37 protein-coding genes, 1 tRNA gene and 1 pseudogene are annotated in these 46377 nt (G+C 71.4%); 21 read left to right on the top strand and 18 right to left on the bottom strand.

Translation table 11 applies throughout. The features are described from left to right. Together IEY93_RS33665 and IEY93_RS33660 are read left to right on the top strand one after the other, a co-directional pair. Positions 1-1050, top strand: a 1050-nt coding sequence (locus tag IEY93_RS33665; RefSeq protein ID WP_189167216.1) for a dolichyl-phosphate-mannose--protein mannosyltransferase, incomplete at its 5' end; no start/stop codon positions are given. Between the two features lie 133 nt (positions 1051-1183). Beyond that, positions 1184-2509 (top strand): hypothetical protein, encoded by a 1326-nt coding sequence (locus IEY93_RS33660; RefSeq protein ID WP_189167215.1) that lies wholly within the window; start codon positions 1184-1186, stop codon positions 2507-2509. A 151-nt stretch (positions 2510-2660) separates the two neighbouring features. On the opposite strand, the gene IEY93_RS33655 is transcribed toward IEY93_RS33660, so the two are convergent. Both IEY93_RS33655 and IEY93_RS33650 read right to left on the bottom strand, forming a co-directional pair. Continuing rightward, on the bottom strand, positions 2661-2942 hold the full coding sequence (locus tag IEY93_RS33655) for a hypothetical protein (RefSeq protein ID WP_229691694.1): 282 nt from the start codon (positions 2940-2942) through the stop codon (positions 2661-2663). 179 nt (positions 2943-3121) lie between these two features. Then, the gene (locus tag IEY93_RS33650) at positions 3122-3754 is read right to left on the bottom strand and encodes a hypothetical protein (RefSeq protein WP_189167214.1); all 633 of its coding nucleotides are present in this window, start codon (positions 3752-3754) and stop codon (positions 3122-3124) included. Positions 3755-4230: 476 nt separating this feature from the next. On the opposite strand from IEY93_RS33650, the gene IEY93_RS33645 reads away from it, so the two are divergent. The 3 genes from IEY93_RS33645 (at position 4231) to IEY93_RS33635 (ending at position 8595) form a co-directional block, all read left to right on the top strand. Continuing rightward, positions 4231-4881: a hypothetical protein gene (locus IEY93_RS33645; protein ID WP_189167213.1), complete on the top strand. Its 651-nt coding sequence runs from the start codon at positions 4231-4233 to the stop codon at positions 4879-4881. Between the two features lie 225 nt (positions 4882-5106). Further along, a complete protein-coding gene (locus IEY93_RS33640; protein ID WP_203968466.1) occupies positions 5107-8064 on the top strand; it encodes a SpoIIE family protein phosphatase in 2958 nt (985 codons plus the stop codon). Positions 8065-8181: 117 nt separating this feature from the next. After that, positions 8182-8595, top strand: coding sequence for a hypothetical protein (locus tag IEY93_RS33635; protein WP_189167212.1), 414 nt, complete (start codon positions 8182-8184; stop codon positions 8593-8595). 77 nt (positions 8596-8672) lie between these two features. Here IEY93_RS33635 and IEY93_RS33630 read toward each other — a convergent pair whose 3' ends face one another. After that, positions 8673-10118, bottom strand: coding sequence for a WD40 repeat domain-containing protein (locus IEY93_RS33630; protein ID WP_189167211.1), 1446 nt, complete (start codon positions 10116-10118; stop codon positions 8673-8675). A gap of 435 nt (positions 10119-10553) precedes the next feature. Beyond that, complete coding sequence (locus IEY93_RS33625; RefSeq protein ID WP_189167210.1) at positions 10554-11444, bottom strand: sulfotransferase domain-containing protein; 891 nt, start codon at positions 11442-11444, stop codon at positions 10554-10556. Between the two features lie 367 nt (positions 11445-11811). Between IEY93_RS33625 and IEY93_RS33620 the strand changes: the two genes are divergently transcribed. The 4 genes from IEY93_RS33620 (at position 11812) to IEY93_RS38880 (ending at position 23399) form a co-directional block, all read left to right on the top strand. After that, positions 11812-12996 (top strand): SGNH/GDSL hydrolase family protein, encoded by a 1185-nt coding sequence (locus IEY93_RS33620; protein WP_203968465.1) that lies wholly within the window; start codon positions 11812-11814, stop codon positions 12994-12996. Between the two features lie 509 nt (positions 12997-13505). Beyond that, a complete protein-coding gene (locus IEY93_RS33615; RefSeq protein ID WP_189167209.1) occupies positions 13506-14426 on the top strand; it encodes a pyridoxal-phosphate dependent enzyme in 921 nt (306 codons plus the stop codon). A gap of 37 nt (positions 14427-14463) precedes the next feature. Further along, the gene (locus tag IEY93_RS33610; protein ID WP_189167208.1) at positions 14464-15414 is read left to right on the top strand and encodes a fatty acid desaturase family protein; all 951 of its coding nucleotides are present in this window, start codon (positions 14464-14466) and stop codon (positions 15412-15414) included. A gap of 5 nt (positions 15415-15419) precedes the next feature. Further along, positions 15420-23399, top strand: coding sequence for a non-ribosomal peptide synthetase/MFS transporter (locus IEY93_RS38880; RefSeq protein WP_229691695.1), 7980 nt, complete (start codon positions 15420-15422; stop codon positions 23397-23399). A 62-nt stretch (positions 23400-23461) separates the two neighbouring features. On the opposite strand, the gene IEY93_RS33590 is transcribed toward IEY93_RS38880, so the two are convergent. Further along, entirely contained in the window at positions 23462-23935 is a 474-nt protein-coding gene (locus IEY93_RS33590; protein ID WP_189167207.1) for a hypothetical protein, read from the bottom strand. A 145-nt stretch (positions 23936-24080) separates the two neighbouring features. Beyond that, positions 24081-24878, bottom strand: coding sequence for a phosphotransferase family protein (locus IEY93_RS33585; RefSeq protein ID WP_189167206.1), 798 nt, complete (start codon positions 24876-24878; stop codon positions 24081-24083). A gap of 399 nt (positions 24879-25277) precedes the next feature. Between IEY93_RS33585 and IEY93_RS33580 the strand changes: the two genes are divergently transcribed. From IEY93_RS33580 to IEY93_RS33565, 4 genes are all read left to right on the top strand, one after another. Continuing rightward, positions 25278-25351: transfer RNA gene (locus IEY93_RS33580), tRNA-Ala, on the top strand. Positions 25352-25640: 289 nt separating this feature from the next. Then, positions 25641-26585, top strand: coding sequence for a C45 family autoproteolytic acyltransferase/hydrolase (locus IEY93_RS33575; RefSeq protein WP_189167205.1), 945 nt, complete (start codon positions 25641-25643; stop codon positions 26583-26585). 334 nt (positions 26586-26919) lie between these two features. Then, the gene (locus IEY93_RS33570; protein WP_189167204.1) at positions 26920-27780 is read left to right on the top strand and encodes an SDR family NAD(P)-dependent oxidoreductase; all 861 of its coding nucleotides are present in this window, start codon (positions 26920-26922) and stop codon (positions 27778-27780) included. Positions 27781-27790: 10 nt separating this feature from the next. Continuing rightward, positions 27791-28339: a MerR family transcriptional regulator gene (locus IEY93_RS33565; protein WP_189167203.1), complete on the top strand. Its 549-nt coding sequence runs from the start codon at positions 27791-27793 to the stop codon at positions 28337-28339. Positions 28340-28349: 10 nt separating this feature from the next. Here the strand turns inward: IEY93_RS33565 and IEY93_RS33560 are convergent, their stop codons facing one another. After that, positions 28350-28898: a CGNR zinc finger domain-containing protein gene (locus IEY93_RS33560; RefSeq protein ID WP_189167202.1), complete on the bottom strand. Its 549-nt coding sequence runs from the start codon at positions 28896-28898 to the stop codon at positions 28350-28352. Between the two features lie 26 nt (positions 28899-28924). Between IEY93_RS33560 and IEY93_RS33555 the strand changes: the two genes are divergently transcribed. Further along, entirely contained in the window at positions 28925-29386 is a 462-nt protein-coding gene (locus tag IEY93_RS33555) for a GNAT family N-acetyltransferase (protein WP_189167201.1), read from the top strand. Then, on the top strand, positions 29383-30546 hold the full coding sequence (locus IEY93_RS33550; RefSeq protein WP_229691693.1) for an MFS transporter: 1164 nt from the start codon (positions 29383-29385) through the stop codon (positions 30544-30546). Before IEY93_RS33555 ends, IEY93_RS33550 begins: the two co-directional genes overlap by 4 nt. A gap of 185 nt (positions 30547-30731) precedes the next feature. Here IEY93_RS33550 and IEY93_RS33545 read toward each other — a convergent pair whose 3' ends face one another. Further along, positions 30732-31466, bottom strand: a complete 735-nt coding sequence (locus IEY93_RS33545; protein WP_229691692.1) for a LysR family substrate-binding domain-containing protein — start codon at positions 31464-31466, stop codon at positions 30732-30734. 54 nt (positions 31467-31520) lie between these two features. Between IEY93_RS33545 and IEY93_RS33540 the strand changes: the two genes are divergently transcribed. Further along, on the top strand, positions 31521-31940 hold the full coding sequence (locus IEY93_RS33540; protein ID WP_189167200.1) for a DUF5997 family protein: 420 nt from the start codon (positions 31521-31523) through the stop codon (positions 31938-31940). Between the two features lie 92 nt (positions 31941-32032). Here the strand turns inward: IEY93_RS33540 and IEY93_RS33535 are convergent, their stop codons facing one another. Continuing rightward, entirely contained in the window at positions 32033-32680 is a 648-nt protein-coding gene (locus tag IEY93_RS33535; RefSeq protein ID WP_189167199.1) for a response regulator, read from the bottom strand. Next, positions 32677-33813, bottom strand: coding sequence for a sensor histidine kinase (locus IEY93_RS33530; protein ID WP_189167198.1), 1137 nt, complete (start codon positions 33811-33813; stop codon positions 32677-32679). The genes IEY93_RS33535 and IEY93_RS33530 overlap by 4 nt, the downstream gene beginning before the upstream one ends. Positions 33814-33922: 109 nt before the next feature. Between IEY93_RS33530 and IEY93_RS33525 the strand changes: the two genes are divergently transcribed. Beyond that, positions 33923-35044, top strand: a complete 1122-nt coding sequence (locus tag IEY93_RS33525) for an alpha/beta hydrolase family protein (protein ID WP_189167197.1) — start codon at positions 33923-33925, stop codon at positions 35042-35044. A gap of 59 nt (positions 35045-35103) precedes the next feature. On the opposite strand, the gene IEY93_RS33520 is transcribed toward IEY93_RS33525, so the two are convergent. The 6 genes from IEY93_RS33520 to galU form a co-directional block, all read right to left on the bottom strand. Next, complete coding sequence (locus tag IEY93_RS33520; protein WP_189167196.1) at positions 35104-36003, bottom strand: SepX/GlpR family protein; 900 nt, start codon at positions 36001-36003, stop codon at positions 35104-35106. Between the two features lie 218 nt (positions 36004-36221). Beyond that, positions 36222-36854 carry a GNAT family N-acetyltransferase gene (locus IEY93_RS33515; RefSeq protein WP_189167195.1) on the bottom strand — a complete coding sequence of 211 codons (633 nt, stop codon included), beginning with the start codon at positions 36852-36854 and terminating at the stop codon, positions 36222-36224. Positions 36855-37025: 171 nt separating this feature from the next. Further along, a complete protein-coding gene (locus tag IEY93_RS33510) occupies positions 37026-37505 on the bottom strand; it encodes a MogA/MoaB family molybdenum cofactor biosynthesis protein (RefSeq protein ID WP_189167194.1) in 480 nt (159 codons plus the stop codon). Beyond that, positions 37502-37972: a cyclic pyranopterin monophosphate synthase MoaC gene (gene moaC, locus IEY93_RS33505; RefSeq protein ID WP_189167193.1), complete on the bottom strand. Its 471-nt coding sequence runs from the start codon at positions 37970-37972 to the stop codon at positions 37502-37504. Before moaC ends, IEY93_RS33510 begins: the two co-directional genes overlap by 4 nt. 79 nt (positions 37973-38051) lie before the next feature. Continuing rightward, positions 38052-39275: a molybdotransferase-like divisome protein Glp gene (glp, locus tag IEY93_RS33500; protein WP_189167192.1), complete on the bottom strand. Its 1224-nt coding sequence runs from the start codon at positions 39273-39275 to the stop codon at positions 38052-38054. Positions 39276-39378: 103 nt separating this feature from the next. After that, positions 39379-40284 (bottom strand): UTP--glucose-1-phosphate uridylyltransferase GalU, encoded by a 906-nt coding sequence (galU, locus tag IEY93_RS33495; RefSeq protein WP_189167191.1) that lies wholly within the window; start codon positions 40282-40284, stop codon positions 39379-39381. A gap of 24 nt (positions 40285-40308) precedes the next feature. Here galU and IEY93_RS33490 point away from each other — a divergent pair, with 24 nt between their 5' ends. Then, the gene (locus tag IEY93_RS33490) at positions 40309-40908 is read left to right on the top strand and encodes a 5-formyltetrahydrofolate cyclo-ligase (protein WP_229691691.1); all 600 of its coding nucleotides are present in this window, start codon (positions 40309-40311) and stop codon (positions 40906-40908) included. A 48-nt stretch (positions 40909-40956) separates the two neighbouring features. Here the strand turns inward: IEY93_RS33490 and IEY93_RS33485 are convergent, their stop codons facing one another. Further along, positions 40957-42132: an LCP family protein gene (locus IEY93_RS33485; protein ID WP_189167189.1), complete on the bottom strand. Its 1176-nt coding sequence runs from the start codon at positions 42130-42132 to the stop codon at positions 40957-40959. Positions 42133-42261: 129 nt separating this feature from the next. Here IEY93_RS33485 and IEY93_RS33480 point away from each other — a divergent pair, with 129 nt between their 5' ends. Continuing rightward, the gene (locus tag IEY93_RS33480) at positions 42262-43764 is read left to right on the top strand and encodes a potassium/proton antiporter (protein ID WP_203968463.1); all 1503 of its coding nucleotides are present in this window, start codon (positions 42262-42264) and stop codon (positions 43762-43764) included. A gap of 912 nt (positions 43765-44676) precedes the next feature. Further along, positions 44677-44817, top strand: a pseudogene (locus IEY93_RS38875) (FmdB family zinc ribbon protein); the annotation flags it as partial. Between the two features lie 14 nt (positions 44818-44831). Here the strand turns inward: IEY93_RS38875 and IEY93_RS38870 are convergent. Next, positions 44832-44984, bottom strand: a complete 153-nt coding sequence (locus IEY93_RS38870; RefSeq protein ID WP_229691696.1) for a hypothetical protein — start codon at positions 44982-44984, stop codon at positions 44832-44834. A 416-nt stretch (positions 44985-45400) separates the two neighbouring features. Here IEY93_RS38870 and IEY93_RS33470 point away from each other — a divergent pair, with 416 nt between their 5' ends. Then, the gene (locus IEY93_RS33470; protein ID WP_189167186.1) at positions 45401-46207 is read left to right on the top strand and encodes an S-methyl-5'-thioadenosine phosphorylase; all 807 of its coding nucleotides are present in this window, start codon (positions 45401-45403) and stop codon (positions 46205-46207) included. Positions 46208-46377: the final 170 nt, after the last annotated feature.

Here is a 46377-nt window from a genome sequence, read left to right as displayed (position 1 = left end):
CGCACCGCTCTGCTGGACGTGTTCCTGATGTTCTGGGTGCTGGCCGGGTTCGCCTGCCTGGTCGTCGACCGGGACGCGAGCCGGGCCCGCCTGGTCACCTGGTACGAGAACGCCACCACCGACTCCCCCGGCGGCCCCTGGCTGGGCATGCGCCCCTGGCGGATCGCCGCCGGCGTCTGCCTCGGCGCGGCGTGCGCCGTCAAGTGGAGCGGCATCTTCTTCCTGGTCGCCTTCGCCGTCATGACCCTGCTCTGGGACGCCGGAGCACGGCGGGCGATCGGCCTGCGCCGCCCGTACGGCGGGATGCTCCGCCACGACCTGCCCACCGGCCTGGTCGCCGTCGCCGCCGCGCCCGCCCTGACCTTCGTGGCCACCTGGGCCGGCTGGTTCGCCTCCCCCTACGGCTGGGGCCGCAACTGGGCGCAGGCCACCTCCGGCGGCTGGGTCTACTTCATCTTCAACTCCGCCGGGTCGTGGCTGAACTACCAGCTGCAGGTCCTCGGCTTCCACACCGGCCTGACCCAGAGCCACCCGTACCAGTCACAGCCCTGGCAGTGGCCGCTGCTGCTGCGGCCGGTCGCGTTCTTCTACGAGAGCCCCACCACCGGATGCGGGTCGGACCGCTGCTCGCAGGCCGTGCTCGGAGTCGGCACCCCGGTCATCTGGTACGCCGGCTTCGCCGCCCTGGTCGCGCTGGTCGCGTGGTACGTCTCCACGCGTGACTGGCGGGCGGGCGCGGTGCTGCTGACCTACGCCGTCGGGTGGCTGCCCTGGTTCTACTACGCGATCGCCGACAACCGGACGATGTTCCTGTTCTACACCGCGCCGATGATCCCGTTCATGATCCTCGCGCTGACCCTGGTCGTCGGCCTGGTCATCGGGCCCGCGGGCAGCGTCCCGGCGAGGCGGAGGGTCTTCGGAGCCGCGCTTTCCGGTGCCTTCGTGCTCGTGGCCCTGATTAACTTCTGGTGGCTGTACCCCGTCATCTCGGCCGAGATCATCCCCTACGACGATTGGCACCGGCGCATGCTGCTCGACCGCTGGATATGACCCGCGGACATGACTCCCCGATCGCTACAACCCAGCCCTTCTGCTCGTACTGGTCTTACAGGTAGGTGACGTGGAAATCGTCCGTGGCGGTGGTCGTCGTCAGGGCCCGGCCCTATACGGCAGACTGCGAGGCATGCCCGCACCCGACGTCGCCGCGCTCCTCACCGAGCTCGAGCGTTCCGACCCGGAGGCGGCGGACGACGCGAGGATCGCCGTGGAGTGGCTGACCGGCGGCGAGCCGTTAGAGACGATCACCCAGCTCGATGTGTGCGAGTTCCTCTGGTACACCCTCCCGTTGAAGGTGACCGGCGACCACGGCGACCTGGCCCGGGCGCTGGGCCGGCTGCTGCGGCTCGGCGGCATGGAACGCTACGCCGCGCTGTGCTCGTCCCCGTCCACCACGCGCATCCTGCGCGCCTACGCCCGCGACGGCGAGGAGGCCGGGATGGCCGCCTACCAGCGGGCGCTGAACGCCACGGGCGTGCTGCCGCCCGACGTGCCCGAGCTGCACTGGAGCTCGATCATGGGGCCCGAGGAGATGGGGGCCCACATCGCCTGCTCGGCGGCGCTGGAGCTCGCCGTCGTCTCCGGGGAGCTGCGGCCCGCGGCGAACGCGTGGAAGGCCCAGGCCGAGGCGCTGACCCGCCGCTGGCTGACCGCCCCGCGCACCGAGCTGGGCGGCGACAACTGGGTGGGCCGCGTGCACGGCGAGCGGCTCAACCGCTGGGTGCTCGGCCGGGGCGCCGCCCGCCGCGAGCTGGCCCAGCCGTTCGAGGTGCGCCTGCACGCGCCGATCGCGGCGCCCGAGGGACGGCACTTCCCTGCCCTGCGCTGGCTGCTGGAGACGGCGGCGGAGCCCGGCGGGGTGGCCCTCACCCGGCGGCACAACATCGCGGTCCCGGTCGCCGACGCGGCGGCCGAGCGGTTCGGCTGGCCGGCGGGCGGAGTGGCCGCGTTGCGCGTCCTGCGCCGCATCGCCGAGCGTGAGATGCGCGCGGTGGTCCGCACCGAGGGCGCGCTGCTGATCACGCCCGCCGGGCGCCGGTTGCTGGACGACCCGGCCGCCCTGTGGCAGGCGGCGGCGCCCGCCCTGCTGACCCCCGCGGCGGGCGAGCGCGAGGTGCAGATGTCGGTACGCGAGGTCGGCCTGATGCTGCTGGTGGACGTGGGTGGCCTGCCGCCCGATCCGCTCGCCGAACGCGTCGCCGAGGTGGTCGCCGGCGAGGGCTGGCGCACCGCCACCCCGGCCGACGTGGCGGGGCCCCTCGGGGAGCTGCGTGACCGGCTGGAGGCGCTGCACCTGTGCCACGCCCCGGGCCCGGACGCGCGCGCGGCGTCCACGGCCGAGGAGGCCGAGCCGGACGGCCCGCTCGTCCTCACCGCCGCGGGCCGGGCCGCCGCGCTGACCGCACTGCGCATCCAGGCCCTGCGGCCCCGCAAGTACGTCACGCTCTCCTGACCGATCCCGGCATCGCGGGGCGACGCCCCGCCGGCGGTCACAAGTGGTACGGCGCACGCGCGGCCGGTCGCGCACCCTGCCGAGGGTGCGCGACCGGCCGCTGCCGTCGTACGGGCCGCGGAGACGACGTCGTACGGCCGGCCGGGCCCGCTTACACCCGCTCGGTCATCCGCCCGCCCATGCGGCGGCCCATGCGCTCCTCCCGGCGCATCTCCTCCTCGGGGTGCCCGGCGATGAGCTCGGAGCGGGTCTCCTCGATGCGGAGCGCGACCCCCATGGCGAAGAAGGTCGGCGCCCACTCGCCGATGAACAGGCCCCACCGGTCGGCACGGGCGATGTCCTGCTCGACCTCTTTGGAGAGCACCCACGAGGCGAACGACGCCCCGACGGAAATGATGCCGGCCGTGTACATCATGCCGGACCGGATGCCCATTCTGTGGAGTGTCCTGATCATATGGCCCCCTTGAAAGCGGCGGTTGACGCTAGCTTCCTACCCTTCGCCGCGACTCGTCACGAGAAAAAGGGACAATAAGAGAAAAGCGGGGATTCCACTCCGGGCAATTTGCCGACAAATGATAACAACGAGGTTGATTACCGGGAGACGACCGCTCGTCAGCCGCCGACCAGGAAGTCGGCGAGCACCTCCAGGGAGCCGAAGACGGCGTCCTCCACGTGGCCGCGCGCCGAGACCGAGGTGACCGCGAAGTCGGCCGGGACCAGGACCAGGTAGATGTGCCACAACGGCCCGTCCGGCCCGTGGTAGGCAGGGCTCAGTGAGAGCGCGGGGCTGAGCGAGAGCGCGGTCCAGCAACCGGCCTGCTCGTCCACCTGGATCTCCCGCTGGTAGTAGAAGCGGCCCTCGCCCGGATGGCCGCCCGCCGCCGAGTCGTACGAGCCGGGCTCGCCGCGCACGATCACGGCGACGCGTTTCCCCTCGTCGATGACTCCCTGATAGCTTCCGGCGAGATCGATGCGCGGCCGGCCGCCCGAGTGGTCGATCGCGTACGAGACCTGCGGGAAGGTGATGGGGCCACCGCCCGGCCGCACCAGCGCCAGGGTCGGGGGCTGGTCGCAGACCGGCGCGGCGGCGGACGGGAGCACAGGAGGCGAGGAACGGCCGGTGCCCGTCGTCGCGGAGTACCCGATCGCGGAGACGATGAGGATCATGGCGGTTCCGGTGAGCACCGGCACGGCGAGGCGCGTCCACCGCGATCTCCGGCGGCCGTCGTCGTCGGCTGTCGCCATTTCGCCCTCCGGCAGGTGTGCGGCGCACAGCGGCGGAATTCGGCGAGCACCGTGGCGCGGTGGCGCCCGCCGGCGACGCCGGCGTGAATTCCACGGACATCGCACCGCTCGCGAAGCGGCGCGCTCCCACTGTGGCACGCCGTCCCTGTTCCGCACCGGTCGATGCACAGAGCGGCCCTGGATAATTGACGAATTCTTTAAATAAGCGAAGGGTGGCAGGGAGAAATGTCCGCCGTCCTTCATGGCCCGGCCCTCATCATCAAGGTTTCGCCGCGCCGGGGATGCCCGAGCGGAGGCGCCGCCACCCGGGTCGCCCGCTCTCACGATCCCGACATCGAGTCACATATGCGACAAACGTCCCAGCGTGCCATCTCCGGTGAAACGGCACGTACCGGCACTTCAGCCAAGAGACGTGCGAAATGCCACTTACATGAGATACAAGAGCACTTGCCCCTACTACCCCCATTGAGGCACAAGTGACGAAGCTTTTCCGGGCCCTCGCGACACACCTGCTCGCCGGGGCCTTCCTGCTCACCGCCTTCACCGGCGGCGCCCACGCCGACACCACCGAGCCGACCGACACCGAACTGGCGGCGGAGTGGCAGACGGCGTGGGACACCTACAAGTTCGCCGAGCCCGCGCCGCCCCCGGCGCCCGGCTCGGGCCGCAGCCGGCAGACCAGCACGATCTCCATCACGATCAACGCCCCGGCGTGGCGGGTCTTCCCGGCTTACTCCAACATCAACAACCACATCGGCCGGGCGGCGTTCCTCAAGCGCGTCGCCACCCACAAGGACTGGTGCGAGCGCGGAACGCGCTTGATCAACCTCACCGCCATCGAGGACATCCCCTACCAGGGAACGATCATCAGCCTGCACACCCACGCACAGCAGCGCATCCACGCCGCCGAGCTCTACTACGAGACCGACACCTGGTCGGAGCCCAACGTGGTCACCCACCAGCGGATCAGCTTCTCCGTCCTGCGGGACGGCAGCACCAAGGTCACCGAGCGCCTCACCTTCGAGGCGGACGACGCGCTGATCGACTTCACCGTCGCCAACGGCACCGCGTCGCATCAGCAGACCCAGACGGCCCTGAAGCAGGCCATCGAGAGCGGCGAGCTCTGACGAACCGGCGGGGCGAGGCCCGACGGCCTCGCCCCGCCTCAGGGGGACGCCTTTCGGCGCCACGGCGCACCTGGGGCTTCACTGGCCGAGATTTGGGGTTAATGCGACATTTGTCGCACATATACTCGAAACTGCTCTACGAGCCCGGCCGTCCTCCTTCTGGTCCCGCCGGGCTGATGGGCGGGTATGCCGGTGAACGAACACTCCCTAGACATACGGCGAACCTTGAACGGTTCCGCGGCCGCGCGGCTGCGGGCGCTCGAGGCCATGGGCGACGACCTGACGGCGACCGAGGCGCTGCGGGCCGCGCTCGACCATGCCGTCGCCGAGCTCGGCGGCCTGGGCGGCATGGCGCACATGAGCGGCCCCTCCGGAAACCGGGCGCTCCACCTGGTGGTCACCACCGGTCTGCCCCGCGCCCTCACCCAGGCGTGGGAGAACATCAAGCGCGACGAACCCGCCGTACCCGCCCGTGCGATCTGCGCCGGCACGTTCGCCTGGTCCGGCCCCAAGCCGGACGGGGCGCCGATGCGCACCTCCAACGGACCCGCCCCGCCCTGCCCGAGCGTCGCCGGCATGGCCGCCGTTCCCCTGCCCGGCCCCGACGGCCCGCTCGGCACGCTCTCCGTCCTGACCGTCGACTCCAGTCAGCCCTCGCGAGACCAGCAGGTGTTCCTGCAGGCCGCGGCCGGCTGGGCGGCCGACCGCCTGCGCGGGTCCTGCCGGCCCCCGGCCGCCGCCCGCAGCGTGAGCCCCGCGCTCTCGGGCGCGCAGCTCCAGCAGGCACTCGACACGATCATGGTGGGCACCTGGGACTGGGACATCACCACGGGCCGGCTTCTCTGCAGCGAGGCCACCTGCGCGATCTTCGGCATCTCGCCGGAGGACTTCGACGGCCGGATCGAGACCTGGACCAGGATGGTCTACCCCGAAGACCTGCCTTGGGTGCTGGCCGCGCTCGACGAGGCCCTCCGCGCCAGGAGCATGTTCAGCGCCGAGTACCGCATCTGCCATACCGACCAGAAACTCCGGTGGGTGCAGGTGCGCACCCGCATCGTGCTGGACGAGCACGGCGAGCCGGCCCATCTGATCGGCACGCTGTGGGACACCACCGAGGCCCGCGTGGCCCTCGACCGGGTCGGCCGCGCCCTGTGGCACATGAGCGACGGCTTCATCGCGCTGAACGAGCACGGCAAGATCACTTTCCTCAACCTGGAGGCCGAACGACTCCTCGGCCCCGGTGAGAAGCCGCTCGGACGCGTCCTGTGGGAGCTGCCGGCCATCATCACGCCCGATCTCGAGGGCCGCTGCCGTCGCGCCCTGGACGAAGGGACACCGACCGACCACGACGTCCAATGGCCGACCAGCGGCCGCTGCTACCACGTGCGCCTGATCCCGGTGCCCGAGGGGCTGGCGATCTTCATCACCGACGTCACCGAGAAGCGGGCGCAGGAGGCCGAGCAGAGCGCCGCCGCGCGTACGGCGGCCGAACGCGCGGCCCGCATCGGCGAGCTGACCAGCGCGCTCGCCTCGGCCCTCACCATGCACGACGTCGTGAACGTCAGCGCCGCCCGGCTGTCGTCGCTGTTCGACGCGACCGGGCTGATCGTCTACCGGATCGAGAACAACATCCTGCGCTCGATCGGCTCGGTCGGCTACTCCCAGGCGTGCATCGAGACGGTGGAGTCGCGCAACCCCGCCGACATCCCTCCCGTCATCCAGGCGCTGGAGAGCGGCGCCCCGGTCTTCATCTGCTCCCCCGAGGAGTACCTCAGCGTGTTCCCCGACTTCGGCGAGATCCTCGCCGTGAGCGGGAAACGGGCGTGGAGCATCCTGCCGCTGATCGCCTCCGACCACCGGGTCGGCTGCTGCATCCTCGGCTTCAGCAGGCCGCGCCGGTTCACCGACGAGGAGGCCACGCTGCTCAACGCGATCAGCGGCCTGGTCGCCCACGCCCTGGAACGCGCCCGGCTGTACGAGGCCGAGCACGCCCACGCCCAGGAACTGCAGCGCGGCCTGCTGCCCCGCCGGCTCCCGTCGCTGCCCGCGGTCACCGCCGCCGCCCGCTACCTGCCCGCCGGCAAGGAGATGGAGGTCGGCGGCGACTGGTACGACATCATCCCCCTGTCCGCCGACCGGGTGGCGCTCGTCATCGGCGACGTGATGGGCCACGGGGTGCCCGAGGCCGTGACCATGGGACGCCTGCGCACGGCCCTGCACACTCTGGCCAACCTCGAACTGCCGCCCGAGGAGATCCTCTTCCACCTCAACGAACTCGTCGCCGGCCTGGGGGACGACTCCTACGCCACCTGCCTGTACGCGATCTACGACCCCGGCACCCGCGTCTGCACCCTCGCCGGCGCCGGCCACCCGCCGCCGGCCGTCGTCCACCCGGACGGCACCACCTACTTCCCCGACATGCCGCCCAACCCGCCGCTCGGCGCCGCGGAGCCGCCCTTCGAGACCTTCGACGTGCACATGCCCGACGGCGACCTGCTCGTGATGTACACCGACGGCCTGGTCGAGTCCCCCAAGTGCGACCTGGAAAGCGGCATGGCCAAGCTCGCCGCGACCCTCGCCGACTCCTGGCCGCGGATCTCCGGGCAGACCTGTGACGCGGGGACGGAGCTGCTGTGCGACGCCGTCACCGGCGCCCTGCTCCCCTCCGACCTGGAGTCCTACGACGACGCCGCCCTGCTCATCACGCGCGTGCGATCGTTCGCCCCGCAGGACATGGCCTCCTGGCACCTGCCCGAGGACCCGCGGGCCGCCGGCGCGGCGCGGCGGCACATCCGCGAGCAGTTGTCGGCCTGGGACCTCACGGACCTGTCGACGACCACCGAACTGCTGGCCAGCGAGCTGATCGGGAACGTGGTCCGCCACGCGAAGGGGCCCATCGTGCTCCGCCTGCTGCGGAGCCGGTCGCTCATCTGCGAGGTCTACGACGGAAGCCTCACCACACCGCGCATCCGCCGCGCCTCGGAGACCGACGAGGGGGGACGCGGTCTCCAACTGGTCGCGGCCCTGTCCCAGCGCTGGGGCACCCGCTACACCACCGAAGGCAAGTGCATCTGGACCGAGCAACCCCTCCCGGAGGTGAGCCGTGAGAGCTCCGTCCCGGAGGGCGCCGACGGGTGTCCGGCGGCGGCGGACACTCCGGCGGAACGGACACCAGCGCCGTGACCATGGCTTTCACCGGCAGCGCCGGCGAAAGCGTCCGGTCTCGTTGCCGGACACCGGCCGCGAACCGGATCGTCGATGGCAGATCGCTCGATCTCCCATCGAAAGGAATCCCATCCTGTGAAGCAGCTCTCGCTCCGCCCCCGGCTCCGGCTCGTGCTGGCGGCGCTGGCCGTCGCGGGCGCCGCGCTCGTGCCCGCCGCGACGGCCTCGGCGCAGGCCCCGTTGCTGTGGCACGCCGGCTGGTTCGTCAAGAACATGTGCTACAAGGACGCCCGTAGCTTCGCGAGCTCGGCGCTGAACAACAACGGTTACCGGACGGCCTACACCCCGCCCAACGCCGTCGTCGGCAGCAACGGCTCCACGATCGTGGAGGTGTCCTACGCACCGGCCCAGACCAGCTACTCCCCCGCCAAGTTCTCGAAGATCTACTTCACCGTGACCGCGACGTCGAACGTGTCCAGTTCGGCGGAGACGGCCCGCAACAAGGTCCGCCAGTCGATCGTGAACATGACCTACATCGACTACTGCTGACACGACAGGCAGCACGGACGGGGCGGGGGCCGGGGGCCTCTCGTCCCGTCACGCCGTCCCGGGGGTGCCGATCGGGGTCACGGGCTCCAGGTCCAGATGGTGCCGTCCCAGTGCCCGGAGACGACCAGGGCCCTGCCGCCGGCCTGCCCGATCGCGATGGACTCGGCGGCCGTGCCCGGCCCGGTGAGGCCGTCGCCGTAGGGGCGAGCGGTGGCCAGGTCCCAGATACGGATGGCGCTGTCGTCGCTGCCGGCGATGGCCACCGTCCTGCCCTTGACCGTGCCGATGGCCACCGTCTTGACCGCGTTGTGGATCGGTTCGCCGAGGTCGGCCGGCTCGGTCCCGGACGGGTCCCACACCCGCACGACGCCGTCCTCGCTGCCGGACACCGCGAGGAGCCTGCCGCGCACGACGCCCATCGCCACGGTGCCGACGGTGCTCTCGTGCGTGCCCAGCAGTCGCACGACCCGCTCCGCGGCCAGGTCCCAGAGCCGCACCTTGCCGTCCGCGCTGCCGGACACGGCCATCGCCTGGCCCGTCGCGATGCTCTTGACCTCGGAGTCGAGGCTCGCGCCGAGGATCTCGCCGCCGTGCCGGGGAACGGCGGGATCCCAGATCCTGACCGTGCGGTCGTCGCCCGCGGACACGGCCACCGTCCTGCCCCCCACCACCGCCAGCGCCACGCTGTTGATCCCCCCGGTGGGTTCGCCGCTCATGCGGGTGCTCGTGGGCGGGTCGGCGGTGAGGTCCCAGACCCGTAGCGTGCCGTCGACGCCGCCGGACACCGCGATGGGCGGGCGCAGCGCGATGGAGTAGACGGGCTTGTCGTGGCCGGCGAGCGGGCCGCTGCGTGCTCTGCCCGTGACCGGGTTCCACAGTTGCACGGTGCCGTCGGCCCGGCCCACGACCGCGACGGGCTCGCCCCTGAGCCAGCCGACGGCCACGGACCAGACGGGGTTGTCCTTGCCGAGCGGCGGACTGAGGAGCTTGCCGACGGGGCTGTAGGCGCCTTCGCCGGGCGGGAGAGCGGAGAACGTGCCCGGGGAAGGCGACCCCGCCGCCGCCGCGGTCGGCGATCGGGTGCCACGGAACCAGTAGGGGATGCCGGCTCCCGCCGCCGCGACGGCCAGCACCGACGTCGTGAGCAGGATCCGCCTTCGGAGAAGGGGAGGTCTCTGGGCGTTGTCCTCCGCCGCCTCGCCGGGCTCCGCCGAGATGGTGGCTTGGGGACGAGCGGGACGTTCGGGCAGGGAACGGGGCGCGGGCCGGCGCGGGTTCCGGTCCACCTGCTCGCGAAGCTCGCGGTAGGCCTCATCCCACGCGCGACGATCGGCGAGATCGGGCGGCAGCGCGATGTCGTTCTCCGCCGCGACACGTAAACACGTATCGACAAAAACCTCGAAATTCGACAATTCCGGCCGAACCGGGCGTTCCAGGCTCGTCATTCCGGCGATCGTGCTGCGCTTGAGGCGAAGCCTGTCCTCGCGCCGGCGGCGGGGAGTGCGTTCGCTCTCGACCTCCATCCGGCGTACCGAAAGGCCCGTCGCCTTCTGCAGAGCCCGTAACCGACGGGCGAAATTCACTCGCGGATCGGCCGACTCGTCCACCACGACTCTCCGGAGGCTGGAACGGAGTGACGTCCGGCGATGCCGGACACCTCTGAGCGCCCCCAGCATACGTCTCGACCAGGACATATGCCGGTAACGACAAGAAATGCGTGCGGTCCGCCGGCCGGACACATCACCAATCCAGCACCATGGACCACATTCCTCGTCGAATGCATATAAAAGGAACTAACTCCGCGCACCGCCCCCTGGTACCACCGGCCGCATGACATCGGCCGTCACGACGGCGGCGGATTCCTCTCCGGCCTTTTCGCACCGCCACTGTTCATCACATTCGCCTTGCTGGTCTTCACCGTCCTCTTCGGCCGACGACCGCCGCGAAGGCGCGGCATTTCAGCGGTGCAGCCAGTCGAGCAGGCCGGGTGGCGCCAGGCCGGCCGCGCGCTCGTGGTAGCGGGCGAGCTCGTCGCCGGTGAGCACCTCGCGGCCGGAGCCGGAGGCGCCGCGGCGGAAGAACGCCGAGCTGTCCTTCAGCACCCCGGAAGGGTTGGGCGCGAGTTCGGCGGCGCGCGATCGCATGCTGGCGAAGGTCGCGGCCCGCACCAGGTCCGGCCACACGTCCTCCGGCACCGAGATGCCGAGCAGCCGGGCGAGCCCGCGCATCTCGCCGGCCAGATCACGCAGCAGGTCGTCATAGTGCAGAAGGACGACGTTGCGCTGGTGGAGGCGGCGCGTCCAGGCGTCCGACAGGTGCCACATCACTCCCGGCAGGGAGTCCATCGCCTCCATGGGCGAGGCGTCGTCGTCCACCCAGCGCAGCAGCCAGTCACGCAACGGCGGCCGCGGCGCCGGCGGCACGGCGGGCTCCGGCCTGCCGGTCAGGGCGCGGAGACGCTCACGGTCGATGTTGGCGCCTTGGTGGTAGAGCGAGACTGCCATGTCGAGCGGATGGCGCGCCACCACGATGTACGTCGCCCGGTCGTCGATCGGGACTCCGTCCAAAGGGGTGTGCGTCTTGATGAACCTGCGGTGCCGCTGGGCCGCCAACCGCGCGTACACCTCCTCCTTCGGCGTGACCAGGTGGTCCAGCCACGGCGACAGCACCGGCAACGGCTCCGGCAGATCGGCGCTCTGGAAGACCAGCAGCGCGCAGATCATCTGCGTCCACGTCGTACCGCTCTTCGAGCGGGTGCTGATCACGATGTCGCCGCGCCGGAACGGGAACCCGTCCCATCGGCCGCTGTCCTCCTCGTCGGACACGTACCTCACCGGGGACGCCGACATGCACTTCCTCCCGATCATGGAGTCCGGTCACCGCGAACGGCAGCTCATGAAGCGGCACTCGATGGGACACCGCCTGAAAATCCAGAATCGTCGACGATAGCCCACCCCGACCCGGCTTGGTTTCACTTCGTTTCACCGGGCCGCCCCGGCGGCGGCACGTCGCGCGTCGTGAGGGGAGGCCCCGGTGCGCGGCGGTGGATCACCCGTTGTCCCGCCCGCGGGCGCGGGTTACCGTCACCCGGTCGCATCAGCCCGTCGTGATGCCTCTCCCCACCGGTCCATCGCAGTACCCGTTCCTTCCGGTCCATCTCCGTACTCGCCCTCAGATGGCCACGGCCGGATTCGCCGAGCCGTGGAAAGGAGAACTGTGCGACCCATACGTGCGACCGCGGTGCTGGCCGCGGTGCTGAGCACCGTGCTGCTCCCCGGCACCGCCCACGCGGCCGAGCCCTCCCCCCTCGCGAGCGTGGCAGGCTGCCCGCCCGATCGCGGCCCCGCGCAGGCGTGTGACGCCGCGAACCCGCAGCGGCCGGGTCCGGACGTCCTGGCCGGAGCGCACACCGCCGGCCGGGTCAAGCCGGACGGCCGCTCCGTCCGGTACAGCTGGCCCGGCGTCTACTTCGAGGGCCGGTTCCGCGGCACCGGCGTCGGCATCGTCCTCGACGACGCGGACAACGACTACGACGTCACGATCGACGGCGCGACCGTCGCCACCCTGGTGACCCCGGGCAAGACCACGTACTGGGTGAAGGGCCTCGCCGGCGGCGCGCACACCGTACGCCTCGTCAAGCGGACCGAGAGCCCGTGGGCCTCGGGCGCGTTCGGCGGCTTCGTCGCGGCCCCGGGCGGCGCGATCCTTCCCAAGCCCCCCGCGCGCCACCGGCAGATCGAGTTCATCGGCGACTCCTACACCGCCGGCTACGGCAACGTCTCCGACACCCGCGAGTGCACCAGCGACGACGTCAACCGCACCACCAACGCCGACCTCGCCTTCGGCGCCCTCACCGCGCGCCGCCTGAACGCCGACTACCAGCTCAACGCCTACTCCGGCCGCGGCATGGTCCGCAACTACAACGGCGGCGACCCCGGCATCGACTACCGGACCTTCTACGACAGAGCCCTGCTGAACGTCGACGGCGACGTGTGGCGGAACCCGGGCACCTGGCGGCCGCAGCTGGTCGTGGTCGGCCTGGGCATCAACGACTTCTCCACCGCCATCAACCCGGGCGAGCCCTGGACTCCGGACAGTCTGATGGCCGCCTACCGCACCGCCTACCACGCGTTCCTCGACAAACTGCGTGCGCAGTACGGCCCGCGCACGATCATCGTGGTCAGCGCGACCTCGGTCTACAACACCACCGCGCTCGCCGACGCCACCCAGCGGATCGTCCAGGAACGCAACGCGCGCGGCGACGACCGGATCCGCTACTGGTACTACGACGAGTCCGGCCTGGACTACCTCGGCTGTCACTGGCACCCGTCCAGCCACGACCACCAGGTCATCGCCCAGCGCCTGACCGACTACATCGCCACCCTCCCCCTCCGCTGGTAGCCACCGCGAACCCACCACAAGCCCTTCCGCCGGCGATCCCTCCCGGCGGAAGGGCTTTTTCCTGGCCATAACGCGGGCCGCGGAGGCCACCACCGACCTGAGGAATGGTGCATAAATGGATAAAGAGGACTTATTTACCTGGAGGACATATTCGATCTTCTTGATCAACATGGATGTTTTTATCGCCGTTAACGTCCCCTAATAGCGGATTTGTTACGTTTCACCGAAGTCACCCGGCCCCGGCCTGCGCGAGGAGAACTCGGTGAGACTGGCGGACGACGTCAGCCCATGCACTTCGGCGTTACCCGAGGCGAACGCCTCGGCCACTCCGGCGTCGTCACCGCACCCCCTCCGCACCCTCCGGCCAGGACGGGCATGACCGAATCGGCGCGACGCCGGCGCTCCCGGACACGATCCGCGAGCCAGCCCTGCTCGAACCCTGTGACCAGGGCCTGAGCCCCACCTTTCCTTCAGTCACCCTGAACGGATTCACGTTTCCGAGGAGACGTATGTCCACCGACCCCCTGACGTACGCAGACGCGCCCGCCGACGCGTACCGCACCCCCCTGATCGACGCGACCGGGCTCGTGCCCGGCGCGCGGATCCTGGTCAAGGACGAGACGCGGTACGCCTCCGGCAGCCACAAGGAGCCCGCCGCCCGCGCCGTGGTGGCCCGGGCGGCCGCCGGAGGCCACCGGCACGTGGTGGTCGCGACGTGCGGCAACTACGGCCGCGCGATGGCGATGGCCTGCCGGGCCGCCGGGATGGCCTGCACCGTCGTCCTGCCCGAAGGCTGGAGCGACGGCGGCGCCTGGATGCGCGACGCCGGCGCCCGTGTCCACCTGGTGCCCGGCAGCTACGAGGACGCCGTGGACGAGTCCCGCCGGCTCGCCGGAGCCGAGGGCGCCGTCGACGGCAACGTCGACGGCCCGTACGCCGACGCGGTCTTCGACGGGCACGGGATCGTCGTGCACGCGCTGCGCGAGGCGCTCGGCACGCCCCCGGCGGCGCTGTGGCTTCCGGTGGGCAACGGCACCACGGCGATCGCCGTGCACCGGGAGATGCGGGCCCTGGGCTGGCACTGCCCGATCAACGGCGTCGGCTCGGCCGGCAACAACCCCGTGGTGACGAGCTGGCCGGGCGACTACCGGATGCTGCCGCCGGACGGCGTCACGACCTCCGCCCACAACCAGCCCCTGGTCAACTGGCACGCCCTGCAGGGCCCCGAGGCCATGGCCGCGATCGCCGGCACCGGCGGCGAGGTCTTCGGCGTGGACGACGGCCAACTCGTCGCGGCCCGGGCCGCGCTCGCCGCGTACGGCGCCTACCCGACCAGCGCCGGGGCCGTCGCGCTGGCCGGACTGCTCGCCCGCGCCCACGCGGCCGACCCGCTCACCGGAACCCATGTCGTGCTGCTCAGCGGACGCTGACCGGCGTCCGCACACCGACACGGGATCGAGGGAAACGATGACCACAGTGACCGAGGGCGGCCCCGCGCTGCTCTTCACCCGCACCAAAGTGAGCCGCGGCGACCAGGGCGTCTTCGTCGGCAAGCTCGCCGTGCTGGCCGCGCTCACCGCGCTCGGGGCGACCCTCGCCCTGCGCCCCGAACCGCTCGCGATCGCGGCCGGCGTGGTGATCCTCGCCGCGATGTACACCCACGCGGTCGAGCTCCAGCACCAGTGCCTGCACCACTCCGCCTTCCTGCGGCCCTGGCAGCACCGGCTCGTGGGCGTGCCGCTGGGCATTCCCCTGCTGGTCGTGTACAGCCACTACCGGCTACGCCACCTGCAACACCACCGCCACCTGGGCACCCCGCAGGACACCGAGTTCTTCGGCTTCGACACCCGGGCGCCGCTGACCGTCTCCCACCTGGTGCGAGGCCTGCTCGACTACCGGCGCCTCGCCTCGGTGCTGTGGGAGGTCGCGCTCGCGGCCACCGGACGCTGGACCTACCGGTACGGCCCGATCAGCCCCGGCATGCGCCGCCGCGCCGTCACCGAGCATCTCGTCCTCGGCGCGGTCGTACTGACCGCGATCGGCGCCGCCCTCGCGGGGTACGGGCAGTACCCGCTGCGGCTGTGGGTGCTCCCCCTCGTCCTCGCCGTACCGATGCACTTCCTCGTCGAACTGCCCGAGCACGTGCTCTGCGACACCGCCACCACCGACGTGCTGCGCAACACCCGGTCCATCCGGGGGAGCCGCCTCAGCACCTGGTTCACCAACGGCAACAACCTGCACATCGAGCACCATGCCGCGATGAGCGTGCCGATCAACCGGCTGCCCGAACGGCACGACGAGACCCGGCGCCACGCGGTGCACGTCGAGCGCACCTACGCCGACTTCTACCGCACCCTCTGGAAGGCCGTGCACCGGCCCGCGCGTCTCGGTCGTTCGAATGTCGAGGAGTCGTCGTGAGCACCATGCACCTCACCGGCGTGCCGGGATCGGGGGCACCCGACGGAGGGCCGCCGGGCGGATCCGGCGAGGACGGCGTGCCGTTCGACGTGTTCGCCGCCATCGAGGAACAGGCGCGCACCAGGCCCGGCGCGCCGGCCCTGATCGACGCCACGGGCCGGACGAGCTACGCCGGCCTGGTCGCGGAGGTGCACCGCCTGGCCGGCGCTCTGGCCGCGTCCGGCGTCCGGCCCGGTGACCTGGTCGGGCTGTGCCTGCCGCGTGGGCGGGCCGCGGTGACGGCACTGCTGGCGGTGTTGCGCTGCGGCGCGGGGTACGTGCCGCTCGACCCCGGCTACCCGGCGGCGCGCCTGGCCCTGATGCTGGAGGACGCGCGCCCTCGGCTCGTACTGGTGCCGATGGACGGTGATCCACCGTTGCCCGCCGGCACCGCGCTGCTGCGCCTCGGCGACGACCTCGGCAGCGACTCCCCCGAAGAGCCGGGCGGCGACCTCGGGGTGGGGCCGGGCCGGGCCGCCGCGGTGCCGGGAGCCGTGCCCGGTGCCGCCGCTTCGCCGGAGGACGTGGCCTATGTCATCTTCACCTCCGGTTCCACCGGTCGTCCCAAGGGGGTGGCGGTCCCCCGGCGCGGCTGGTCGCACTTCTGCCGGGCCGCCCGCGACACCTACGGCATCCGGGCCGACGACCGGGTGCTCCAGTTCGCCTCGCTCAGCTTCGACGCGAGCGTTCAGGAGATCTTCCCCGCGCTGATCACCGGCGCCGCCGTCGTCGTCCGCGACGAGGACATGATCAGCCGGCCCGGCCTCTTCCTCGGCCGCTGCGCCGAACTCGGCGTCACCGTGCTCGCCATGGCGACGGCGTACTGGCGGGAGCTCGTCTCGGCGATCGACCAGGGGGAGGCGGCGCTGCCCGCGACCGTCCGCATGGTGATCATCGGTGGCGAGGCGGCGCACGCGCGCACGGTCGGGCGCTGGCACGCGCGGACCGGTCACGCGGTGCGGCTGCTCAACACCTACGGCCCCACCGAGGCGATCGTCACCGCGACCGCCGCCGACCTGACCTGGTGGTCCGGTGACGACCCGGTGCCGATCGGCCACCCGCTGCCCGGCGTGACCTGCCGAGTCGCCGCACCGGACGGCACCGATGTGGCCGACGGCGAGACGGGTGAGCTGTACATCGGGGGCGCCGCGCTCGCCGCCGGCTACCTGGGACGCCCCGAGTCGACCGCCGAACGGTTCGTCACGGACACGCTGGGGAGGCGGGAGTACCGCACCGGCGACCGCGTCCGGCGGCGACCCGACGGGGCGCTGGAGTATCTGGGCCGGTTCGACCGGCAGGTGAAGATCCGGGGCTTCCGGGTGGAACCCGCCGAGGTGGAGTCCGCGCTGCGCGGGCTCCCCGGCGTCGCCGACGCCGTGGTGCTGGTAGAGGAGAGCACCGGGCAGGCGCGACTGGCAGGCCACGTGCTGGCGGAGGACGGCGGCCCGGACGCGGCCGAGGTACGCCGCCGCCTGCGCGAGGAGCTGCCGCACTACCTCGTGCCTGCCGTCGTCACCGTGCACGGCTCCTTCCCGCTCACCATCCAGGGCAAGATCGACCGGGCGGCGCTGGCGGCCACGGCTGTCACCGGCTCGGCCGGCCTGCCCCCTACCGCGGACCGGCCGGCGACGGCGGGCTCGGAGACGGGCCGGGAAACCGGCCGGGAGCCGGAGGCGGGCCTGGAGGACGCCACGGATGGCTCGGCCGAGGCGCGGGTCCGCGCGCTGTGGGAGAGCCTGCTCGGGGTCACCGGCATCGGCCCCCGCGACGACTTCTTCGCCCTCGGCGCCGACTCGCTGCACGCCATTCGCCTGATCGGCCGGCTGCGCCGCGCGTTCGGACTGGAGCTGGCGCTCAGCGACCTCTACGCGGCCCCGACGCTCGCCGGGCTGGCGGCAGCGGTACGGGCGGCCGAAGCGGCGGCCGAACGCCGGACCGGGGCGTCGCCGACCGTGCCCGGCCGTCCGGCCGAGGCGTCGCCGGGCGCGCCCGAGCGTGCGGTCACGGCCTCGCCTGCGGCATCCGATCGGCCGGCCGGGACCTCGCCGGTCGTACCCGGCCCCGGCCGGTCGAGTGATGCACCGCCGGTCGCGACCGGCGGTCCGGCGGGGGCCCAGTGGCCCGTCCCCACCGCGGCCCCCCGCGAGGAGCGGCGGCCCGAGCCCCGGGAGAAGGCCGCTGAGCCTCGGGAGAGGCGGACGGCGCCTCGGCAGGGGCCTGAGCAGGAGGACGGCCGGCCGCGGGTGCTGCCGCTCACCGCGATGCAGCGCGTGTTCTGGATGGCCGAGCACCTGTGCGCGGACCTGCCCGCGTACACCCTGGGCATCCGGTACCGGTGGGCCGGCCCCGCGCGGGCGGACCTGCTGGCGGCCTGCCTGGCCGAACTGGCCCGCCGCCATCCCGCGCTGCGGGCCCGATTCCCGGTCCAGGACGGCGAACCGGTGATGCTCGTCGCCGCCACGGGGACCGTACCGTTGAGCGAGATCGACCTGCGGGACCTGCCGCCGGACCAGCGGGCGTCACGCGCAGAGCAGGAGCGCCACCGGGCCGTACGGGAGCCGCTCGACCTCGCGGAAGGCCCCCTGGCCCGCATGGTGCTGCTGCGGACCGGCGGCGACGACGAACTGCTCCTGGTCGTCCACCACCTCGTCTTCGACGGATGGTCGGCCGGAGTGTTCGGCGACGAACTGGCCGAGCTGTACCACGACATGGCACAGGGACGGCGGACGGCGCCGCCCGCTCCCGACGACCAGCCGGCGTCCCGGGCCGCCGGCGCCGCGCTCACCGCGTACGAGCGAGAGCGGTTCGCCGACGCGGACCTCGGCCCGCGAGCCGCCGACGCGGCGCTCACCGCGTACTGGCGGGACCGGTTCACCGGGGCCGACCTGGACCTCGACCTGCCCGCCGACCGCCCCCTCCCCGCCCGGCGTTCCTTCGCCGCGGCGCGGATCTCCCGCCGGCTCTCCCCCGAGCTGCTCGACCGGCTCCGCGCCTGCGGACGGGAGCACCACGCCAGCCTCTTCATGGTGGTGCTGGCCGGAGTGCAGGCGGTGATCGGCAGGTACACCGGGCGCGAGGACGTGACCGTGCTCGCACCGGTCGCCGGCCGCGAGGACACCGCGCTGGAGTCGCTGATCGGGGCCGCGCTCAACATCCTGCCGCTGCGAGGTGACCTCTCCGGCGACCCCACCTTCGCCGGACTGCTCTCCCGGGTGGTGGAGACGGTCGTCACGGACCTGGAGCATCAGGATCTGCCGCTGACGGACATCATGGCCGCCATCGGGCGCACTCAGGCGGGCAGGATCAGCCGGCTCAGCGGCGTCAGCGTCACCGTGCACAACACCCCGGCGCCGCGCCGCGCTCTCGTCCGGTACGCCGGTGACGAGCCGCCCGCCGCGATGATGGTGGACCTCGCCCTCGGCCTGCACTTCACGGTGGACGGGCCCGTCCTGACCGTCGACCACGCCACCGAGCTCTTCGACGCCGAACGCGTCGAAGCCCTGGTGGACCACCTGCTCACCCTGCTGGACGCGGCCGCCGCCGCACCGGCCACCCCAGTGAGCGACCTCCCCCTGCTCACCCCCGCCGAGCGGGACCGGATCCTGCACCGGTGGAACGACACCGCGATCACGCCACCGGACGCGCGCACCGTTCACGAGCTGTTCCAGCGATGCGCGGCCGCGGCACCCGGCGCGCCGGCGCTCACCGCCGGCACGACGACGGTGAGCTACCGGGAGCTCGACGAACAGGCCAACCGGCTCGCCCGGACGCTGCGCCGGCACGGCGTACGCCCCGGCGTCCGGGTGGCGATCTGCCTGGACCGCGGCATCGAGCTGTTCGCGGCGATGTGGGCGGTGCTCAAGGCGGGCGGCGCGTACGTCCCGCTCGACGCGGCCTACCCCGCGGACCGGCTCGGCTACATGCTGCGCGACAGCGGTGCGATCGCGCTGGTCACCAGGCTCGACCTGCCCGGCGTCCCGGCCGCCCCCGACGGCGTGGCCGTCGTCGCGCTCGACCGTGACGCGGCGGAGATCGCCGCCGAGGACGGCGGCGACCTGGAGGCGGCGGCCGGTCCCGGCGACCCGGCCTACGTGATCTACACCTCGGGCTCCACCGGGCGTCCCAAAGGGGTGGTCGTCACCCACGCCAACCTGGTCCACGCGGTCGGCATGTGGCAGGAGGCGTACGCGCTCGACCCGGGCTGGACCTACCAGCAGGCCGCCAGCTTCTCCTTCGACATGTTCGTCGGCGAGACGCTGCGCGCGCTGTGCACCGGCGGCCGGCTCGTCGTCGTCCCCCGCGAAGTGCTCCTCGACCCGGCGGAGCTGTACGCGCTGATGCGCCGCGAGCGGGTCAACTGCACCGAACTCGTGCCCGCCGTCCTGCGGAACCTGCTGGCGCACGTCGAGACGGCCGGAGAGCGGCTGGACCACGTCCGCCTGCTGATCGGCGGCGGCGAGAAGTGGCAGGTCCGCGAGTACCTCCAGGCGCAGCGGCTCGTCGGTCCCGGCAACCGCGTGGTCAACGCCTACGGGGTCACCGAGGTGACGGTGGACAACGTGTACTTCGACGGCGACGTCAGCGGACTGCCGCCGGACGCGCCGCTGCCCATCGGACGTCCGTTCCCGGGCAACCGGGTCTACGTGCTGGACGCCCACCGCAGGCCGGTCCCGGCGGGAGTGGTGGGCGAGCTGTACCTCGGCGGGGCGGGCGTGGCCCTCGGCTACCACGAGCGGCCCGAACTGACGGCCGAGCGGTTCGTCCCCGATCCGTTCCACGACCGGGCCGGCGGCCCCGCCCTGATGTACCGGACCGGGGACAGCGCGCGGTTCCACCGAGACGGGAACGTCGACTTCCTCGGCCGCCTCGACGACCAGGTCAAGGTCAACGGCTACCGGATCGAGCTGGGCGAGGTCGAGGCCGCCCTCGGCGCGCTGCCCGGAACGCTCGCCTGCGCCGCCGCGGTGCACACGGCGGCCTCGGGGATGGCCCAGCTCGTCGGCTACCTGGTGCCGCGTCGCGGCACCGGTGATCTGGACGAGGCGACGGTCCGCGCCGCCCTGTCCACCGCGCTGCCGCCGCACATGGTGCCCGCCCGGCTGGTCGTCCTGCCCCGGCTGCCGCTCACCCCCAACGGCAAGCTCGACCGGCGAGCCCTGCCCGCGCCCCAGGACACCCCCGCCACATCGACCGGCGTCGCCCCCCGGACCGCCGCGGAACGGCGCATAGCCGAGATCTGGTCGCGGACACTCGGCGTCGAAGAGGTCGGCATCGACGACGACTTCTTCTCCCTGGGCGGCGACTCCTTCACCGCGCTGCGGCTCGTCCGGCGCATCGACCCCGCGCTGGCCCTGGTGGAGCTGTACCGGCACCCCACCGTGCGCGCCCTGGCGGCCCTGCTCGACCAGCGGTCCGCGGGGCACGACACCGGGCCGCGGCGGCTGCTGCACCGGTTGACCCCGGCCGACGCGGACGCCTCGTCGGGCGGGGTCACGGTCGTCGCCGTCCCGTACTCCGGCGGCAGCGCGATCGCCTACCAGCCGCTGGCCGACGCGCTCCCCGCGCACTGGGCCCTCTACGCCGTCGAGCTTCCCGGCCACGACCAGAGCCGGGCGGACGAGCCGCTGCTCCCCGCCGCCGAGGTCGCCGAACGGATGCTCGCCGAGATCCGGACGCTGTCCGGGCCGGTCCTGCTCTACGGGCACTGCCTCGGCAGCGCGGTGACCCTGGAGACCGCCCGCCGGGCCGAGGCCGCCGGCGTCGACCTGGTCGGCGTGGGCGCCGGCGCGAGCTTCCCCACGGCGCGGCTGCCCGGACGGCTGTTCGACTGGTTCCACCGGCTGGTGCCGTCCGACCGGTTCGTCTCCGACCGGGCGTACTTCTCGTTCCTGCGGGCCAGGGGTGGTTTCACCGACCTGGACGACCCCGCGCAGGAACGGTTCGTCGTCCGCAACGTCCGGCACGACGCCCGGGACGCCGAGGAGTACTTCACCGCGGCCTACCGGCAGGCGGAGTGGACCCAGCGGCTGCGGGCTCCGGTGCTCAGCGTCGTCGGCTCCCGCGACCGCGTCACCGAGTTGTACGAGGAACGCCACCGCGAGTGGGAGCACTTCGCCGGCACGGTGGAGCTGGCGGTCCTGCCGCGGGCCGGGCACTTCTTCGTCAAGACGCACGCCGAGCCGCTGGCCCGCGTCCTGGTCGAACACGCCGGGCGATGGCGCGCCGGCACCATCCCCGGCGGCGCCGAGACCACCCCGCGAGGCGCCACCCCACCGCCCGACGCCACACACCCCACCCCGGTCGAGGCCCTGACGGCGGATACCGGACCTGCCGGCGTACGAACGACCGGCACCCTGCCGGCCGACGCCACCCCGGTCGAGGCCGATCCCGCGGGCAGCACACCGGCCGGCGCGGAGGGCACTCTCTCGATCAACGCCGCACCGTCCGGAATCACCCCGGTCAAGGCTCCACCGGCCGATGGAACACCGGTGAACGCCCTATCGGCAGAAGGCGCGGCGTCCCCTCGCCCGGCCCTTCGTCCGGCCCCTCGTCCGGCCCCTCGTCCGGCCCCTCGGGTGGCGCCTCGGGTAGCGCCTCGGGTGGCGCCGAGTCTGTCCCGGTTCGCACTGGTGGCCCTCGGCCAGTTCGTCTCGATGATCGGCAGCAGCCTCAGCACACTCGTGCTCAGCATCTGGGTCTACCAGCGGACCGGTTCGATCATCGACTTCTCGGTGATCAACGCGATCGGCCTGCTGCCGGGCATCCTCGCGGGACCGGTGGCCGGCGCGGTCGCCGACCGCTGGGACCGGCGGCGGGTCATGCTGGCGAGCGACGCGGCGGCCGCCCTGGCGATGGGCCTCCTCGGCCTGCTGGTGTTCGCCGGCGGCCTGCGGATGTGGCACATCTACCTCGCCGTGTCCGTCACCTCCGTGGCCGGCGCCTTCCAGCGTCCGGCCTACGTGGCCGCGGTGGCGCAGCTCGTGCCCAAGCGCTACCTGGGCCACGCCAACGGGATCAGCCACCTCGGCGTCGGGGTGGGGACGGTGGTCGCGCCGATACTCGGCGCCGGCCTGATCGGCGTCATCGGCATCCAGGGCGTGATCCTGCTGGATGTGCTCAGCTTCGCCGCCGGCGTGGTCACGCTGCTCCTGGTCCGTTTCCCGGACACCCTCTTCCGCCGCCGTGACGAGACCTTCGGCAAGGAGATCGCGGCCGGCTGGCGGTACATCGCCCGGCGGCCGGCACTGGTGCGGGCGATGCGCTTCTTCGTCGTGCACCACGTCCTGTACATGATCGGCTTCTCGGTGATCATCCCGATGCTGCTGACCGAGCAGTCCACGGCCGTACTCGGCACGGCACTGGGCGCCGGCGGCCTCGGCGCGCTGTGCGGCAGCCTGGTGATGGGCCTGTGGGGTGGCACTCCCCGAAGGGCCACCGGGCTGATCGTCATCCTGGGCGTGTCCGGCGTGGGGATGTCCCTCATCGGCGTCGCCGGCCCGTGGTTCGCCGCGGCGGGCCTGTTCACGATCTGGTTCTGCGACTCCATCGCCGAAGGACACTGGCTGGCTCTCGTGCAGTCGAAGATCGGGCTGGAGCTGCAGGGCCGGGTGCTCTCCCTCTTCATGATGACGATGCTGCTGACCATGCCGCTCGGCTACCTGGTCATCGGCCCGCTGGCCGAGCACTACGTCCAGCCCCTGCTCGAACCCGGAGGCGCGCTCGCCGGCACGGTCGGCCAGGTGATCGGCACCGGACCCGGCCGCGGCCTGGCGATGCTGGTCATCCTCAGTGGCCTGCTGCAACTCGCCTGGGTGACCTCAGGATGGCGCGACCGCCGGCTGCGCTTCATGGAAGACGAGCTGCCCGACGCCATCCCTCCCGCCGAGCTCGGGGACCTCGACGATCTCCAGCAGGAAGCCGACACCCTCCTCACCGCACGTAGGTGACCACTCATCCTCGGGGCGGCCCGCACGTGCCGGACCGCCCCGAGGATCAATCGGGTCGGGGGTCATGAGGGAAGCCATGTAGGCCACCACGGCAGAACACAATCGCCAGGAGTACCTTCCGTGGCGAGGTCGTACATCGCCATGGCCACCGGCCCCGCGATGGAGCCCGCGATGGTGAGAGCCAGCAAGATCGGCCGGGGCCATATCCGTGCGGCGAGCCAGGGCAGCCGGCCCAGGAGATGGAACGACACGGCGAGCAGCGCCGACAGCACCGAGATGACCGGGAAGAGCACCATTCGGGTCACCGCGAAGAGAGTGCCCGAGAGGTTCTCCCCCACGCTCAGGTCACCGAGGCAGTAAAGCTGTGCGCGGGCCACCAGGTGGATGTCCAGGAAGGTGCCGAACGTCGCGAACGCTGTCGCGATGACCACTGAGATCCCGCACCCGAACGTCCAGTAGATCTCGCGCGCCTCCGGCACTCTCCGCTCGACCACACCGCCATCGAAACAGGCCCATGTGCGGACACCACGCAGCAAATGTGGAATTTCAGTGCAAAGTACCGCCGGGCAGGGGCGAGGAAGCGACCGCCCCGACGATGGACTCACTCGGTCTGCCGGTGTCCGCTGACGGCCACCGGGTGGCACAGCCACCTCGTCTTCGAGGCAGTGCCACCAGATCGTTCTACAGCAGGGTCAGCATCCGGTTCGCCTGGTCGCACTGATCCCGTCCGCGAGTCCGCAGCAGCCAGTACAGCGCGAGCAGCCGGCGGCATTGGATGAGCCTGCCGGCTTCGTCGGCGGTCAACTCGAACCGCTCCAGCACAGCGTTCATGCCGGCCACGTGGTTGCGCCAGACCGATACGTGTTCGAGGATCTCGGCGAGTTCGAAAGCACGGTCGCTGCGGCCGGAGTACTCGAAGTCGACGATCCGGATGTTGGTTCCGTCCCACAGATAGTTGGCCAGATTCCCGTCACCCGTGCCGAACACCGCGGTGCCCTGCCGGGTCAGCACCTGCTCCAGCGCCGGCTGCCGGACCCAACCGATTGCTTGCCCGAGCGCCTGGCGCAGCGTGGGATCCGCGTCAGGAGGTTGCTCCATCGCCGACCATGCTCGTACCTGCCGCAGGAGCTCGACCGGATGTCCGGCACGCGCGGGCAGACGCGCCAGCACCCGCTGTGGAATCGCCAGCTGGACCCTGGTGAGGGACTCGGCGAGCGCGTCGGCCACTGGCCCCCTGACTGGCCCGTGCACGGCTGTGCCGTCGAGCCGGGACATCACCACCATCGGCGGATCGGCATGCAGGTCGGCGGCCATCGGCGTGGGCGCCACCCCGGGTGCGTACCGGTCGAGCAACGCAAGGGCCCGCCATTCACGTTCGGGCTGACCATGGTCCGCGAACCTGTATCGCTTCACCACAGTGTCCGACCGCATCTCGATCGAATGCCGCCCCGGCCGACCGCTCATCCGCACTCCGATCATGGGGAGATCCACAGAGGCCGAGGAGGAGGCGAGGCTGAGGCGTCTCGTCTCCTCCTCACTGCGGCGACCGGGTGTCAGTATCACGTGCGCCCCGGGGCACCGCCCTGACTCCGCCGTGCCGTACCGGGCCACTGCCCGGCATCCGACTCGGCCCGGCGCGCTCCAGCCGGCAGAGATCCGGTTGGGCGACCGAGCGCGGCAGGTCACCGGGCTCCTTCCACCCCAAGAGCCGAGAAACGGGTGATGTGGATGCGGCGGGCGGCCGGTGGAAGGCGGTCAGCGCGGGCGTGTCCGGGGCCGGCCGCCGAGGGCGGCCTGATCCAGGCGCACCCGCGGCACCTCTCCGGGGAGCGGGTGGCGCGGGTGGTCCCCAAAGTTTGCTAATCTGGTCGAGTCCTTGGGGCTGTAGCGCAGTCCGGTAGCGCACTTCGTTCGCATCGAAGGGGTCAGGGGTTCGAATCCCCTCAGCTCCACCCAGGGCCGTTCTTGAAACGGCTGGACCGAGGTTGACGGGATCCCGTCCGATCATCTGCATCGGACGGGATTTCGCGTTTTCCGAGGTCTTCGGATCGTTGAACGGGTCGGTTCCGGCCCGTGTGGCGTTCGAGGCGAGGGGCGCTGGTGGTGTTGAGCGCGGTCGACGGCGAGGATGCCGACCGGCAGACCGAGCGGGAGGAAGCCCTGCAAGGCCGCCTGGTGAACACCTGGCCAATTAGCTAGGTTGCTCCCACCTCGTCCGATTCTCACAGGGGAGTGGCAGCCGTGCGGCAACAGCACAAGACCTTCCAGGCGATCGAGGTCGGCGACGGCGGCGACGGGCGGTGGGCCGCCTACGCCCGGGCCCTGTGGCAGGACATGGAGGGCCTGCTGACCGCGGAGGGCAGGACTCCGGAGGGCGCGGATCGTGTTCGGGCGTTGTTCCGTGCGCATATGCCGGAACTGGTCCCGGTTCTGGACCGCCTGGCCGGCCAACTCGACCGGCCCGAGGCGGAAGTCTTCCTCACCCACGCGGCACTGCGGCCGTTCTCCCAGGCCTGCACCCAGATCGGCCAGAACGGCTCTCTGCTGCGCAACTATGACCTACGGCCCGATCAGTGCGAGGGGACCATCGTGTCCTCCTGCTTCCTGCGCCCCGTGATCGGGATGCAGGACATGCTCTGGGGCTTGCTGGACGGGATGAACGACGCCGGTCTCGCGATCTCGCTCACCTGGGGCGGACGTTCTGTCTACGGACGTGGCTTCGCCATTCTCATCCTCGTGCGCTACCTGCTGGAGACGTGCGACACCGTCGATGAGGCGGTCGACAGGCTGCGGTCCCTGCCGGTCGCCGTCCCCCAGAACCTCACCCTTGTCGATCCCAAGAAGGCGATGACGGTGTTCGTGGGACCGGATATGCCGCCAACAGTGGCACCGGACGCCTGCGCCTCCAATCACCAGCACCTGCCGGTGACCGACGAGCAGGAGCGGGCCATGCGGACGCAGGAGCGGCTGCGAGCCATCCGCGCCGCAGGCGCGGATGTGGCGGCGATGCTCAAGCCGCCGCTGTATCGATCCGTCGACGAGCAGGGGACGGTAACGCTCTACACCGCCCACTATCGACCTGCCGAGGGCCTTGTGACGTATTACTGGCCCGGTGAGTCCTGGCAACAGTCCTTCGGCGACTTCGCACCCGGAACCCGCACCGTGACCTTGGGCCGGGCCAGCTGAAAAGCTTTCCGGACTCCTGCTCACCCCCGCACGAAGATCTTGCAAGAACGTGATTCCATCCGCCGCAGACAAGCCGGGATCCCGTCTGATCATCGTGATCAGGCGGGATCTTGCCGTTTCGGGGGTTTCCGCATCGGGTTCGTCCTGGTTTGGGACCGCGGAGCGGGTGTCCGGGCAGGCTCGGGTCGTGTCAGGCGGGACTGCGGACTCGCCCTCAAGCGCCGGATCCGGCAGGTGGCGGTTTGCATTCCTTCGCACTCCGGTCACGATCTTCCGTGTGGGTGGTCACGCCGGTTTTGCGTTCGAGCGCGCTCGAAGGCGTAGCGTCCCCGCCATGACGGCACAGACCTGGATCATCACCGGCGCGTCCCGCGGGTTCGGACGCGCACTGGCGGAGTCGGCGCTCGCGGCGGGCGACCGCGTGGTGGCGGCGGTGCGCCGGCCCGAGAGTGCGGCCGATCTGGAGGCCAAGTACCCGGACAACTGCCTGATCGCGAAGTTCGACGCCCGGGACATCGCCGCGGCTGCGGACCTCGTGCGCGACACCCTCGACCGCTTCGATCGGCTCGATGTGCTGGTCAACAACGCGGGCCGGGCCGTGGTCGGAGCGGTCGAGGAGGTCGGCGACGCGCAGTTGCGCGAGTTGATGGATCTGCACCTGTTCGGCCCCGCCGCGCTCGTCCGGGCGGCGCTGCCCACGATGCGTGAGCGGGGCACCGGGACGATCGTGCAGATGAGCAGCCAGGGTGGGCGGACATCGTTCCCCGGCGTGTCGGCGTACTCCGCGTCGAAGTTCGCCCTCGAAGGCTGGTCGGAGGCCCTGGCCGGGGAGGTCGCGCCGTTCGGGATCCGGGTGATGCTCGTCGAGCCCAGCCGGTTCAGGACCGGCTTCAACGGGGGCGACGTGCTCGAGTTCGTCGAGCCGTCCGCGACCTACCGTGACCTGCTCGCCAACATCCGTGCGGACATGGCCGGGACCGATGGCCGCCAGGAAGGCGACCCGGCGCGGGCGGCCGAGATCATCGTGTCCCTCGCGCACGGCGACGAGGTGCCGCTGCGGCTGCCGCTCGGACGCGAGGCGGTCGAGCGTATCTCGCGTGCCTACCGGCGCGGCCTGGACGAGGTCGAGCGGTGGGCCGAGATCGCCCGGAGCGCCGACTTCGAGGGTGTTCCTGCGTCGGTACGACCTATCTAGGCTCGTGGTCATGGCCACCGACGATCTGATGACCAGAGCGCTCGAAGCGCTCGGGGACGACGGTCCGCTGTCGGTTGAGGCGATCCACCGCCTCGCCGACCTGGCCGATCTGCCGGAGACGATGACGATAGCCGAGGTTGCCGACCTCCTCGACATCTCGCCCCACACGCTGCGCTATTACGAGCGGGCCGGGCTGGTCGAGGTGGCCCGCGGCGGTAATGGTCATCGTGTCTACGACGCCAAAGCGGTTCGGCGCCTGGTGTTCCTCACCCGGATGCGGCTGTCCGGTATGCCGATGCGCGACCTGCGGCACTACGTCTCGCTCGTCGATGCCGGAGGGCACACGGTGCATGAGCGGCTCGATGTGCTGGTCGGACATCGCGACGCCGTCCGCCGCCGGATTCGTGAGCTGACCCTTTCCCTCGTGGCGATCGAATACAAGATCGCCACGTACGGGGGCTCGACCGGGTCGGACGTTCAGGAGTTCGGCACCACCACCGGTACCGACCGCACGGCACTGCCGGACGAGTCGCTGCGACGGGCACTCCCGGCAGAGTGAGGGACGCCGGTTACCGTCGCCTGCCGGCCGGTTGGGCGGGGGGTGTGGGCTGACGGGCGCGGTGGCGGCGGACGGCATCCCGGTTGGCACACCGCTGGGAGCAGTAGCGCTGCCGTGCGGTGCGCGAGGTGTCCGCGAAGATCGTCTCGCAACCGGCGGCGGCACACCGTCCGAGCCGGTCCATGCCCCGGCTGACGAGGTGCATCGCCGTGCCCACGGAGATCAGCGCGAACAGCACCGAGCCGAGCGGCTGCAGGTCGTCGCGATAGTGCAGGTGCCAGCCATGAGCGTGGTCGGTCAGCCGGGGGTAGGCGGCAGACCTGGCCAGCATCTCGTTGACCAACTCGGCCTTCGCGCGCTCCCCAGGGGCGTCGATGACCTTCGTCCAGAGGCCGATGACGGCGATGGTCTGGTCGAGATCGGACGGTTCGACGGGGCGTTCCAGTACCAGACCGGCCGTGCGGCAGCGGTCGGCGAGTTCATCGGCACTCGCCGGTGGGTGGTTCGCCAGTTCTGCGGCGAAGTTCACCACATCCGCGCCGTAAGGGTTGAGATGCACAAGCTCATTACATCAGCCTGGACGTCATGCCGCGAACAGCAACAGAGCACGACATTCCAGAACTCGTCCGTCTCCGGGCGCTGCTCTTCGACGACCTCGGCGACTTCTTCAACCCGGCGAACGCCGGTGACGACTGGCGCGCCGTACTCGCTCAGGTTTTTCGGCGGAAGCTGACCGAACCCGACTGCCGGATCCTGGTCGTGGACGGCGACGCCGGCCTGGCCGCCTGCGGCATCGGCACGATCGAGCAGTGGTTCCCCGGCCCCCACTCACGCAACGGGAGGATCGGCCACGTCATCGGCGTGGTCACCGACCCGTCGTACCGGCGGCGCGGGCACAGCCGGGCGATCATGCTCGGCCTGCTCGATTGGTTCCGTGACCGCGACGCCGTACGGGTCGACCTCACCACCTCCCACGAGGCGGAACCGCTCTACCGGCGACTAGGCTTCTCCGACCACCCCGATCCCCTGTTGTGCTGGAAGCCGTGAAGACCTCGCGGTACCGCTGGGTCATTCTGGGTGTCGCGACCTTCACCCAGGCCGCGGCCGCGTTCTTCGTGCAGGGCATCGGCGCGATGAGCATCCACCTGCGACGAGACCTGGAGCTGACCACCACCCAACTGGGCCTGCTGCTGTCGGCGGCCCAGCTCCTTCCTCTGGCCGGGCTACTCGTGGCGGGACGACTGCTGGACCGCCACGACGAACGCTGGATCGTCGGGATCGGCGCCCTTGTGGTCGCCATCGCGCTCGCCGCCGGCAGCGTCGCCCCGGGGTATGTCTCCTTGCTCGTCGTTCTGCTGATCGTCGGTGCGGGGTACAGCACCATTCAGCCGGGCGGCAGCAAATCGGTGGCGGCCTGGTTCGACGCCTCGCAGCGCGGCCTGGCCATGGGTGTCCGCCAGGCGGGGCTCCCGCTCGGGGGCGTCCTCGCCGCCTCCGCGCTTCCCGCACTGGCGACGGCCTTCGGCTGGCGATCGACGCTCGTGGCCGGCGCGCTCGCCGCACTGTCGGGCGCCATCGCCTTCATGGCCTTCTACCGCCGCCCACCGGACCGGCGCCCAACGCCGGCCACGTCCCGCGTGCGACTGGAACTGCTCCGCGAACCATACATGAAGAAGATCATCCTGTCCGGTGTGAGCATGGTGTCGGTGCACAGCGGCGTGGGCGTCCTCACCGTGCTGTACCTGCACGAGGTGACGGCCATGGACGCCACCTCGGCGGTCTCGGTGTACGTCGCGGTCCAGTGCGCGGGCGCGCTGGGCCGCGTCTGCCTGGCGGCCTGGAGCGACCGCCACAGCTCCGGTCGCTACGCCGGTGTCCTGATCTGCCTGGCCGCCGTGACCATCGGGATGACGCTGCTGACGACCCCGGTGAGCCGGTCCCCCGTCGCGGCCTGCCTGCTCTTCATCTGGCTCGGCTTCTTCGGAATCGGCTGGTACGGCCCCTGGGTCGCCTACGCCGCCGAATCGGCACCGCCGGATCACACGGGATTCGCCCTCGGTCTGGCCATGGCCGTCAACCAGGTGGCGGTCATCCTGGCGCCACCCGCGCTCGGCCTGCTCACAGACCTGTCCGGCGGTTTCGTGCCCGCCTGGGCCCTGCTCGCCGCGCTGACCGCTGTCACCCTGACGGCGACGGCCCGGCTGTGACCGGCTCGGGAAGCGGCCGGACCGCACCAGGGAATGCCGCCGGCGAGCCGGTCCCGATCACCGTGCAGCCCAGGACAGTGACCGTCGGCGTCCGCTCCTCCGCCACGCCGTGCGGAAGGACGCAGGGTCGCCCCCGGTCCTCGGTCGCACCACGCCGGCACATCTGGTCATCCTGCCGCCCGGCCTCACCGACTACCGGGCCGCTTGCCCTTTCTCTTGCGGGCGGACGGCACGGCGCGGCGACCGGAGGTCTGTGCGGGTTTCGGGGCCTGCCGCTGTGCCGGCTTCTTCGGAGCGGGGGCGGTGGCGGTGCGGCCCCGCGAGCTGTTCACCGTCCGCCCGCGGACGATGCCGATGAAATCCTCCACCAGGTCGGTGGTCGCGTCCGCCGGCCAGGTCAGCGCGACCTGAGACTGCGGCGCGTCCGCGACCGGCCGGTACGTGAGATCTCTGCGGTGGTGGAGGCGTGCCAGCGACTGCGGAACCAGGAGAACGCCGGTGCCGGCGGCTACCAGCTCGACCGCCTCAGCCGTCGTGGCGGGCCGGGTGAACGCGGGCAGCCCGGGCCGGGCCGTCCATGCGAGGGTGTCGTCCAGCGGGTGGAGCACCTCCTGGTCGGCGAGGTCGGCGATGGTCACCTCGTCGGCGGCGGTCAGCTCGTGGTCCTTGGGCACCACGACCACCGTGGTCTCCACGTACAGCGGAATCACACTGAGCCCGTCCCGGTCGATCGGAAGCCTGGCGAAGCCGGCGTCCGCGCCGCCGTTCCGCAGGAGCCCGACCACCTCGGCGGCGGGCACCGTGACCAGGGTGATCGGCACACCGGGCATCCGCTCGGTCCAGATGTTGACCCATTTCGCGGGTGTCACGCCGGGCACGTACGCCAGCCGGAACACCTCGCCGTTCTCGCTCTCGGTCACTTCCTCAGCGTAGCGATGTCGGGCGAACCGTTCCGACTGGCTACCCTTGGCGCTATGACCTCGCCCAAATCGAAAACCACCCAGACGATGAAGCCCGCGACCGCGGCCAAGAAGCTGGGTGTCCTCCTCTCGGCCACTCCCGCCGAGTTCCAGGCGGGTGTCATCTCCAGAGACGAGCTGAACGAGTTGCAGGCGACGCCACCCGCCTGGCTCGCCGACCTGCGTCGCAACGGCCCGCACCCCAAGCAGGTCATCGCCGCGAAGCTCAGGGTCTCCACGTCCGGCCTGATGCGCGCCGGGATCACCGGACCGCTCACCACCGCGGAGATCGAGGCGCTGAAAGCGGAGAACCCGGAGTGGCTGGAGCGCGAGCGCACCATCGCCGCCGAGGCCCGCAAAGAAGCACTCCGTCTCAAGGAGCGCCAGACGGCTGAGACCCCGGACGCCGCTCCAGGTCGCCGCCCCTCTCGCTGAGCGACTGCTCGCGCGACCGCAGGGTGGGACGCGTGCGGGGGCCCAGCACCCGCGGCGGGGCGCGATGTCGTCCTTCCGCGCTCTTGGCATGGTCAAGTGAGGGCGGCCTCGTGCACCAGGATCGCCGCCTGCACTCTGTTGGCCAAGCCCAGCTTGGCGAGCAGCCGGCTGACATGTGCCTTCACCGTCGCCTCCGACAGTTGGAGCTCCCGCCCGATCTCGGCGTTCGACAAGCCTCGGGCCAGCGCCTTGATGACGTCCTCCTCTCTGGCGGTGAGCGAGGCGAGCCGGTTGCGTGCGGATTCGGCGCGTGAGGGGGTCTTGTCGACGAACGAGGTGATCAGCCGCTTGGTGACGGTGGGCGACAGCATGGCCTGACCCGCCGCGACCGTGCGTACGGCCGTGGCCAGCTCCCGGGGTGGGGTGTCCTTGAGCAGGAACCCGACCGCGCCGAGCCGTAGCGCCTCGTGGACGTACTCGTCCAGGTCGAAAGTGGTGAGCATGATCAGCTTGGGGGCGTCGGGCCCGGCGAGAACGCGGGCCGCCGCGGTCAGGCCGTCGGTGCCCGGCATGCGTACGTCCATCAGCACGACCTGGGGTCTCAGCCTGGCGACGGCGGTGACGGCCTCGTCGCCGTCGCGGGCCTCGCCGATGACCGCCATGTCGCCCGCAGCCTCGAGGATCATCCGCAGCCCGGACCTGACCAGTGCCTCGTCGTCGACGATCAGTACGCGGATCATGCCGCCGGGATCCTGGCCAGGACCTGAAAGCCGCCCTCGGCCAGCGGACCGGCCGCGAGCGTGCCTCCGGCCAGTTCGACGCGTTCCCGCAGGCCGACCAGTCCCCAGCCGGAGCCGGGGAGGGCGTCCGGTCGGACGGGACACCTGTTGCGGACGATGACCTCCAATTCGGCGGGCAGGTAGCGGACGAAAACGTCGGTCTCGGCGTCGCCCGCGTGCTTGTGGACATTGGTCAGCGCCTCCTGGACCACCCGGTAGGCGGTACGCTCCGCCGAGTGATCGATCGGGCGAACCCCGCCCTCGTCGTGACGGTTGACCACGATGCCCAGGGTGCGAGACTGCTCGAGGAGCCGGTCGAGATCGGACAGCGTTGGCTGTGGGACCCGCGCGGACCCCTGCGACCGCAGCACGCCGAGCACCTCCCGAAGATCGCCCAGCGCCTGCCTGCCCACCGCCCCGATCAGCGTGGCGGCCTCGGCCGTACGCTCATCCGGGGCGCTGACCTCCAAAGCGCCCGCGTGCAGGACCATCAGCGACACCCGATGCGCGACCACGTCGTGCATCTCCCGTGCGATGCGGGTGCGTTCCTGGCCGCGCGCCTGGTCCGCCCGCAGCACCTGTTCGCGCCGCAACTGATCGACCTGTGCGCGCATCGCCTCGATCACCTGCCGCCTGGCACGCACCCACAGCCCGCCGACCACGGGGAGCCCGAGCAGCGCGCAGGCGATGAGCAGCATGTTCGCGGGGGTCCCGGCGACCATGGCCCGGTAAGAATCGCTCAACCGGGAGACCAGGCCGCCGAGTGCGATGACCACGACGGCGCCGCCGGTGTAGAGCCACAGGTGGCGACGCCGCAGTCGCGTGCCGGCGTAGTAGGAGGCCGCGGCGGCGGCGGGCCACATCAGCAGCCATGGGTAGGCGAGGGCGGCGGTCGCGGCGAGCGGCCACGGCGAGCGCCTGGCGAAGAACGCGGCGACCCCCGAAGCGGCGGCGACCACCACCGGCACAGGGGCGGGCTGCGTCGTCTCGACCCCTATCGAACCGGATGCCGAGGCCATGGAGAGCAGGAACACCGCCGCGCCCAGCGCCCAGGGCGTGATCCGCTCGACGACGCCTGAATCGCCGTACGTCATGCCCCGAGGCTATCGGGCGATCGATCGGGCGACCCCCTACGAAAGTCGCGGGGGCCGAGTGACTTTCGCCGGGGACGGTACGGCGGGGCCGTCCCCCATGGTGAGGTGCATGAAGAAACTGATCATCGTGAGCGTGCTCACCGTCTCCGCGCTTGCCGGGGCCGGCCCGGCGCAGGCCGAGGCGCTCGTCCCCACTCCTGCCCTGCCCGCGCCGACCGGCGACCACGCCGTCGGCCGATCGACCGTGCACCTGATCGACTCCAGCCGCCCCGATCCGTGGGTCGCCGACCGCAAGGCACGGGAGCTGATGGTCTCGATCTGGTACCCGGCGCGGAAGGCCGTGGGCAGGCCGGCACCGTACGTCACGCCTCAGGAGTCGAAGCTGATCCTCGACAGCGTGCCGCAGCTCAGGGACCTTCCGCCGGACACACTGGCGAAGACGAGGACGTACGCTCGCGTCGACGCGCCCGCGCTGCAGCGGAAAGGCGGGTGGCCGCTGGTGGTCCTGTCGCCCGGCATGACGATGCCGCGCGCGACGATGACCTCGCTGGCCGAAGAGTTCGCCAGCAGGGGCTACCTGGTGGCGGGCATCGAGCACACCTACGAGTCGGTGGCCACCACCTTCCCCGACGGCAGGACCGTCACGTTCGAGGCGGGCAAGGGCGGCCAGACCCCGGAGCTGGGCGCGAAGGTCGCCCAGGTCAGGGCCGCGGACACGGAGTTCGTTCTGGACCGACTGGCCGGGAGCAGGCACTGGAACCGGCTGATCGACGAGGCGAAGGTCGCGATGGTCGGACATTCGGTCGGCGGTCAGAGCGCGGCGCAACTGCTGCCGCTGAGCCGGCGGATCAGGGCCGCGGTCAATCTGGACGGCACCTACATGCCGAAGATCCCGGCGAAGCCGGTCCGCAAGCCCTTCATGATGATCGGCAACCCAAGGCAGGCGCCGGCCACCGGCGGCGAGCCGCGCTCCTGGGACCTGTTCTGGCCGCACGTGACCGGCGACTGGAAGCGCTGGCTCACGGTGACCGGTGCCGAGCACCTGAGCTTCATCGACTACGCGGTGCTCCAGCCCCAGCTCGGGATGCCGGCGTACCCGCTCGACGGCGACCGCTCCTTGCAGATCACTCGCACGTACGTCACCGCCTTCCTCGACCTGCACCTGAAGGGGAGGCGTCAGCCGCTGCTGGACCGGCCGTCCGCCGACTATCCCGAGGTCGGATTCTGGTGACCGGCCGGCCGCACCTCGCCGGGACCCGTTCGACGTCCTGAAGAGTGCCCCCCGGCTGATCAGTCGCCGACGGCGCGGCGGGAGCGGTCCGCGTACTGGTCGAAGGGCTCGGCGCGGCGGCGGAACTCGATGATCTCGGCCTCGGCCTGCTGGGCGGCGAGTTCGAGGGCCTGACGCCGCTCACGCGCGCGACGACGCTGCTCCGCCTGCGCCTCGGCGGCCGCGAGGCGGCGCTCGCGGTCGACGGCGGTCGCGACGCGCAGGATGACCAGGTAGGCGGGCAGCAGGACCGCCGAAGGCGCCACGCTCCACCACGGGGCCACGCCGACGGCGGCCGTGACCACCGAGGCGATGTGCAGCAGCAGGCTGAACAGCAGCCACCGGCGGCGGCGGGCCAGGACGCGCGCCCGGCCGCGCCGTACCGCCGCGCCGGGGACAGCGGTCTCGTCCGGCTCGCTGGCCGGCTTCTCGTACTCGTCTGGGGCGTCACCGGTCGAGGTGGCGGCCTGCGGGGTCGTCTCGTCCACGGCCGCCGGGGTGGCAAGAGAGCGCGCCGTGCCAGGGCCGGCGAGGGAGCGGCGGGCCGAGTCGGGCGCGGAGGCGGCACCGGCGCCCGAGGTGGTCCTGGAGTCGGACGGGACATCGGGGATCGGAGGCGTGGCCCCGATGGGCTGGGCGCCATCGGACGCGTCGAGGCCGGCGGACGGGTCGTGCGGGTGGGCGGAGCCGGCCCTGGACGGCCCGATCTCCATGGTGATCTCGTCATCCGCCGGGTCGGCGCCCGGCGCCCCGCCGGAGACCTCGGGCACCGGGACGTCGGCCAAGGTGTCCCCGTCGAACTCCTCGCCGCCCGCGTACAGGTCGGCGTCCAGGGTGTGGCGGTCGCGGCGCAGCCACATCGGGACCAGGACGCACAGCCACATGAGCACGATGCCGAGGTAGAGGAAGGCGCCGCTCACTCCTGCACCCCCTGGCGTCGGGTAATGGGCTCACGCCGGCATGAACGAGGCGTCAGGTGGGCAGCATGAACACAGCAGGTGGCTTGGGCCGTCGCAAATGTGTTCACGTCACGCACGGTAGGACCGCGTGTCACTGATTGACGAGCATTCGGTGCGGTGTGTCGCGAGATCGTCAACCTGTTTATCCCTAAGACTGGGTCAAGGCTCGGAATCCCGGGCTACGGCGACCCGTCATGGGCGGTTTTCTCCCGGGTCTGCCGCCACTGGGCAAGCAGCCCGCGGGGGACGTCCTCGACCGTGAGCGCGTAACAGATGTGGTCGCGCCAGGCGCCGTCGATGTGCAGCTGACGGCGGCGGATGCCTTCCTCGCGGAAGCCGAGCTTCTCGACGACCCGCCGGCTGGCGTGGTTCTCCGGCCGGATGTTGGCCTCCAGGCGGTGCAGGCCCACGGTGAAGAAGCAGTGGTCGACCGCCATCGCGAGCGCCGTCGGGATGATGCCCCGTCCAGCGAGCTTGCCGCTCACCCAGTAGCCGACCTGCGCCGACCGCGCCGACCCCCAGACGATGGCCCCCACGGTCAGCTGCCCGACGAACGCGCCCTGGTAGGTCACGACCCAGGGCAGTGCCAGCCCTTGCCGCGCCTCGCGCCGCAGCGTGCCGACCATCGAGATGTACGGGCCGAGGCCGGTGCGGAACAGCGGGGTCTCGGGGTTGCTCGGCTCCCAGGGACGCAGCCAGTCGGCGTTGCGCAGTCGCGTCTCGCGCCAGACCCCGACGTCGCGCAGACGCAGCGGCCGGAGCCCCACAGGTCCCTCGGTCAGGGTCACCGGCCAGCCGCGAAGTCGATCCACAGCACAATCATCCCCTGTCGGCCCCTGAATCCGCCATCGCGGCCACCGGCCCTGTTCCGCCTGGCGGGGAACCGGTGCCGGCCGGCCGCGTGAACAGCACGAACGGCCGAGAGAGCCGGACAGGTCCTTTCGAAATCACGGATTGCATTCATGGGCAAGCCGTCACGAAGGTCAGCCGCGCGGGTGGTCGCCGCCGTTCATCTGGTCGACGGCGTGCCTGAGGATGGGCGCGAGGATCGCCATGCCGTCGCGCACGCCGCCCGACGAGCCCGGCAGGTTCACGATCAGCGTGGTCCCCGCCTGTCCGGCCAGCCCGCGGGACAGGATCGAGGTCGGCACCCTCTCGCGGTCGGCCTGCCGGACGGCCTCGGCGATGCCGGGGATCTCGCGCTCGATGACCCGCCGCGTCATCTCGGGGGTGAGGTCCTGCGGGGTCAGCCCGGTGCCGCCGGTGGTGACGATCACGTCGTATCCGGCGCGCACTCCCTCGCGCAGCGCCGCCTCGACCGGCTCGCCGTCCGGGACGACGCGCGGGCCGTCCACCTGCTCGCAGCCCGCCTCGGCGAGCAACTCGGCCAGCAGGCGTCCCGACTTGTCGGGATATACGCCGGCGGCCGCCCGGTTGGACGCCGTCACCACCAGCGCCCTCACGGCCGGGTCCAGACGCCGGTCTTGCCGCCGGTCTTCTCCTCCACCCGCACATCGGTGATCACCGCCGCCGGGTCCACCGCCTTGATCATGTCGATCATCGCGAGCCCGGCCACCGAGACGGCGGTGAGCGCCTCCATCTCGACCCCGGTACGGTCCGCGGTCTTCACCGTGGCGGTGATCTCGACCCCGGCGTCGACCACGACGACCTCCACTTTCACGCCGTGCAGTGCGATCGGATGGCACAGCGGGATCAGGTCGGGCGTGCGCTTGGCGCCCTGGATGCCCGCGATGCGCGCCACTCCGACGGCGTCGCCCTTCGGCACCTCGCCGGACCGCAGGATGCGCACGGCCTCCGGCGACAGCAGCACCCGGCCGGTGGCGCGCGCCGTGCGGACGCTGACGTCCTTGGCGGACACGTCCACCATGCGGGCCGCGCCGGACTCGTCGATATGCGTCAGCTCACTCATCGCGCATCGCCTCCACGATCGTCGTTCACAGCGGGGCCGGCGCCATGTCCCGCCCCATCCACGTTCGGATGTCCGCAGCTCACAGCGGGATCACCTCCACCGGCGCGCCTTCGGGCAGCTCGGTGACGTCCTCGGGCACCATGATCAGGGCGTTCGCCCCGGCGAGCGCGGCGAGCTGGTGCGAGCCCTGCCCGTGTACGGGCGACACCGTAGGGCCCGCCGGACCGCCGCCGGGGGCCGCCGGGGTCAGCACACCGCGCAGGAAGGACCGCCGGCCGGCCGGCGAGCGCAGCGCCGAGCCGCAGATCGCGGTGACCATGGCGGGCGGACCGGCGGGCAGCCCGCGCATCCTCGCCAGCGCCGGTTTCACGTACAGCACGAACGAGACGTACGCCGACACCGGGTTGCCGGGCAGAGTGAAGATCGGCACGCGGCGCTCGCCGAGCACGCCGAAGCCCTGCGGCATGCCCGGCTGCATGGCCACCTTCTCGAACCGGACGGTGCCCAGCGCCGACAGCGCCTCCTTGACCGGCTCGTACGCGCCCATGGAGATGCCGCCGCTGGTGATGACGGCGTCCGCCTCGCCGAGCAGGGCATCCAGGGTCGCGGAGAAGGCGCCGGGGTCGTCCCCGACGGCGCCGCGCCGGAACGCCTCCCCGCCCGCCTGCCGTACGGCCGCGACGAGGGTGTAGCTGTTGGACTCCCAGATCTGGCCGTGCCCGAGCGGCGTCCCCGGCTCGACCAGCTCGGTGCCGGTGGACAGGACCACCACGCGGGGCCGCGGGTGGGCGAGCACGGCACGCCGGCCCACCCCGGCGAGGATGCCGAGCTGCGCCGGGCCGATGACCGTGCCGGCGGTGAGCACCACGTCGCCCGCCCGTACATCCTCTCCGGATCTGCGGATCGCGTTGCCGGCCTGGGGCGGCCGGCGGATCGCGACCTTCACCGTGCCGCCGTCGGTCCACTCGACCGGGACCACGGCGTCGGCGCCCTCGGGCACCGGCGCCCCGGTCATGATGCGGGTGACCGAGCCGGGCTCGACGACCCGGTGGGAGGTGTCCCCCGCGGCCACGTCGACGGTCACCGGCAGCACCACGGGCGCGTCCTCGCTCGCTCCCGCGACGTCCCCCGCCCGTACGGCGTAGCCGTCCATCGCGGAGTTGTCGAACGGGGGCAGCGCGACGGGCGACGCGACGTCCTCGGCCAGCACCGAGCCGAGGGCGTCCTCCAGGTCCAGCCGCACGGGATCGAGCGGGCGGACCACGCGGAGGATGTCGGCCAGATGTGCGTCAACCGTCTTCATCGCATCCATCCCTCACCTGTCGCCTCGATGCTCGGTGAATCCGGGCCCGGGTCCCGGCATGGCCGGGCCCGGGTCCGCGTCTAGCTGCCGACGTGCCCGTGCGTTACTCGGAGATCCCGTCCAGGAACTCGCGGAGCCAGGAGGTGAACTCCGGCCCCAGATCGGGACGCTCGGCGGCGAACTGGACGACCGTCCGCAGGTAGTCGAGCTTGTTGCCGGTGTCGTACCGGCGCCCGCGGAACAGCACTCCGTGGACCGGGCCGCCTTCGTCGGTGGAACGCCCGGCCAGTTCCAGCAGGGCGTCGGTGAGCTGGATCTCGCCGCCGCGTCCCGGCTCGGTGTTCTCCAGCACCTCGAACACGGCGGGGTCGATCACGTACCGTCCGATGACCGCCCAGTTGGACGGCGCCTCGTCGGCGGGCGGCTTCTCGACCAGGCCGGTGACCCGGACGACGTCGTCCTCGGAGGTCGGCGCGATCTCGGCGCAGCCGTACAGGGAGACCTGCTCCTTGGGGACCTCCATGAGCGCGACGACGCTGCCGCCGTAGGTGTTGCGTACCTCGATCATGCGCTTGAGCAGGTGGTCGCGCGGGTCGATCAGGTCGTCGCCGAGCAGACAGGCGAAGGGATGCCCTCCGACGTGCTGCTTCGCGCACAGGACGGCGTGCCCGAGGCCCTTGGGCTCACCCTGGCGTACGTAGTGCAGCGCGGCGATCTCCACCGGCTCGAGCACCTGCGACAGGCGCTCGTCGTCGCCCTTGGCGGCGAGGACCTCTTCCAGTTCGTACGCTCTGTCGAAGTGGTCCTCGATGGAACGCTTGTTCCGGCCGGTGACCAGGAGGACGTCGAGGAGCCCGACGGAGACGGCCTCCTCGACGACATACTGGATGGCCGGCTTGTCGACGATCGGGAGCATCTCTTTGGGAGTCGCCTTGGTCGCCGGGAGGAATCGAGTGCCCAGACCGGCGGCGGGGATGACAACTTTCGTCACTGGATCGAAGTCAGCCATGAATGCACCTTAATGGAGGGCCGTGTGGACAAAGCGGAGCTGCGCCGGAAGATCGTCGCCGCGCGAGAAGAGCTCACCGATCCGCGCGGCCCGGCGACTGCGATCAGGGAAACGCTACTCGACCGGCCTTGGGTGCAGATGGCTGGGTTGGTGGCGTGTTATTGGTCCATGGGCACCGAGCCCGCGACGCAGGGCTTGATCTTCGCGTTGTGGAAACACGGCGCGACCGTCATGCTGCCGGTGCTGCGGCCTGACAACGACCTTGACTGGGCGGTCTACGACGGCCCCGATTCGGTGGCTCCGGGGCCACGCGGGCTGATGGAGCCGGTGGACGTCCGGCGCGGTGTCGACGCGATCCGCACGGCGGCGCTGGTCATCGTGCCCGCGCTGGCCGTGGACAGGTCCACCGGCGTCCGGCTCGGGCGGGGCGGCGGCTCCTACGACCGGGCGCTGGCGCGGGTCGGGCCGAACGTGCCGACGGTGGCGCTGCTGCACGAGGGCGAGCTGATCGACGGGGTTCCCGCCGAGCCGCACGACGTGCCGGTCTCGATGGCCGCTCTCCCCTCCGGCATCGTCACCTTCGGGACGACCGTGCGAGCCGGCGGCGGATCGGAGCCGGTGTGACGGGCGCCCGCGGCGACCGGCCGTACGGAGTTTCCCGCGAGGCCGGGTTCAGGGGAGGATGCGCAGGTCGTTCAGCCCGCCGTTCTGGTCGAAGTACTCCTCCAGCGCGTCGTCGCGTACCGCCTGGAACAGGCTCCGGCCGGCCTTCCTGTCCAGGCGGACGACGCTGGCACCCTTGACCATGGCGCTGCCGAGCGTCGGCACCGTGGCCGAGTCGACGGTGTCCGGACGGATGTCGCGCAGCTCCAGCGCCAGGTCGCGCAGGGTGCCGAGCGACACACCGCTGTCGACGCTGACGGCGCGGGTGAGCGCCTCCAGGAAGTCGTTCAGCTTGAGCGGGTCGGTCAGCAGCTCCCGGCTGATGATCTTCTTGCCGAGCGCGCCCACGAACGCCTGCTGCCGCTTGATCCGGTCGAAGTCGCCACCCGGCAGGTTGTACCTCTGCCGGACGAACAGCAGCGCCTTCTCCCCTTCCAGGTGGACCATGCCCTGCGGCCAGGTGACCTTGTTGGCCGGGTCGTACACCTCGCGCGCGACGTAGACGTCGACACCGCCGATGACTCGCGTCATCGCGACGAACCCCTTGAAGTCCAGCGCCGCGAAATGGTCGATGCGGACCTTCGTGAGGTCTTCCACGGTTTTGATCAGCAGCTTCGGCCCGCCGAAGGCGTACGCCGCGTTGATCTTGTTGTTGCCGCGGCCGGGAATGCGGACATATGAGTCGCGAGGGATGCCGATGAGGGTGAGACGTGCCCGGTCGGCCGGAACGTGAACGATCATGATGGTGTCGGCCCGCTGGCTCCCCGACTCGCCCGGACGCTTGTCCGAACCGATGAGCAGCCAGTTCTGCGCGTCCCCCACCGACCTGGCCGGACGTCCCGCCTCCTCGGGGAACGCTCCAGGGATACGCTCGATATTGCCATTGAGCGTGATCTGACGCTCCATCACCACCGCGAACCCCGTGGCGACCACCATGGTGACGAGCAGCACGGCCACGATCAACAGCCGGCGTAACAGCCGCCGCTTCCTCGGCGGCCGGGGCGCCTCCGACGTCCGTACCCCACCGAGCAGACCGTCCGGCTCGGCGGACCCGGACATCTCAGGCGACTCGGCGCCCCCGGGCACCCGGGCCGGTTCGAGCGGCCCCGACCGGGCGGCCTCCTCGCCGTCGACGAGATCGTCCTTCCTCGCGTTCGCCAGAACCGGGGAAGTGTCGTCGGCCAATTTCGTCACCTGAAACCTGTTGTGCAGCACCATCTGTGTCGGGTGTGACGGTAGCTCATAGCTGTTGCCCTTGGTAGTGGCCTATCCGAATACGACAGAATGGGACGGAAAATCGCGGAAGGGGGGCCGGTGGATCTCGATCTCTGGTTGCTCCTTGCCTCGGTCGTCGTGATCGCCGCCATCGCATCGGTACGCATCGCGCACCGCACCGGGCTCCCCAGCCTGCTGATCTACCTCGGGCTCGGGCTGCTGCTCGGCGAGGCCGGGTTCGGGCTCCAGTTCGAGAACGCCGCGGTCGCCCAGCAGATCGGCCTCGCGGCCCTCGCGGTGATCCTCGCCGAGGGTGGCCTGACCACCAACTGGGGGCACGTACGCCGGGCCGTCCCGTCCGCGATCGTGCTGGCCACCATCGGCGTCGCCGTGAGCATCGTCGTACTGGCCGCCACCGTGCACTGGCTGCTCGCCATGGACTGGCGTACGGCCCTGCTGCTCGGCGCCGTGCTCGCCTCCACCGACGCCGCCGCGGTCTTCTCCGTCCTGCGCCGCCTGCCCCTCCCGGAACGGCTCTCCGGCATCCTGGAGGCCGAGTCCGGGTTCAACGACGCGCCGACGGTCATCGTCGTGGTCATGCTGAGCAGCGTCACCACGCCCCTGCCGAGTGTCGGGCACGTGGTGCTGGACGCCGGGTTCGAACTCGCCGTGGGCAGCGCGGTCGGCCTCGCCGTCGGCCCGCTCGGCGGCTACGCCCTGCGCCGGGTCGCGCTGCCGGCCTCCGGCCTGTACCCGATCGCCGTGCTCGCCCTCGCCTTCGTCGCCTACAGCGGCGCGACGCTGCTGCACGGCAGCGGCTTCCTCGCCGTCTACCTCGCCACGCTGGTGCTCGGCAACATGCGACTGCCGCACCGGGTGCCCACCAGAGCCTTCTCCGAGGGGGCGGCGTGGCTGGCACAGATCGGCCTGTTCGTCATGCTCGGCGTGCTCGCCAGCCCGTTCGAACTGCCCCGCATGGTGATCCCCGGCCTGATCGTCGGACTGGTCCTGCTGCTGCTCGCCCGCCCGATGTCGGTGGTGGTCTCCGCCCTGATCGTCCGCCTGTCCGGGTTCGACCGGCTCTCCTGGCGCGAACAGGCCTTCCTGTCCTGGGCCGGTCTGCGCGGCGCGGTGCCCATCGTGCTGGCCACCATCCCCTGGGCGACCGGGCTCGTCGGGGCGAAGGGCGTCTTCAACGAGGTCTTCGTCATCGTGATCGTCTTCACCATGGTGCAGGGGCCGACGCTGCCGTTCCTGGCCCGCGTGCTCAAGGTGAGCGCACCGGCGGAGGCGCGCGACCTCGGCGTCGAGGCGGCGCCGCTGGAGGAGCTCAACGCCGACCTGCTGCAGGTCCACATCCCGCCGGGTTCCCTGCTGAACGGCGTCGAGATCTTCGAGCTCCGCCTGCCGGTCGACGCCGCCGTGACCATGGTCGTACGGGAAGGGCGCTCGTTCGTGCCCGAACCCACCACGCAGCTACGCATCGACGACCAGTTGCTCGTGGTCACCACGGCCGCGTGCAGACAGGTCGTCGAACGCCGCCTGCGCGCCGTCAACCGGCGCGGCAAGCTTGCCGGCTGGTACGGCGAACGCGGCGAATGACCTTCTCCCCGGCAAGCCTTCGGCCACGCCGTCGTCGGGGATGGCGTTGGCGACCGAGCACTGAACACCGCGTTCGGCCCAACCGGCCATGATCGCCTCGGAGACCCCACCGGCCGGCATGAACCTCGCCGTACCGGGAGCTCACCGGCCGGTACGGCAGCACGGCGAGTGCCCTTCGTCTCGAATACCTTCCCCAGCGAACACGAGCACCGCGTTCGGTGATCGTGACCGCCCGGCCGGCACGAAACCTGTGCCGAAAGCTCGCCGCCTGGTACGGCGACGTGGCATCTCGGGCACCTTCCCCGGCAGGCACGAGCACCGCCTTCGCACCGGCAACCATGATCGCGGCCGCCCGGCCAGGACGAAACCCCGCCATGCCGGAAGCTCGCCGGCCGGTACAGCGACGTGGCATCGCGGGTACCTCCTCCGGCAGGCACGAGCACCGCCTTCAACCCGGCAACCATGATCGTGGCCGCCCGGCCAGGACGAAACCCCGCCATGCCGGAAGCTCGCCGGCCGGTACAGCGACGTGGCATCGCGGGTACCTCCTCCGGCAGGCACGAGCACCGCCTTCGCACCGGCAACCACGATCGTGGCCGCCCGGCCAGGACGAAACCCCGCCGTGCTGGAGCTCGCCGGCCGGTACGGCAGCGTGTCATCTCGGGTACCTTCCCTGGCAGGCCCGGGCGCCGCGCGTGCTACGGCAGCGGCCGCCATCGGCCAGGATGAGCCGGGCCGTCTCGGCTCGGCACCCCTGCGGGACGATCGGGGCGCCCCCACTGAGCCGCCGATCACAGGGATTAGAAGTCCTTCGGGTGGCGTTTAGCCTAATCGGCTGCGTACCATTAGCAGTCGCAACGGTAGAGTGCCAATCGGCGACGAGCCGGACTGAGCCATATCGAGGAGGAGCGCGTGCCCACCTACCAGTACGCCTGTACCGCTTGCGGTGAAGGGCTCGAGGTCGTCCAGCGTTTCACCGATGACCCGCTGACCACCTGCCCGAACTGCCAGGGTCAGCTGCGCAAGGTGTTCTCGGCCGTCGGCATCGTGTTCAAGGGCTCGGGCTTCTACCGGACGGACAACCGCTCCTCCGGTTCCTCGACGACCTCCACGACCACGAGCACTTCGACCGGCTCCAGCGGTTCGTCGACTTCCACCAGCGGGTCGTCCGACTCGGGGTCCAGCACCCCGGCGAAGAAGGAGACCACCTCGACGAGCACCCCGGCCAGCTCCGCCGCCTGACGCCTCCAGGGTTGTACGGCCGGTGACAGCCGTACAACCCCTTCCGTAAGCCGTATCCCAGGCCTGCTGTCCGCGTCACCGGCCCGGCTCGGCGTGCACAGCGACACTGCCCGGCCGGAATTTGTGCTCACCCCGCACACCGCCCCCGCACAGGCCGTCCCCGGCCGCGTCGAGGCCATGGCCGCCCGCTCGTTGTTCGTCCGCCGTCCGTCCATCGCCACCACGGCCGCGCGTCGCGACCGGCCCCTGGCCGCTCGCCGTCCACAGACAACACCACACCAAACCGCCCCAACGGGCGACGATCACCCCGCTTACCCGCCACCGCTGAGCGGCGTTGTCCACAGAGTCCCGCCGCCCCTGACCACCCGAACCCCAGGACGCTAATCTCTGGCGCATGGTCATGACAGCGGACATAGGGGTCATCGGCGGCTCGGGGTTCTACTCGCTCCTCGACGACGCCGAGGAGGTCGAGGTCACCACCCCGTACGGACCTCCCAGCGACACCATCACGATCGGGCGCATCGGCGAGCGCACGGTGGCCTTCGTGCCCCGGCACGGCCGCGATCACCGGTTCCCTCCTCATCGCATCCCCTATCGGGCGAACCTCTGGGCGCTGCGTGCCCTCGGCGTGCGCCAGGTCCTCGCCCCGAGCGCCGTCGGCTCCCTTCGCGCCGAGTACGGCCCGGGCACCCTGGTGTTCCCCGACCAGTTGGTCGACCGCACCTCCGGGCGGGCGCAGACCTACTACGACGAGGGCGGCGCGGTCCATGTGCCCTTCGCCGACCCCTACTGCCCGGTCGGCCGGGCCCTCGCCTACTCCAAGGCCACCGCCGACGGCTGGAACGCCGTGGACGGCGGCACCCTGGTCATCATCGAGGGCCCGCGCTTCTCCACCCGGGCGGAGTCCCGCTGGTTCACCGCCAACGGATGGTCCATCGTCGGCATGACCGGCCACCCCGAGGCGGTCCTCGCCCGCGAGCTGGCGCTGTGCTACACCCCGCTGGCCCTGGTCACCGACCACGACGCCGGTGTCGACGCGGGCGAGGGCGTCACCCAGGACGAGGTGTTCGCCTTCTTCGCCGCCAACAGCGAGCGCATGCGCTCCCTGGTCGGCGCAGTGGCCGCCGAGCTCCCACTCGACCGCGCCTGCCCCTGCGGGGACGCCCTGAACGGCATCAAACTCCCCTTCGATCTTCCCTAGCGCACTGACCACATACGTTCACCGAGCTCGGCTCCGCACCCCGGCCATGTGCCAAATGTGATCGGCGCCGGACGGGCGGGTCGCGGTACAGCGATCCCGGCACCGACCACGCCATCCGACCCGGTCAACATCCGCGGACAGCCCACCATCGCGAAGCCCACCCGCACCCC

The organism is Sphaerisporangium melleum, assembly GCF_014646695.1.
In the GTDB taxonomy this organism is placed as follows: domain Bacteria; phylum Actinomycetota; class Actinomycetes; order Streptosporangiales; family Streptosporangiaceae; genus Sphaerisporangium; species Sphaerisporangium melleum.
The sequence above is the reverse complement of the archived record's forward strand: the minus strand, read 5'-3'. Positions and strand labels throughout refer to the sequence as shown.

Bases quoted from the DNA above. Each gene is read 5' to 3' on its own strand.
- IEY93_RS33660 (WP_189167215.1), top strand. From the start codon at position 1,184: ATGCCCGCACCCGACGTCGCCGCGCTCCTCACCGAGCTCGAGCGTTCC.
- IEY93_RS33655 (WP_229691694.1), bottom strand. From the start codon at position 2,942: ATGGGCATCCGGTCCGGCATGATGTACACGGCCGGCATCATTTCCGTC.
- IEY93_RS33650 (WP_189167214.1), bottom strand. From the start codon at position 3,754: ATGGCGACAGCCGACGACGACGGCCGCCGGAGATCGCGGTGGACGCGC.
- IEY93_RS33630 (WP_189167211.1), bottom strand. From the start codon at position 10,118: ATGGAGGTCGAGAGCGAACGCACTCCCCGCCGCCGGCGCGAGGACAGG.
- IEY93_RS33625 (WP_189167210.1), bottom strand. From the start codon at position 11,444: ATGTCGGCGTCCCCGGTGAGGTACGTGTCCGACGAGGAGGACAGCGGC.
- IEY93_RS33615 (WP_189167209.1), top strand. From the start codon at position 13,506: ATGTCCACCGACCCCCTGACGTACGCAGACGCGCCCGCCGACGCGTAC.
- IEY93_RS33610 (WP_189167208.1), top strand. From the start codon at position 14,464: ATGACCACAGTGACCGAGGGCGGCCCCGCGCTGCTCTTCACCCGCACC.
- IEY93_RS38880 (WP_229691695.1), top strand. From the start codon at position 15,420: ATGCACCTCACCGGCGTGCCGGGATCGGGGGCACCCGACGGAGGGCCG.
- IEY93_RS33585 (WP_189167206.1), bottom strand. From the start codon at position 24,878: ATGATCGGAGTGCGGATGAGCGGTCGGCCGGGGCGGCATTCGATCGAG.
- IEY93_RS33570 (WP_189167204.1), top strand. From the start codon at position 26,920: ATGACGGCACAGACCTGGATCATCACCGGCGCGTCCCGCGGGTTCGGA.
- IEY93_RS33565 (WP_189167203.1), top strand. From the start codon at position 27,791: ATGGCCACCGACGATCTGATGACCAGAGCGCTCGAAGCGCTCGGGGAC.
- IEY93_RS33555 (WP_189167201.1), top strand. From the start codon at position 28,925: ATGCCGCGAACAGCAACAGAGCACGACATTCCAGAACTCGTCCGTCTC.
- IEY93_RS33540 (WP_189167200.1), top strand. From the start codon at position 31,521: ATGACCTCGCCCAAATCGAAAACCACCCAGACGATGAAGCCCGCGACC.
- IEY93_RS33535 (WP_189167199.1), bottom strand. From the start codon at position 32,680: ATGATCCGCGTACTGATCGTCGACGACGAGGCACTGGTCAGGTCCGGG.
- IEY93_RS33530 (WP_189167198.1), bottom strand. From the start codon at position 33,813: ATGACGTACGGCGATTCAGGCGTCGTCGAGCGGATCACGCCCTGGGCG.
- IEY93_RS33525 (WP_189167197.1), top strand. From the start codon at position 33,923: ATGAAGAAACTGATCATCGTGAGCGTGCTCACCGTCTCCGCGCTTGCC.
- moaC (WP_189167193.1), bottom strand. From the start codon at position 37,972: ATGAGTGAGCTGACGCATATCGACGAGTCCGGCGCGGCCCGCATGGTG.
- glp (WP_189167192.1), bottom strand. From the start codon at position 39,275: ATGAAGACGGTTGACGCACATCTGGCCGACATCCTCCGCGTGGTCCGC.
- galU (WP_189167191.1), bottom strand. From the start codon at position 40,284: ATGGCTGACTTCGATCCAGTGACGAAAGTTGTCATCCCCGCCGCCGGT.
- IEY93_RS33470 (WP_189167186.1), top strand. From the start codon at position 45,401: ATGGTCATGACAGCGGACATAGGGGTCATCGGCGGCTCGGGGTTCTAC.